The following is a 57,671-nucleotide window of genomic DNA, read 5'->3' on the forward strand; positions in this document are numbered from 1 at the left end:
CGCCATAGTTTAGTGTTGGGCGGATACGACTTAACGTTTCGCCCATTTTTGCTGGGGTCATTTTGCCGCGATCGACCATTTTGCCCAGTAATTTGCTGGCTTCACCCATACCAAGGTCTAATTGCTCAGACTTGATATCTTTCATAATGATTGGCAAGCCTTTGCTGGCTGCTTGATAAGCAATACCGCCGCCCATGATACCAGCGCCCAATACAGCGGCTTCATTGATTTCATGTGCTTTTTTGCTGTGCTGTTTGGCTAACTTTTTAACCAATTGATCGCTTAAGAACAAACCAACCAAGCTTTCTGCTTGTGGAGTTTTAGCCGCTTTTGCAAAACCTGCCGCTTCTACTTCAATCGCTTTATCACGTGGTAAGTTAACGTGTTTTTCGATAGCAGCGATAGCTAGTGCTGGCGCAGGATATTGCTTAGGATTGGCTTTGGCAAAGATCATACCTTTTGCACTATTGAACGCCATCGCTTGCTCAAGCTGATTTAATTTAACAGGAACGAGCTTTTCTTCTCGTTTCGCTTGCCAATCAAGCTCACCTGAGATACATTTTTTGACCAAATCAATGGCAGCATCTTGCAAGTCATCAGCAGCAACAGTCGCATCAACCAAGCCTAGTTTTAGTGCATCGAGTGCTTTCTTTGGTGTACCAGTTGCAATCAGCTCAAGCGCATTATCAATACCAATCACACGCGTACTACGAACCGTACCACCAAAGCCTGGGAAGATTCCCAATTGAGTTTCTGGTAAACCGATGATGGCTTTGTCGCTCATGACGCGGTATTCACAAACTAAGGTCATCTCACAACCACCGCCAAGCGCTGCGCCATTGATAGCAGCTACTTTCGGGAAAGGCAAATCTTCAAAGCGATTGAAGGCGTCATTGATATTAATAACCCAATCTTTGATTTCTTCTTCTGATTGCTTAAAAGAAGCCACAAACTCTGTGATGTCCGCCCCAGCAATAAAGACGCCTTTGCTTGACGTGACGATTAAGCCTTTAATGTCATCTGCTTTTTCTAACGCATTAACAACTTCAGCAAACTGCTTATTGGTCTCAGTGTCAAACTTGTTCACGCTCTCATTTTCGGCGTTGTATTGCATGTTGGCGATGCCATCCTCTAGCATTGTCACCGTAATGCGATTTCCTTGGTATACCATTTGGAACTCCTTGCTATATAACGAAAGCTACGTTTTAAAATTAAAATAAATAGCCAGTTATTGTTAGAAAAATGGGTAATAGCACCGCTAATCTGCCCTTTCATCCTAATCAACAATAATGACGTCATCGTGATAATGAGGATAAAAGTGAGCCAAATTAAACGGTGAAGATATCTTTATTATCTAGCGCTTATGCCTGTACCTTTATAGCTATGTACTGGTGTTCTATGTACTTATATTATATTACTACTATTGTAGCTATTGACTGAGATTTGGTTTTATAGTCATTTTTCGATTGATAAATGGTGTAAAACCTCAATTATCAATCGCTAGACCAATTTCACGCCAATTAGTGTAGGGGATTATGCCCCCGACTGTCACAAGCTAATACCATACTCGCAAGTCACTCTTAAATCCACAGCAGCCCTTTACCTGACTAGCAATCTGCCTTAAGTGATTGTTTGTATACTGGAATTAGACCGTGGTGATTAACCTTTAAATGCAGCCTCTTATCAAAACATATTTAACCACTAAGTTAAATCGCCAATGCGTAACGAGGGCTTATTGCATTATTTCATGCCGCTTTTCATATTAAGCTTTCTGTTTTTGATATCAAACCTTCTATTTTTAATATACAACTTTAAAAAATACATTAGGGATTATGCATGTGGCATAAGGAATATAATCTATCATGTTACACTAACGATATTTTTATTATTCACCTGATAGAAGGTTGGGTTATGTCTGTTTCTTCTACGTCGAGCGTTGCTCCTATTAGCTTTATCCCTTTTAATAGTACAGAGCAGTTTCACCATGAGGTGCGCGCGCAATTAGCCAAAGATATCGAAGTGTTGTTTGATTATGCTGAGCTGCCAAGCCCGCTGCTTGACGCTTGCCGCTACGTAATGACAGGTACAGGGAAATTGGTACGTCCACTACTGGTTGCCAGCGCTTTTTCCAGCACTTATAGCCATAATGACACAATCACCGATAAAGACAATGCCTTGGCATCTTTGTTAGAAAACGACTCAGATTATGATATGTGCCGCCGTGCAGCGTTGGCGGTGGAGCTGCTGCATACTTATTCGCTGGTGCATGATGACTTGCCATGTATGGACGATGACGAGCTGCGCCGTGGTCAGCCAACTGCTCATATCGTCTTTGAAGAATCGACCGCCCTGCTCGCTGGTGACGTACTACAGACGCTTGCTTTTGAAGTACTGACGGCTGAGCTGCCAACCTTTGCGCCTTTTGATTCCGCTATCGCAAGTCAGTTATTTGCTATCTTTGCCCCGCGTGCACGGCGCATGGTATCGGGTCAAATGCTTGATCTCAATGCTGAAGCCAGTAACGACATCTCACAAGATGATTTAGAAGCCATTCACCGTGATAAAACCGGCGCATTAATTGAAGCGGCGATGTTGATGGGCGGTATCTGTGCTGGCGCGACGGCTCCGCAGCGCATGGCTCTACAAGAGTGTGCACAGCATATCGGTCTCGCCTTTCAGGTTCAGGACGATATTCTAGACGTAACGACCTCTACTGATACGCTTGGTAAACCTGCCGGCAGTGATGAAAAGTTAGACAAATCTACTTATGTAAAGTTAATGGGTGTCAATAATGCGACCAGCTATGCGCAATCGCTATTTGATGACGGGCGTGCAGCCATTTCTCATGAGCTTGACGACAGCTCAGACACTGATGCGCTGATGGCACTTATCGAATGGCTTTGGGCACGTAAGAAATAGACAAATAAGAAATAAGCTTAGAAACAATACGCCCAATCTTTTAATCATTGAAAACAGCAAAGGGTGATCAACATGGATAGTGCCCCTACTCCGCGTATTTACCTCGGTACTGGCGGTTATAGCGATACCGATTTGCTCGGTACGCTGTATCCAACGGGTACCAAAAAAACGGACTTTTTACGTGAATACGCCAAACAATACGGCGCAGTTGAGATTAATAGTACTTTTTACGCACCCATTGGACAAAAAGCCTTTGCAGGTATGGTCGATAAAGCCTATGTGCAAGCAGACAGTGAGTTGAAGTTCGCGGTCAAGCTGCATCAAGACTTTACTCATGCGCGTAAGGGCACTAGCGATCACGCGCAAGCGTTTTTAAATGCCCTATCCCCGCTTATCGAAACCAATGCTCTAGCGCCATTATTATTACAATTCCCACATGGCTTTGATCGTACTCGTGAGCATCGTCTTTATTTAGCAAATCTGGTCAGTTGGTTTCAGGACTACCCACTCGCTGTTGAGTTTCGTCATAACGGCTGGCATAACCCGCAAGTGGTCGATAGTTTTGTCAAACAAGGGTTGATTTGGTGTAGCGTCGATTATCCCAAAGTCAGCGGTTTACCACCGTCACGGCTAATATTTACCGAGCGCACCGGCTATCTGCGGATGCATGGTAATAATCTAAACTGGTGGGATGCGATGAGTGCGGCTGACCGTCATGATTATCGTTATAGCGAGGCGGAGATGCAGGACTGGGCACAGGCGATTGCCAATCAGCGTCAGCATTTTGATACGCTGTATATCTTCTTTCAAAATACGGTCAATGCGCATGCTTATTATAATATTGCGATGTTGAGAGAAGCGTTGAGTAAGTTTGGGTTTGAGGTGCTGTAGAGTATAGTTTGCGAAGTGCAACTCACCATTCAACGGCTAATTAAAACCACACCCTACAATAGCTAACAAATTAGTAAGTATATTACGGAAATCTCATATTTTTTAGCGAGGAATCAAGCTTGAGTACGGAAAAAACATTAAAAAAAGAGGAAAGTTTTAATAATCTATATAAGAAAATAGATGCAACTTCAAAAACAAGATTCAATGCATCTGACCGTCTGAGACTTCATAGCAAATATTCAACTTATACAGTTGTAATAATTTCTTTAGGATTAATTCTTATATCATTGATGCAAGCTTATAGCCTTGGAAAAAATATAAACAATGACTTAGTAACATTGATTCAGATTTTTTCGACCATCGCAGTATTAGTTTACTCACTTTTAATTGATAAAAATGATTACTCAAATTTATCTGAAAAAATGTATTCATGCGCAACACAGCTTGGTGAACTTAAACAAAAGATACATCCATTTCTAAATCAACCATATAGTCAAATATCTTATGATGGTTTTAGAGATTCATACTACAACATATTAAAACTATTTGAGACTCATTCGAATAACTATTCTAGTAGTGACCACATTAGAGCACGGCTTGTAATGCCCGAAAACTACACTATTAAAGGTATGGAATGGTGGTACTCTAAACTTCATATATATTGGACTCTATTCTTAGATTTCTTCTCTTACATATTGGTTATAGGCACTTTAGCTGTAGTACTGTATTGGGTTTAATTTGACTGGGTTTGGTTTTGGAATTGACTAGACCAAAAAACGTTAAAACATTGACTACGTCTATACAGACTCTTAACTCTGAATAAACAGTTATATTTTTAGAAAATACAACAAAAAAGGACGCCTCTCAGCGTCCTTTTTTCAAATCAAATACTTCCTCGTTAAAGATTACTCTTCAACACCAGCGTCTTGACCTTTATATTTTGCGTTTGCGTAGTCCCAGTTCACTAGCTTGTCTAAGAACGTGTCAACATAGTCAGGACGACGGTTACGATAATCGATGTAGTAAGCATGTTCCCATACGTCGCAAGTCAATACCGCGATTTGGTCATGTGCAAGTGGCGTGTCAGCGTTAGCAGTTTTGGCGATAGACAATTTGCCACCGACTTTATCAGCGACTAGCCATGCCCAACCTGAACCAAACTGAGTCAATGCTGCGTTTTTGAACTCTTCACGGAACTTGTCATAGCTACCGAAGTCTTCTTCGATTTTCGCTTTCAAGTCACCAGTAGGTTCGCCACCGCCGTTAGTTGGCGTCATGCAATTCCAGTAGAACGTGTGGTTCCACACTTGGGCTGCTTGGTTAAACATACCTTGCTTGCTGTCATCTTTAGCCGTTGCTATGATGATTTCTGACAACGTTTTGTCTTCTAGACCAGAACCTGGTAGCAATTCATTAAGCTTAGTCACGTATGCATTGTGATGCTTATCATGATGGAACTCTAAAGTTTCAGCACTGATGTGCGGCTCTAAAGCATCTTTTGCATATGGTAGGTCTGGTAAAGTAATCTTTGACATAGTTATTTTATCCTTGCTGTTTTAGCTGTTATTTTATGGAAACTGAATTTTACGCTATTTTTAACACGCAAAAAACCCTATAAAATAGCTGGCTAAATTGGCTGAGTTTATTGTTTAAAATGAATTTTATCGATTAATACATTGTATTGCTGAACACAGTATCACGTATTATTATGAATCCAAAATTAACTATTATTCTTTTCTTGCTCTTGGCTCAAAAGCCAAACACTTGACTTTGTCAGCCTTTATTAACCAAATATTCACAAGCTATAAGATATAATTCACTGTAGCTTGGCAGCTATTATAGCAATAGTGGCGACAAATATCAGTTACCAAATGTTATGCAAATCGCAATCAGTATTGCTTGCGAACAGCAAACAAAAAAATTATAAAATAGTACCTTAATATGAATCACCCTCTTCTTTATTTAGACTTAATTACATGACGGAATATTAACTATGAGTGCTACCAGTACATCGCGACCCTTGACCCAATCTACATCTCACAAGCAATGGGTACTCGCCAGCAATAATAAAGGCAAGCTTGCTGAGTTCACAAGACTATTTGCGGAAGCAGATTTGGATGTGACGATTGTCCCTCAAGGTCAGCTCGATATCGACGATGCGATTGAAGATGGCTTGAGTTTCATCGAAAATGCCATTATAAAAGCCCGTCATGCTAGCCGTATTAGTGGATTGCCTGCGATTGCCGACGATTCTGGACTTTGTGTGCCAGTATTGGGTAATGCACCGGGTATTTATTCTGCGCGCTATGCCGGTGAGCATGGTAACGATAGTAAGAATAATGAAAAGCTTATCGCTGAATTGCAGCCTATCCGAGCTGAGCAAGCTAACGAGCCCATTAAAGCGTTATTTGTTTGCGTACTGGCAATGGTGCGTCATGCTGATGATCCGCTACCGATTATCGCGCAAGGTTTATGGCACGGTGAGATTTTAGAGTTGCCACATGGTGATGGTGGCTTTGGTTATGATCCACTGTTCTGGTTACCAGAGCTGCAGGCGACGGCGGCAAGCCTCAGTGCTGCGGATAAAAATAGCATCAGCCATCGCGGTCAGGCGATCAAGCAGTTATTGGCGCAATTGCCTTTATAAGACGCTTATCTCTTGTAGTTATCCAATTTGATGCCATTTAATCCTCACATCAGTAAATCAGGCGTAGACATACAAGACGTACTTTAAATGAGATGACTGATATAGTAAATTGATACCGCGTAAACGACAAAACAGATAATTTTTACTTTAATAAACAGATAGATTATACTGTTCTACTTTTAAAATTTTGTTGAAAGCCGTTAATTGTCTGTATTATTCGCCAAAAAGCGTTATTATGCGACCTATTGACGGTTTATTATTGATATTTGATAGTATCAACTAAGATTAAACATGTCGTTTTTCAGAGCCAGCAGCGATTGCTAAAGGCATTGATTTGAGAATGACTTGCTATCACTATCCCCTATTTATTCCAACGGCAACCAGTCATAAACGCCCGTATTTTGAGGCATGGTTGTCTATTATTCAATCCTAAAGGTGTAATGATCATGGCTACAGATTTACAAGTCACAACCAACAAGCTATCTAACAAAGAAACTCAGTTAACGGTTAAAGTACCCGTTGAAAAGATTCAAAACAAAGTTGAAGGCCGTATTCGCCAAGTAGCGAAAACTGCCAAGATTGACGGTTTCCGTAAAGGTAACGTGCCTATGTCACATATCCGTTCACAGTACGGTGCTGGCATTCAACAAGAAGTGATCAACGACGTCATCCGTGATACTGTATTTGAAGCGATCAAATCTGAAGACATCCGCGCCGTTGGCATGCCGAATATCGACGACGTAAAACTTGAAGATGATTTCTTGGTTTATCAAGCCACTGTTGAAATCTTCCCAGAAGTTGATGTACAAGGTATCAATGAGATCGAAGTTGAACGTCATACCGCCAAGGTTGATGAAGCTGATGTTGACACCATGATCGAAAACCTACAAAAACAACGTGAAGAATTCGTTGAGAAAAAAGGTAAAGCGGACAAAGGCAATCAAGTCACTTTTGACTTTGAAGGCTCTATCGATGGCGAAAAATTCGAAGGCGGTTCTGCTGAAGACTTCAAATTGGTTATCGGTAGCAATCAGATGATTCCTGGCTTTGAAGCAGGCATCAAAGGTATGAAAGCTGGCGAAGAAAAAACCATCGACGTGACTTTCCCAGAAGATTATCAAGCTGAAAACTTAGCGGGTAAAGAAGCTCAGTTCAAAATCAATGTAAAATTGGTTGAAAAATCTAAGCTACCAGAAATTGACGATGCATTCCTTGAGCTATTTGGTGTTAAAGAAGGCGGCGTTGAGAAGTTAAAAGATGACGTTCGCAAAAACATGGAACGCGAAATCAAAAATGCTGCTCGTAGCCAAGTAAAGCAAGCAACGTTTGATGCTTTGTTAGAAAAGAACGAGTTTGACGTACCTAATGCTATGCTAGAGCAAGAAATCGAGCGTCAACGCAACATGATGATGCAACGTTTTTCTCAGCAGTTCGGTGCGAATGCTGATAGCTTCGATAAAGACATGCTACCAAATGAGTTATTCGAAGAGCAAGCACTACGTGCGGCACGCCTTGGCATCATCGTTGCTCGCGTTATCGATACCAAAGGCTTAGAAGTTGACCAAGCTCGCGTTGAGACGTTCATCAAAGAAGCGGCTGAAAACTACGAAGATCCAAGTGAGGTAATCGAGTACTACACCACTGATAAGCAACAGCGCGCGAACATTGAGTCTGTTGTATTAGAAGACCAAGTGGTTGATTATCTAATCGAGCAAGGTAAAGTAACTGACAAAGAAGTTAGCTACCAAGACCTATTAGCTGCTCAGCAACAACAGCAGCAAGCAATGTAATCTAGCTAAATCTTTGCCATTAACTGGTACTGACTGCTAAGATTGCTCTAAAAATGCCCTAACAAATTTGTTAGGGCATTTTTATTGGTGGCTTATATGCTATCTTTATGGCTAGATTATAGACAGCACCCTTGATAAGTACGCACAAACGCCCTATTAATAGGAAGTCATTTATCATTTGTCACATTAAAAAGTTACTATTACTCTGATAAAAAAGTTACCATTAGCTCAATTATTTTAAGCTAATAGCCTTTATTACCGCTATTTATCAACTATTGATGCGATACCCGTCTCATTTAGCGTAATAGGTTTTATTATAAACCGACAATGTTTACAATGATAAACACCAATAAAAATTTAACGATTTTCTACTTTTTATCTTCTATCTTTATAAACAGGATATTTTTATGACAGATTATGATCGCATCACTGCCAACCCGCATTTTGATATGCTGATGAGCGCACACACTACTGCCCAGAGCGCACAGTATAATCAAAGCGCAACCCAAGCAGCATTAGTTCCTATGGTAGTTGAGCAATCAGCTCGCGGCGAACGCTCGTTTGATATTTTCTCGCGTCTACTACGTGAGCGCGTTATCTTTTTGACCGGTCAAGTTGAAGACCATATGGCCAATCTTATTGTGGCGCAGCTGCTATTTTTGGAAGCCGAAAACCCTGATAAAGACATTCATTTATATATCAACTCACCAGGCGGCTCGGTCAGTGCTGGTTTGGCCATTTTTGATACGATGAACTTTATCAAACCTGAAGTATCAACCATCTGTATGGGCGGTGCGTATAGCATGGGCTCATTCCTGCTGGCTGCTGGTGAAAAAGGCAAACGCTATGCCCTAGCCAATGCTCGCGTCATGATTCATCAACCTTCAGGCGGCGCGCAAGGTCAAGCAACAGATATCGAAATCAATGCACGTGAAATCCTAAAAACTCGTGCGCGCTTAAACGAGATTTTGGCTGAGCGTACGGGTCAGCCAGTAGACAAAATTGAAAAAGACGTCGAGCGTGATTATTGGTTAGATGCTAAAGAAGCCAAAGAATATGGTCTGATCGATGAAGTATTAGAGCGTCGCCCTGCTTCTTTATAATAGCCAGTCTATGAGCAGCTGTATCGATGTAGCGAGTAGCGCTGCTTATGCTTAAGTGCTCTATATTAGGCACTTAAGCGTTGATACACACATCAGAATATTTATAAGTATAAAATTTTAGGAGTGCCTGTATATGGCAGAAGATAATACCCCGCAGTGCTCGTTTTGCGGCAAAGAAAAAAGTGAAGTGAAGCAGCTGATTGCCGCTGACGATGCCAATATCTGTAATGAATGTATTGAGCTATGTACAGACCTTATCGCCGACAGTGACGAACATGGTGATGACGATAGCGATATTGATACCTCTTGGGTCAATAAAAAACTGCCAACACCAAAAGAATTGCGCGCCAAGCTTGATGAATACGTCATCGGTCAGGATGCTGCTAAGAAAGCTTTGGCTGTTGCCGTTTATAACCATTACAAACGCCTAAAGGTCAGCCAGACTTTAGCCAATGATAGCAAAAAAGCTAAAATTGGCGCTGATGATGCAATGGTAGAATTGGCAAAGAGTAATATTTTGCTGATTGGTCCAACAGGTTCTGGTAAGACTTTACTTGCGCAAACGCTAGCACGTCTACTTGATGTTCCTTTTGCGATGGCGGATGCCACGACTTTGACCGAAGCCGGTTATGTCGGTGAAGACGTTGAAAACATTGTACAAAAGCTATTACAAGCATCAGATTATGATGTTAGTAAAGCGGAGCAAGGCATCATCTATATTGATGAGATTGATAAAATCAGCAAAAAAGGTGATAACCCTTCTATCACGCGTGATGTGTCGGGTGAAGGCGTACAGCAAGCATTGCTAAAACTTATCGAAGGTACGGTCGCGGCTATTCCGCCACATGGTGGTCGTAAGCATCCGCAGCAAGAGTTGATCCAAGTCGATACCAGCAATATTTTGATTATCGTTGGCGGTGCGTTTGCCGGTCTTGATAAAGTCATTCAGCAGCGTACTGAAAAGACTGGCATTGGCTTCAATGCTGATGTCAGCTCAAAAGATGATAGTCGTCGTAGCTCAGAACTACTGCAACAAGTAGAGCCTGAAGATTTGATCAAGTTTGGACTTATTCCGGAGCTTATCGGTCGTCTTCCAGTCCTTGCTGCGCTTACAGAGCTAGACGAAGATGCATTGGTTCAGATTTTGACGGAACCTAAGAACGCCTTGGTTAAGCAGTATAAGTATCTGTTTGATATGGAAGGCGCTGACATTACGTTTACCAAAGAAGCACTTGATGCGATTGCTAAAAAAGCGATGGCACGCAAAACTGGTGCTCGTGGACTGCGCTCTATCGTTGAAAATGCTCTGTTAGAGACGATGTATGAGCTGCCTTCTATGAAGGATGCTAAGACCGTACTCGTTGATGAGCAAGTGATTAACGAAGGCAAGACGCCTGAAATTGCTTAACTGTTAACTTGCTACATCACTCGTTTGAATTAGCGAGCAGTTACGTTAAAATTTAAAAAAAGCGCTCAAACATGATCTATGTTTGAGCGCTTTTTTATGCTAAATACAAGGACTTCAGTTTGAAAGAAGCAACGAAACACTGATGTTATGGCTTCTGTTTTCAATTTTAAAACACTTTACGTATTTGTATTTGATACACTAATGTTACTAGCAACTTACCGCTTCATTCTTTGTTATATTTCAAGCGCTAGAGTTAAGCTGCTGAGCAACTAAGATTGCCGCAAAGACTCGATATTACGTGTTATTTTTTTACTGTTCTAAAGATTATCCTTATTTTTACTGCTCTTAGCCTTTTACTGACGCAAAATATCGAGTTGGTTTTACCATTATGGCACCTAAACTAGCATATAAATTTAAATTTCTATATTACTTTTTAAAATAAGGATATTCCTATGAAAACGCTCCCATATCCTAAGCGCTCCGTTTTGATAGCCACTGTGTTTGCCATTAGTGCTGTCGGTATTACTGGTTGTAGCGATCACACTGAAACCAAAGCCGTTGACCGTGTCGAAGAAGCGGCAGCATTGGCACGAGTAAAAGATCTCGAAGCACGCGCTGAAGCGATCAAAAGTAACATGCCAGCTGCCAATGACATAACTGCGACCGCAGGTGGCACTGATACGGCAAGTGGCAAGCCTACTATTAAGATGCCAGATGAATCTACGATTCCAGATGATGAGTTTGGTGCCGCTGTGCGTCGCGGCTTACAAATTGCCAATCACACTTATAAAGAGATGCCAAATAACGTTGGTAATCAGCTGAACTGTACCAGCTGTCACCTTGGCAATGGTTCAGAGGCTTATGCTGCGCCTTGGAACAATATGCCCAGTGTCTATCCTATCTATCGTACGCGCGCAGGTCGTGTCAATACGATACAAGAACGTATTAACGGCTGTTTTGAGCGTTCGATGAACGGTAAGGCACTTGATCTGGGTTCAGATGATATGAACGCGATGGTGGCTTACATGAGCTGGTTGTCACAAGACATGCCTTTTGGCGTATCGCCTGAAGGTCGCGGTTTTGTCAAAGTGGATAAAAACCTCGAGCCAAACACTGACAATGGCAAAAAGCTATTTGCAGAGAAGTGTAGCGTTTGTCATGGTGCAACTGGTGAAGGTCAGTATAACGACGATGGCACTTACGTTTACCCTGCTGTCGCTGGTGAAAAGTCCTTCAATGATGGTGCTGGTATGGCACGTACCTATACGGCTGCGGCATTTATCAAAGGCAAAATGCCCTTTGGTCAAGGCAATACGTTAACTGACCAAGAAGCCGTCGATATTGCTGCTTACTTTACTCACTTGCCACGTCCGGTAAAAGCCAATAAAGACAAAGATTGGCCAAAAGGCGACGCCCCTAAAGATGTACGTCGCTAATTTAAAAATGTTATAAATGCTAGAAGAACGAAAAGCCCAGTTATCTTAAATAACTGGGCTTTTTGATTTTCCTGAGTTCTTCCTTAAATCTTAGTTTTTAAGGAATGCTGCTTATTTTTCAATGGATACTAAGGCAGTTTCATATCGCCATCGACCAACCAACCAAATCGACGCATCATATAAGCCACAACGCCAGCAATCACAGCAGGCAATATAAACATCAATAAAATAATCGCCGTCCATAATTGACCCGTACTCATAATCTCTTTTGACGCTTCAATCACCCCAAATACGCCAACCAGTCCTGCGGTTCCCATACCTGCGCCTGTAGCCGTACATGCTAGCTCAAAGCCGACGGTCGCTATCGGACCAACGATAGCACTTGCTATAACAGCCGGTAATAAAATAATGGGTTTTCTGAGCACATTAGGGATTTGTAGCATACTAGTGCCCAAACCCTGAGACACCACCCCACTTATGCCGTTGTCCTTAAAGCTGGCGACGGCAAAGCCAATCATATGCGCGGCACATCCGACGACTGCCGCCCCACCTGCAACTCCACCAAGTCCAATAGCAATACAAATCGCCGCACTCGATGTCGGCATCGTTAGCAATATACCGACGACGACAGCGATTACGATTCCCATTAATAACGGTTGTAATGTGGTTGCCGCTTGAATCCCTTGACCAATGGCATTGACCGCAGCAACAACAGGAGGATTGAGCAGCGCACATACGGCTAATGCCACCGCGCAGACCAGTAAAGGTACCAGTAGAATATCAAGCTTGGTCTTGCCTGCAACCCATGTACCAGCGCGATAGGCAAAAACTGACGCCAAATATGCACCGATTGGATTACCCGGTAGCGCAGCAAAGGTGGCCGGACCTGCTTCTTGAGCGATAAACAAATTCGCTGCCATTAATGCTTCAGAGTGAGCGCCCAACATACCAGCGACCAAACAGCTAAGCATTACCAAGGTTGGCGCTTTTAGATAATAAGCAATGCCGACACCGATGCCCGCGCCCATTAACACAGATGCCAATTTTCCGACGGCAATCAGTGTTGGAAGATTTAGCCAGCCACCGATTTGCGAGATGATAAGACCCGCTATTAAGGTGACAAAAAGCCCCAAAGCCATACCAGTAAATGCATCAATAAAGTATTTTTGAAAAAATGCTTTAAAAGGACTGTGCGTGGTTACTGCTGAATTAGATACCGTCATAGCGATACTCTCGGTTAGTGTGGCAATAAAAAATTTCAATATAGTGGGTTAAGCTTAGAAAAAATACGCCGCTATTAGCAAAAAAAACGTAATAAAAAAGCGCCACTGTGACGCTTTTTTTATACAATCAAATCAATCTAAAACTACCGACGTTGTTCAACGATAATAGAATCAATCCCGTTATTTTGCAGACGCTGCTGAGCAGTAGCAACGGCTTGACGACTGTTCATCGGGCGTGAAATCACCTGATAGATAGGCAAGCCATTACCAGTCGTGTTTTTGACGACTTTTGCATCGACACCTGCCATCAGTACTTGCGCACGGCGACGGTCGGCTTCATCAGCATCACCAAAACTGTTAATTTGTAAGATATACGTAGCAGCAGGCTTAGCAGCTTGAATACTTGCATTGCCAGCATTGGGTTTGTTTGCATTAGTACCCGGATTGCTTGTCGCTGGCGTACCATCGTAGGTCGCATCTTCTTCAATAATAACGATATCATCATTACCAGTAGCTGCACCAGCATTTGGCGCACTGGTTGTACCTTCAGAAATACTACCCGTACCATCATTAGCACTAGGCACATTACTGTCAGTTTGATTGACTATCACATCCGGTTCAAAATCAATGATTTCACCCAGCTGGTCATTGTCGGTCTTGTCAAATTCTTCATCAGGGACGGTTGCCATTTCTTGATTGGGTAAAATATCATAGAATTCATAATCACCATTGTCGGCATCTGGATCCACTCGTTGCTGTATTTGCTTATTAGGATCTCCAGCCGTATCAGCGGGACTAAAATTAAACCATGGTGACAGATATAAGAATACCCCGATCATCAGTGTCAACACTGCGCCAACAAACATCCATAATAAGCCTGACGCACTACTTGTTTTGCGCTTTTCAGTGGCACCTCTTGGTTTTTTGGCTAACATGGATCGCATTCTCCCTACTGAATCTATCTGTCATTATTGAATTATTACTATCAGTTGCCAGCTTTATTACATGCTAGACGGTGCAGACAGCCCTAATAGACCAAGCCCGTTACTGATAACTTGGCGTACTGCTTTAGATAAACGTAAACGAGCTTGCATCATCGCCATCTCATCGGCGCTTGGTGTCTCACCTGAAGTCAGGCTCACAGGCAAAATACGATTGCTATCGTACCAACCATGGAATAACGCTGCCAACTCTTTAAGGTAATTAGTCAAGATGTGCGGCTCATAACCTGTCGCTGAGCGCATCAAGGTAGCAGGATAAGCGGCAAGCAGCTTAATCAACTCCTCTTCACTTGGTGCAACAAGTAATTCTTGCTGCGCCGCACCTATCGCATCATCCACACTTAAACCGCTGGCTTGTAGTTTTTCTAACACACGGCAAACGCGGGCATGTGCATATTGAATGTAATAAACCAAGTTGTCTTTACTTTGCGATTTGGCAAGCTCCAAGTCAAAATCAACATGTACTTCGGGCTTACGCGCCACGTAATAAAAACGCGCTGCATCGTTGCCAACTTCGTGACGTAGCTCACGTAAGGTCACGAATTTGCCAGAGCGTGATGACATTTGTACTTTTTCATTACCGCGCCATAATGCGACAAACTGTACCAACACCACATCTAAACGCTCGGCATCGATACCAAGCGCCAATAAAGCCGCTTTTACGCGAGGTACATAACCATGATGGTCGGCACCCCAAACATTCACTACTTTGTCAAAACCGCGATCGAATTTATTTTTATGATAGGCGATATCAGAGGCAAAGTAGGTGCTTTGCCCATTAGCGCGGCGTACGACACGGTCTTTTTCATCGCCAAAATCCGTCGACTTAAACCAGATATTGCCGTCTTTTTCGTAGAGATAGCCTTTGTCTTCTAAAATCTGTAAGACTGGCTCAATCTCACTATCAATCGATCTTTCGCTAAACCAGCATTCATAACTCACACCGAAGTCATTTAGATCGTCTTTGATATCAGCCAAAATACTGCTTAATGCTGCATTTAGAAACAGCTCATAACCATTACCAAGTAAAGCTTTACTATTGGTAATTAGACCATCGATATGGGCTTCTTTATCACCTGATAGCAGTACTTTTTCGCCATCGGCATTTATTTCGAACTGCGCATCTTCTGGCACGTTCTCAGCAATATCGGCGAAACGATGTACGTAGGTATCAGCGTGCTGCGTCTTTAATGTCTGAGCAATATCACTGACATAGTCGCCTTGATAGCCGTTGACGGGGAAGGTGACCGTCTCACCATTGGTTTCTAGATAGCGCAAATAAGTACTGGTCGCTAAGATATCCATCTGGCGACCGGCATCATTGACATAGTACTCGCGCGTGACATCATAGCCAATCGCCTCAAGCAAATTTGATACGCTCATACCAAATGCAGCGCCGCGACCGTGACCAACGTGTAAGCTAGAAGTTGGGTTAGCAGAGACAAATTCGACCTGTATTTTTTGTCCGTCAAACTGCTTGCTTAAGCCAAAGCCATCTTGCAAATTGAAGATATCATCTAACACGGCAAACTTGGCTTCAGTATTCAAAAACACATTAATAAACCCTGGACCCGCGATTTCTATTTGGCGGATATCTTGATTCTCAGGCAATGCATTGACGATTTTTTCAGCCACTTGGCGCGGATTGGCTTTGGCAGCTTTGGCAGCAGTCAGGGCAATATTGCTGGCAAAATCACCATGCCTGGTATCTTTAGTACGCGTAATTTGGCTATTATTTTGCCAATCAGCCGGTAATTCGCCGTCATTTTTTAGGACTGCAATCGCACTGTCAAACAGTGAGGTAAGCGTATCGATTTGGGCTTGTGACATAGGACTATAAACTCGGATAAATAAACAATAAAAGTGGTGGAATATAAAATACGATAAAAAGATAAGTAACCTGCAAATATAACAACCTTTACCTGCTATTGCACTATTTGGACCAAAAATAGCGATAAAATGCTATTTATAGCAAGGTGCTAGGGTTTATTTGACGTTTAAGGGTTATTATAATTGGCAGAGGGCTTATAGGTCAGAGTTATTGTAGCGTTCCTGTTTCCCAAGGTTGATGAAACATTCATACCTAGCCTATTCCACGTTATAATAACGCCATTTATTGGCTACTTTCTCTAGATATCGTGACGCTTAAATATTTATTCAACTATTTGTAAGTATTTCATTAAAAAGCAATAAAGTAACGAACAGAGAACGTAGTACTTTATGACTTTATATATAGGATAAAATTATGTTTGCCATTGCTGCCAGTACCGTTACCAGTTGGGGGCTTTACATCTTGTTGCCCATTTTTATTGCCTTTTTATTCTTTATCATTTGGGACTTATCAAAACAGTCTGGTGCTGGTCGTGCTGGTACATTTTGGATGTTTTTGGCACTTGGTGCTGGTTTTATCGGTTTTATCTTAAAAATATTGTTAGAAATGGCATTTACACGGTGGTTTATCTAAAAAGCATTGAAGATTTACTGCTTTGCCAATTATTTTTTGGCAATTAGAGTAGCACGCATCGGCGCAGGATAGCCTTCAAGAGTTTTGCTAGAATCATTAGGATCTAAAAAATCTGCTAACGAATGATAGGTCATCCATTCCGTTTTACGCTGTTCTTCCGTCGAGGTGACTGCCACATCGACGCAGCGCACCTCAGTAAAACCAGCTTTCTCTAACCAGCCTATTAATGCGGCAACCGAAGGTAAAAAGTACACATTATTCATTTGAGCATAGCGGTCATGCGGTACCAGTACCGTATTGGCATCGCCTTCTATTACCAAAGTTTCAAGTACCAGCTCACCGCCTTTGACCAACTGCCCTTTAAGCTGTTGCAAGTGCTCAAACGGCGATTGGCGATGATAGAGCACACCCATGCTAAACACGGTATCAAACAGCTGGCTATTATCCGGTAGTGCTTCAAGCGGCACTGGAATATAATGAGTTCGATAACGCTCTGTACCATGAGTATAAGTATGAGCATCGGCGCTACCTACAAAATGCCGAATCGCCATAAACTGATGGTAAAACAAGCACGACGGATCAATAATGATGACCGTATCGGCGCCTGCTCCTGCCATACGCCAACCATGATAACCAGAACCACCACCAACATCTAAGACGCGGCGACCTTTTAAAGGACTCAAATGCGGTGCGACTCGTTGCCATTTCCAATCACTGTGCCATTCGGTATCAATCAATATTGGCGCATTGGTATCGCTGTCATCTTGAGTATCAACAGTTTGACGACTACTGATCTGACCACCAATTTGAAAAGGCCCTTTGCGCCACGGCATCAGCTGCTTTAATAATGCCATTGTTTGTTTGCGCTGAGACTCACTAAGATTTGCTTCAATCGTCAGGACATCACTGTTCAGATCGACATTATTGACCGTCAAATTCGGTAAACGGGCAACCGATGCTTGATAGGCAGGCGCATGCGCGTAATTGGCTTTGTCCTTGATATCATTTAACCATGTTGGCAAGCGCGTAAGCCATTCATGAGCACTTGGCTGCTGTTGCGCTAGTTCTAGCAGGGTTAAATACAGTTCGCGTTCGGCGTGGGTAATAGTGTCGTTAAGCATAAAAGCAGGTTACCGTATTGATCAAAAAACAACTGTGTTAAAAATAAGAATTATTTAAATGCCACAATAGAGACAAAGTTTAAAAATTGAAACCATGTCAGATGACGCTGAAAACCTACTTGCGCCAATCGTGCATGATGCTCATCTAAAGTATCCGTAATAAGGACGTTTTCTAGTGCATTTCGTTTGCCGCTGATTTCCATTTCGGTATAGCCATTGGCGCGTTTGAAATCGTAATAACGCTCAACCAACCATGCATCATACTGCTCATCAAAAGCATGGGTTTTTTCGGTCAATACCAATATACCGCCTTCGCTGAGTGCCGCATAAATCTTTTCTAACACCGCCACTCTATCGGCAGCCGGTAAAAACTGTAAGGTTAAATTCAAAATCACCATATCACATGGCTCAAGCTCAATATCGCGAATATCCGCAGTGATGACCTCTATGTCATGCTCAGGATAATTATCATTCAGTAAAGTAGTCGCTTCAGTGGTCATCGCAGGTGAAATATCAATCGCTTTAATTTGCAAATCTTGCGGCTCAAACTCGCCAGCCAAGGTCATACTTGCAGCACCCAGTGAACAACCCAAATCATAAATACGGCTCACACGCTGCCCACTATCACTCTGTTGGCGATATTTACAATGACGACGAGCAAATATGGGTAACATCGCCAATACCTGACCATAACCGGGAACACTGCGACGAATCATATCCGGAAAACAAGCCACCACTTGCTCATCAAATGAAAAGCGAGCTGCTTTATCTAGTGGCGTGGTGAATAAGGTGTCATATTTAACAGTGGTAGGCTGAGATTGGCTCATAGTGTGACTCATTCTTTGGTAATTAAACTAAACTTTAACGTGTGTAATCATCTTGACTGACGCTATCAATAATAAGCAGCTGATAATAACGAGATTTTTAGCGTAGCAAAAGCCCATTATAACATTACTATTTGTTACTTATCGCAGGCAACTGCGCTGTTAAGCTAAATGTATATCGCCAAGCAAAATAGATTTGTAAGACATGCTTGGCTCATATTTTATAATGATAAGAATAGGAAAAATTATGCAAACCATTATATTAGGCGGTGGCTGTTTTTGGTGCACCGAATCAGTATTTTTATCTGTAAAAGGCGTACAGTCTGTAATATCAGGTTATATGGGCGGCGATGCGGTATCAGCCAATTATGAAGCAGTCTGCGGTGGGAATACTGGTCACGTTGAAGTGATTAAAGTCGAATTTGACGAATCGATTGTCCCATTAGAAGTGATACTTGATGTCTTCTTTGCCACTCATGATCCCACCACAATGGATCGTCAGGGTAATGATGTAGGTAGCCAATATCGTAGCGTCGTGTTCTACACTGATGAAACGCAAAAACCGACCATCGATCGTACCATTAACAAGCTGCGTGACATGGGTATAAATGTGGTGACCGAAGTACATCCTGCGGTTGAATTTTATCAAGCAGAAGAGACACATCAAGACTTTTTTAATCGCAACCCAGGACAGGCTTACTGTAACTTCGCCATACCACCAAAACTTGCCAAACTGCGTAAAGAATTCAGTCAATATATGGTGAGCTAAATATTATCTTCTGATTACAGAGTTTTTGAATTCAATGCCCAGCTTTTGATCTCGTAAAAGCCAAATACTTATAATATAAGTATTTGGCTTTTTTAATTTCTGATAATTTTATTGGAGTTAATGACTTTGACAATATTATGCGACAAGTTATGATAATGCATCGACTGTAAAAAATAACTGATAATAGAAATTCTTATAACTGAAGGCTAAAGCAATGAATCCAGAATTTTGGCAGGCTCGCTGGAAGGAAAAACGCATCGGCTTTAATCAGCCTAAAGTGAATCCTTTGTTGATTAAATACTTTTCAGATTTAAAAATGGCCACCGGAAGCCGTATATTCATCCCTTTATGCGGCAAATCTATTGATATGATTTGGCTAGCCAATCAAGGTTTTGATATGGTCGGCGTGGAATTGGTTGAGTCAGCGGTACAGGAATTTTTTACTGAAAATAATATCTCTTACACGATAAAAGCGCATGATAAAAATTCAAATATTAAATGCTATCAAGGGCAGTTATCAGGACAAATAATAGCGTTATGGGTTGCAGATATATTTATGCTAAGTACCAATGATGTTGGTCGCGTTGATGCGGTCTACGATCGAGCAGCATTAATTGCGATGCCAGCAGAGTTGCGCCCGCAATATAGCCAGCAAGTCATCGACCTCAGTCAAAACGCTCCTCAGTTATTACTGACACTCAATTACGACCAAAATGAGCGAGCAGGACCGCCCTTTTCAATCAGTCATGAGCAAATCCAGCAGTACTATAGCGCTCACTATCAAATTCAAGAGCTTGAGGGCAAACCATCGACTTTGAACGCTGCACCTGAGATGGCGGTGACAGAGCATGTTTGGTTATTAAATCAACCATAAGCGAGAAATCTAATGAAAATTTTAGTGAGTTTCGTAAGTCTCATTGCTTTCTTATTAGTCGTATTGACAGGCCCTCTTTATAAGTATGACATCATTGAATTAGGTACGGTGTTTACAGGATTTAAATATGGCATATTGACTGCTGTTGCAGCGCTTGTGTTGCTCGTATTACAAGTTATATTTAAGCGAAATACACTAACGCTTGCCAATGTGATAGTCACCATTGCGTTATCCGCCGTTGCTATCGGATTACCACTTAGTATGCTGAGTAAGAGCAAAAGTGTAGCGCCTATTCATGATATTTCAACTGACTTAGTCAACCCACCTGAGTTTGTCGCTATTGCTCCGCTACGGGCTGATGCACTCAATCCAGTCGCTTATGCTGGTGAAGCAACTGCCGAGCAACAACGTCAAGGCTATCCGGAACTAAAAACGCTAGTCTATTCACAATCAAAAGCTGAATTGGTGAACGCTACCGAACAAGTTGCTAAAAATTTAGGTTGGGAGCTTGTCAATATCGATGCTAATAAAGGTATTGTTGAAGCAACAGATACTACGGCGTGGTTTGGTTTTAAAGATGATGTCGTTGTACGTATCAACGATAATGGTAGCGAGCGTCTGGTTGATATCCGTAGTAAATCGCGGGTTGGCGGTAGCGATTTGGGCAAAAATGCAGGGCGTATTCATGATTTTATTGAGGATTTGGATATCATATTAGCGAAATAGCTTTGTAAAACACCTGTAAAATTAATCATCCACATTAAAACCAAAGACTTTCCTAAAATTATGTAATGCTATATTTCTCTAAAACCCTATCCTAACCTCACGCCAACGTCAGCTTATAGTAACCGAGTGCTACGATACCTTTTCTTTACTATTGAGATTGGTTACTCTAAGTAAAATCGACTTTTCATCGCTTTGTTTTACTTTCTAATAACTGTTTTTTTAACAGCTACTTTGACGCTTATAGGATATTTTTATGCGCTTGAATCACTTATCCACCTTATCTTTATTGACGGCAGCGATTGGCTTAAGTCTTGCCAGCACCGCTCAAGCTGCCAAGCCAGACGCACCAAATTTGTCTAATGCTCAGTTTCAGCAGTGTCTAGATGGTCTAAAAAACTCTAGCAAATTTCGTGATGTTGATAGCTATACCTTTAATAACTATCGTCCCGGTGAGCCTGACCCTAGTGTTATTCAATCGCTAAACTATCAACCTGAATTTCAAAAAGACGTTTGGGATTATTTGTCATCACTTGTTGATACCGAACGCGTAGAAGATGGTATTCGTGCCAAGCGTCAATGGGCGGATACGTTACGTAAAATTGAATCGCGCTATGGCGTTAAAGCCGAGCACGTATTAGGCGTTTGGGGCGTGGAGTCTAACTTTGGGCAGACATTGGGAAAAAAACCTTTGTTTGAATCTTTAGCGACCCTATCTTGCTTTGATCGCCGCCAAAGCTATTTTCAAGGCGAATATGCCAATGCACTAAAAATCGTACAAAACGGTGATATTGCGCCAAGCGATATGACAGGTTCATGGGCAGGCGCGTTTGGTCAGACGCAGTTTATGCCAAGTACATTTTTAGAGTTGGCAGTCGACTTCGATGGCGATGGTCGCCGCGACTTGGTCAATAGCGTCCCCGATGCCCTTGCCTCTACGGCAAACTTCTTAGATAAACGTGGCTACCGTTCAGGCGAAGCATGGGGTTATGAGGTAAAACTGCCAAGTGGATTTTGGGCAGCGTCCAACCGTAAAGATAAAAAATCGATGAGCCACTGGCGCAATCAAGGTTTAACCCTTGCTAATGGCAGCCCGCTTCCTTCTGACTTGAGTAGTGCTGGATTATTATTACCAGCCGGTCCTGACGGCCCTGCATTCTTAGTCGGTAAAAACTTTGATACGTTCTATTCTTATAACGCCTCAGAAAGCTATGCACTGGCGATTGCCCATTTATCAGATTTGATTACTCGCGAGAGTAGTAGTAAAACTGACTTTATCACGGCATGGCCAACTGACGATCCTGGTATAGGTCGCCAAGAATCCAGAGCGATTCAGCAAGCATTATTAAATGCAGGATATGATATCGGCGCCGTCGATGGCATTATCGGTGATAATACTCGTACTGCTATCCAGCAGTACCAGTCTAGTCGTGGCATTTTTCCAGCTGATGGACGTGCAGGGCAGAAATTCTATCGTGCCATCGTTGGTAATACGGCGCCTAATACTTCGCAATACGGCAATCAATATAACCAGCCAACAAACAGTCGTCTTTTAAACCCCGCATCTGCTGATCGTATGGGACAATTGATTCAACAGCAAAATACCGCACCTAATAGCTACTCGCAGCCTACAGCGATCAGTCCATCAAAATCAAGTACAACGCGATATCGCCGTGTAACGGGTGCTGATGGTACTATAAAACTGGTACGTATTGATGAAGGATCTTGATTAGGTAATGTCTTTTAAGTATTAATAAAAATAAAAAGCCACGCTAATTAGCGTGGCTTTTTGATCATGTCAGTTCTGACACTCTTTATGACTTGACACAGTTTATATGATATATCTAATTTTTAGACATTAAACGATAGGCGGTGGATTCGGTTTACCATTGTCACCATCCCAATTTTCACGAGCTTTATCATCTAAATCTGCTGGCGTCTTAGGCTCCCATTTGCCATTTTCTTTCCACGTGGCATCACCCCAATCTGCATCCTCTTCCTTTCTATCCAATTCCTTATAGACTTTGGTCGGATCGATACCGCGGCGCTTCATATCTGCTACTTGCTCTTCTAACGTATGAAACTGACTTGCCTCATGCATGGTTTGCTCTAAGCTATCCAACTCACTTTTTAACGCATCATTTTTAGCATTACTCATTATTTGCTCTCCTTAATCGCTCAGTATTATTATGTGTTCATCTTGATCATTATTACGAGTATCAAAGGGATTCACAACGAGTACCACGTATACTTTGTATTACAAAACGTAGCCATTAGCAAGAAACGTGTTAGTCAATCATGATTTGTATGAGGTTCTAAGATTGGTAGCAACGATAATGACTGATAATAGCGAAGGCGAAAATTTAGCTAGTGGCAGTTGATATAGCAGGATTTTCTATCGATGGCTTTTTTGCATCAAGTAAACTTTTTGCATAAAAAGTCAGCTTCCAAAGCTCCTGTGTGACCCGTGTTCCATAGGTAGTTAGCTGTATCCAATTAACAGCAACCAATTGCCGCTGTAGATGATTGAGATCGTCTTGAGAGATTTGACAACGTGCCACAGCATGGACATTTGGCATCTCGCGCTTGATATCGATCTCAGCTCGCGCAGCGATTAAGCGGTTGATACCACTTTGTAAACCATAGCTTGAAAAAGTAGCTGGCATTTTTATCAGAGTGATTAATACGTCTTGCCATGACAATACCATTGGTCTTGTCACATCGGTTAAATTACCACCCTCATAAGCTTGGGCTTTATAGTGAATCTCAAAGGTCTCTGTCAATACGATTGGCTTACTGACATTATCGTCCATACTCTGACTAGGGACGACAGTAGTCTCTTGCCCTGTCACTCTATTATTTGTCAAAGTAGCCGCTAGAGTCTCAGATGCTGAAGGTTTATTAGTCTTCATCGCCTCTTCATCAACCCTGATCCATCCCGCAGCTATATTATGGCTAGCAACCATTTTGTAATAGGCTTGGATAAGCAATTGCTCGATGTCGTTTTCTGTCTCGTAATAATAAATCTTATCCGTTTTTGACGTTACTGCATTGGTAAATTCTTGCAACTGTCTACTGATATTGGCGCCGTTATGATGTTTCTTTATTAGTATCAGTAAAGGTTTGAGCTTCGCTTTAGCATTGAGATAGCTCAAATGCATTTGACTAACACCATTATTTTGCGTCGTACCGTAGCTATCGCCAATGACCATCAAAGCATAATCACAAGCATCAATACACTGACGCCCATATAACGAAGCTTTGGGTAATTTACTGGAAGCATCATAGGTTAAAAAGGCACGGCCTTGAAAAAATATCGCAATACTATCCAATACCAATAACTGGTCGTTATCAGCGCATACAATATGAATATGGTAGCGACGGTTTGGCACGATCACCTCTAATCTCTATTAGCTGGTCGAAAAAGATACGTTCTCAGAGTTCTCAGAAAAATTATAATAATAAGCAATTAAAATATTCTGTTTGGTAAATACAAGCCTAGCATAATATTGCTAGAATGCGTTTACTTTATTTCCAATTCCATTAATATACTACGGGATTATAACAGCTGTATCGAGATTAATCCTAGGAGCCCCTAAGGCTAATACTCAAAATGAGTATGGTATTGTAAATGCGTTTGCTCGCCAAGTAAGCGTGATAGCAGCAAATCCATCTGCTTATCGTATTTGGTCGCATAAAATACCAACGGTGGCTTAATCTGATTGTCACTCAAACTGGCATCTAAAACACCATTTCTATCTAATCCATCTATAGGCAATGCTGACAAATTATTGGCGATCAACAATTGCTTAACGCGCTCCGCAATTGCTTGACCTGAATCAACCACTTGCATTGATAGTTTTTGCGCTTCAATTGCTTGCATCACAAAATCTTTAAAGAATGGATAATGTGTACAGCCTAATACCAGCTGGTCTACCCCATCCTTTGCAAACACTTGCAATTGCTGACGAAGATTTTGCGCCGTTTCACTGTTTTCCGACATACCTGATTCTACCCAAGGCACCAGTTGCGGGTCAAAATATTTGGTCACTCTGGTTGCACTTGGACTGGCTATCATAGCAATGACATCGTTCAGGAGTTTGCCGTTTAGAGTCGCTTTGGTTGCTAGTACCGCCACATGACCACTTTTACTGGCCAATACCGCAGGTTTCAATGCTGGTACCAAACCCACAATGGGTAGCTGCGGATAATGGCATCTTGCTGTCTGCAACGCATAGGCTGAAGCACTATTACACGCAATGACAATAAGCTTGCAGCCTTGCTGATATAGCCACTCTACTGCCGTCAATGTTAATGTTTTAATATCATCACTATCTCGATTGCCATAAGGCACATTCAGGGTATCAGCATAGTAAATATAGCGTTCATTGGGCAGTTGCTGGGCTAAATGTAGATAAACAGACAAGCCACCAATACCGGAATCAAATAAGCCAATGGGCGCGCTACGGTCTGGATCTGCCTTTATCCCTTTATTATGATTGTATATCACACTATCGACCATCGCTTCTTCAGCAGTGTTATTATCAGAAATTATTGAGTAAGTATTAACTGTGTTAGTAACAGCACTTGCGGCAACTTTCATATTATTTCACCGCCATTTTGATAAAAATACTGTCATACCGACCCTACTAGTAAATTTAACCAATATTACTTTCAATAATAGTCCCATAAATAAAAAGGGCTATAAGATAGATAACAAGATTTGCTCAAGATCAATAGCAATCACTGCCTAATTATAGCTCATTATTGACCGTTAAATAGATGTCATCGTCAATGTATAAGCATGACCACCACTTTGCAGGGTTAGCGTGGTTTTACCATCTTGCTCTGTCAATTCGCCAATCTCGATTAAATGATAAAATACATTGCGACCAATAAGTGCCGTCAATCCATTCCGAACCAGCATATAAGGACGCATTTGTACCTCAGATGTTAGTTGTTGGTTTTCCTCTCCGTGACTATTATGAACAGCATCCATATCATTAGAGTGATCATTTCTATTTTCATTACCCTCCACATTAACAGAGTCATAAGGACGTAAAAAAATAGGATGCTCATCATCTAAGCGTACGACATCACCCGTTGTCGTGGTAAATTCAAGCCAACTATTAGTTTCTTCGTTGACGATACCGACATCATTGATTAATAGTGGCGCATCTTCCACTTGGATACGCAATTTCTGTACGGGCGTCTTTAGGAAATACTCAGTCACCCTGTCTTTTTCTTCTTTCCATAAGATAGTGGCAAACAGACTGACTAATGACTCTCGGGTCATGTGTCCGCCTTCATGCCACCACTCGCCATTGGCTTTGATGACCAAATCCATATCATCAATTTGTTCAGGATGCCAATTTTCTAGTGGCGGTATGGCACGTCCTTCACGTGTCCCTGCCGCAGACTTTAAATATTGGCTCAAATTGTCTATAGTATTTAGCTCAGACAGCTTGTCATTAGAGGTTTCAGCATCTTTTACAGTCGTGGCATCGATATCTTTATTATTATCTGTCATCGTACAATCCTTCACGTAGTAATCAAAGTTTGGCAAATCTGTTATTACTATAAATTTTAGTTTCGGGTATGATAAGACAATATCGTCATTGTACCCCCACCGTCTTAATCTTACCTTAACACTGATGTTGTGAAATGCGTATCGTGTTTGTGGGACTTTTCTTTTATAATAAGTAACGATTTTTTATTTGAACTAGTCTGGTGGGCGTTGTACTAACGACACATTTTACGTTATGTTTTGAAGGTTTTTAAAAACACTTTCATCGTAACGTCGTCAACTGATACCGTAAAGACCCTTTTTATCGGGCAGCCATATGTCTGAGTAAAGTTAGCGCCACAAGCCTTATTATTCAATTGTTAAGCTAATGATGCCCTGAGATAAGCCACTACAAGTTTAGGAGTAGGTATGCAAGAGCAAGACAATCAATCGCCAGTTATTGATGGTGATACTGTAAATATCGACACGCCAATCGTGACAGACACAGCAAATTCAGAGCCAACAGTGGTGACACCAGAAGTGCTCGCTGAAGAAACGCCCGTTATTGTAGATACGCAAGCCGTTGAGCCAGTTGCTGAAACGGTCGTTGTCGACAAAGCGCCAGAACCTGTTGCAGCAGAGCCTGAAGTAGAACGTGAGTCAATGGAATTTGATGTCATTATCGTTGGTGGTGGACCTGCCGGACTTTCAGCTGCCATCCGTCTACGCCAGCTTGCCATCGCAGCAGGTAACGATGAGTTCATGGTTTGTGTGGTCGAAAAAGGCTCGGAATTTGGCGCTCATACTCTCTCTGGTGCGGTCATGGAAACACGCGCTTTGGATGAGTTGATTCCAGATTGGAAAGAAAAAGGCGCACCGCTAAACGTTCCTGCAATTGAAGATCGCGTCTATATGCTGGGTTCAGCGACCAAATCTATCAAATTAATGGATTCGGTCATTCCTGCCAGCATGCATAACCAAGGCAACTATATTGTCTCATTAGGCAACGTCGTTCGTTGGTTGGCTCAACAAGCTGAAGAGCTAGAAGTCATGATGTTCCCAGGCTTCCCCGCTGATGAAATCTTATATAATGATGATGGTTCAGTTAAAGGCGTATTGACAGGTGACATGGGTGTGGCTGCCAGTGGCGAAGCGAAACATAGCTTTGAGCCAGGTTATGAGCTGCTTGCTAAATATACTATATTTACCGAAGGTAGCCGTGGTCACTTAGGCAAGCGCTTGATCAGTCGTTTTAATCTTGATAAAGACTGTGACCCCCAACACTATGGTATTGGTCTAAAAGAGCTATGGGATATTGATCCTGCTAAGCATGAAGAAGGTGTGGTCATGCATGGTTCAGGTTGGCCTTTGACTGACACTGGCTCAACTGGAGGCTGGTGGTTGTATTTCGCTGAAAACAATCAAGTAAGCTTTGGTCTTGTTATTGATCTCTCCTATTCTAATCCATATATGTCGCCATTTGATGAGATGCAGCGTCTAAAACTACATCCGCTTATTCGTAATGTTTTAGAAGGTGGTAAACGTATATCTTACGGCGCACGCTCGTTAACTAAAGGCGGTTTAAACTCCTTGCCAAAATTCACCTTCCCAGGTGGTGTATTAGCTGGGGATGACGCAGGTTTCTTAAATCCTGCCAAAATCAAAGGTACCCATACTTCAATGAAGTCAGGGATGCTAGCGGCTGAGGCGATTTTCGAAGCCTTGCAAGAAGGTCGTCAACATGATGAAGTGCTGGCTTATACTACGATGTTTGAAGAGTCTTGGTTGTATAAAGACAACTATGAAGCACGTAACTTTGCTCCTGCTATGCACCGTATGGGTCAATGGATGGGCGGCGCGTTTACCTTTTTAGAGCAAAATCTGATGGGCGGCAAAATGCCTTTGACCATTCATGACAATAAAAAAGATTATGATCAGCTTGAGCGTGCGGCTCATGCCTATCAGCCAACCTATGCCAAACCGGACGGCAAATTGGTATTTGATAAATTATCGTCAGTATTTATCTCAAATACCAACCATACTGAAGATCAACCAGTACATTTAAAATTAACTGATCCAACAGTGCCTGTCACTATCAACTTACCACTTTATGCTGAGCCAGCGCGTTTATACTGCCCAGCTGGTGTTTATGAGATTGTAAAAGACGCAGAAGGTGCTAAATTTGTCATCAATGCGCAAAACTGTGTCCATTGCAAAACTTGTGATATTAAGGACCCTTCACAGAACATCACGTGGGTAACGCCAGAAGGCGGCGGCGGTCCTAACTACCCAAACATGTAAATTGTTATTTATATATTGTTTAGATGGTTATTATTTAAAATAAGCTGCAAAAAAATCGCCCTCAGAAGGGCGATTTTTTGTTATAAGTAGATTTAATCGCTTATATCTAGGATTTCAGCTTAATCTGTCCACGCATCACGATTGGCTTCATCTTTTAATTTCACAAAATCATCAGGATTAAACTTGATTTGATCAGCAGTTTTGCCCTCTTTAATCTGACGCTCATAGTCACGTAATATTCTAAGCGCTACTGGCGACAAGATGATAATAGCCACTAAGTTGACCAATGCCATTAGACCCATGGATAAATCGGCAAAGTTCCAAATAGCTGGTAGGCTGGCGACAGCACCGATAAATACCATGCCCAAGACCATAAAGCGGAATATCATAATCATCACTTTGGCATTTTTCTCGCCAGAGATAAATTCAAGATTCGATTCACCATAGCTATAGTTTGCAATGATAGAGGTGAATGAGAAAAAGAAGATGGCAATCGCGACGAAAATTACACCCATATCACCTACATATTGCGACAATGCTAGCTGTGTTAACTGAATACCTTCTTGCTCAACACTAGGATCAACCACGCCAGAGAGAATAATAATTGAAGCTGTCGCTGTACAGATAACTAATGTGTCCAAAAACACACCCAACATTTGCATAAAACCTTGCACTGCCGGATGATCAGGATGGCTTTTTGCAGTCGCTGCGGCATTAGGTGCTGAACCCATACCTGCTTCGTTCGAAAATAGACCACGCTTAATACCATTAATCATCGCTTGCGCAATACCATAACCAATCACACCACCTGCTGCTTGTTCAAAGCCAAATGCTGACTTTACAATCAAAGCAATCGCCGCTGGAAATTCGCTAAAATTGGTCAAGATGACATAGAGTGCCAAGAGAATATAAAGAATCGCCATCACTGGTACAACTTTGCCAGCAATACGCGCAACAGAGCGTAATCCACCAAATACTACTGGTGCGACTAGCACTACTAATATCAAGCCGGTCATCCAAGTTGGAATACCAAACGCCTCATTAGTCGCTTGTGCAATGGTATTGGATTGCACACCATTGAACGCCAAGCCAAAAGCGACCAGCAAACATAGCGAGAAAAATACGGCAAGCCAGCGTTTACCCAAACCCTTTTCGATATAGTAAGCCGGTCCACCGCGATAAACATTATCGTTATGCGGTACTTTGTATGCTTGCGCAAGGGTTGACTCGATAAAGCTGGTTGACATACCCACAATCGCTGTCATCCACATCCAAAATACAGCACCCGGTCCACCCAAATAGATGGCAATTGCCACCCCTGCTAGATTCCCCGTCCCTACTCGCGCAGCAAGTGATGTCATCAGTGCTTCAAATGAGCTGATACCACCATCTTTACGCCCTTGATTTGATACTCGTAATAACTGCCACATATGACCAAAATGACGAAACTGGATAAAGCGAGTCGCCACGGTAAAATATAGACCTGCACCAATTAAGACGAACATCAGCAGTCCATACCATGGATTGCTGGCAATCAACCAATCATTATTACCCCAAATGATACTCACACCATAGTTTACGATGCTATTAAACCAACCTGCTACGCCTTCGTTCATACTATATCCCCTTCACTAACATTCTATACTTTTAGCATATGTTATAAATTGATGTAACTAATGGCTTTTTATGATGTTTCGTTCTCTCTTTGCTTATTGATCATCATTACCTATTTGAGCAATAAAATGACAAGGAAATCACGTATATCATATGGCGGTATTTTAACTGACTATAGACAATTTAGCTGTTTTTATGCTTTTTTTTAATTATTGATTATTTATAAACTTTTGCTTAGTAATAAGCTAATAGGAATAAAATAATAATTATTATTTATAGTTTATGAAAAAATTTTATACCTAATCAATAGTTATGATATTGAAATTATATTGATGTCATGCTTATTCATAATAAAAATAGTTATTTATATAACCGTTATTTTTAAAATAAATGCCGTTTTTTGGTTTTATCAATTAATCTAACGAATATAACAAATCCTTAATATAACTAAGGTCTTAGTATACTATTGTCTCAGAGTTATGATATCTATTGGCTTCTACTAACATAAGTTAGTTATGGTTTCTACAAGACACATATTTAGTTACATAAAGTAAATAAAATTTATTTATTGTTAAATAAGTCAATATTGTATATATTCCTAATAAGTTTATAAAAGCTGCTTGCAATACTTATCGGCATGAATGTATTTCTAATTATTAAAATAATGTCATCGGGAAGATGATAATAATAAGACAGAGGATTGTCAGCGATTACCGACCCCTCCCTCTTTACACATCATTATTTCCATATAATAAATTTAATCGACAGTCTCAATATCTATTGTTAAATGATTAGATTTTAAGCGACTAACCTCGACTCTTATCCTTTAACTTTTATAACAGTCATATCGAGTAATTTATCCTCGATGTCTGTATCGTTTACACTGGAAAAGTTGGTTCATATTTTGATAATGTTGGGTTACTTATCTTGATTGATCGCTCTGCTTTAGTCTTTCATCTACCGTTTTTATGGTTGTAAGACACTGTTTTCACAATAAGATAAACACTAAAGCACAGGGACTTGTCAGACTCAGATCAGTGACCTTGTTTTTATGTTAGGCAAAAGGAGTTGTCCTATGGAGAACCACAACGATTCATCAGGTTATTGGCGCGCCAATCTCCGTCTCATTAAAGTCAGCCTCGTCATTTGGGCTTTAGTCTCTTATGGTTTTGGCATCTTGCTACGTCCATTATTGTCAGGTATTAGAATAGGTGGTACTGATATAAGCTTTTGGTTTGCACAACAAGGTGCTCTTATCGTATTTATCGCCCTCATCTTTTTCTATGCATGGCGCATGAATAAACTAGATAAACAATATGGTGTAGACGAGGAATAGCCCTATGAGTCAATTTACGATTAATATCATTTTTGTAGGTCTGTCCTTCGCTTTATACTTCGGTATCGCTTGGTGGGCACGTGCAGGTTCGACCAGTGAGTTCTATGTTGCTGGCGGCGGTGTACATCCTGTTGTTAACGGTATGGCAACTGCCGCTGACTGGATGAGTGCAGCGTCATTTATCTCGATGGCTGGTATTATCGCCACTGGTGGTTATGCTGCATCAACTTATTTAATGGGTTGGACGGGTGGTTATGTTCTACTCGCCATGCTCTTAGCACCTTACCTACGTAAATTCGGTAAATTCACAGTTCCTGATTTTATCGGTGACCGCTTTTACTCTAAAACCGCTGCTATGATCGCAGTCGTCTGTTTGATTATTGCATCAACCACTTATGTTATCGGTCAGATGACCGGTGCTGGTGTGGCATTCTCACGCTTCTTAGAAGTTGACAGTACCACTGGTCTGATTATTGCGGCTGTTGTTGTATTCTTCTACGCCGTACTTGGTGGTATGAAAGGGATTACCTACACGCAGGTTGCGCAGTATGTGGTTCTTATGATTGCCTATACGATTCCTGCCGTCTTTATCTCACTTGAGTTGACGGGTAACCCAATTCCAGGTCTTGGTTTGTTCTCAAACCATGTTGAATCAGGCATTCCTATCCTAACCAAGCTTGACCAAATCGTCGTCGACTTAGGCTTTACCGCTTATACCGCTGACGTACCGAACAAGCTGAATATGGTGCTATTTACTTTATCACTGATGATTGGTACCGCGGGTCTACCTCACGTTATTATTCGCTTTTTCACGGTTCCTAAAGTTGCAGATGCGCGTTGGACAGCTGGTTGGACGTTGGTATTTATCGCGCTCCTATACTTCACTGCCCCAGCAGTAGGTGCAATGGCGCGTCTAAATCTAATCAATACTGTTTATCCACAAGGTGTTGACGCTCCTGCTATCGAATATGATCAACGTCCAGATTGGATGAGAACATGGGAAGAAACTGGTCTTATTAAATATAACGATCTCAATAACGACGGTCGTATCCAGTTGTATAGTGATAGTGGACTTGGTGCAGCAGAGCTAGCATTGGCTGCCGCTACTACTGATGGCGGCGATGTTGCTGCTGCAACGACTACAGTTGAAAAAGCAAAAGCTGAACATGCTTTAGAGCGTGATGGTGTGTTTGTTGATAGAGGTTGGGCAGGTAATGAGCTTGATGTCAACGCTGATATCTTAGTATTGGCTAACCCAGAAATCGCACAGCTACCAGGTTGGGTTATTGGTCTTATCGCCGCAGGTGGTTTGGCAGCAGCGCTATCTACAGCAGCTGGTCTACTCCTCGCCATCTCATCAGCGATCAGTCATGATTTGATTAAACGTAACCTTAATCCAAATATCACTGATGCAGGCGAGCTAAAAGTCGCACGTATCACGATGGCTGTTGCGCTTGTGGTTGCTACCTACTTAGGTATTAATCCACCAGGATTTGCTGCACAGGTCGTTGCATTGGCCTTTGGTATTGCTGGTGCCTCACTGTTCCCTGCATTGATGATGGGTATTTTCTCTAAACGTATTAACAACCTTGGCGCCATCGCTGGTATGCTCACAGGTCTAATTAGTATCTTAGTTTATATCTTCATCTTTAAAGGCTGGTTCTTCGTTACAGGTACAGCAAACTTCCCTGATACTGAAGAGTACTGGTTGTTTGGTATCTCACCATTATCATTTGGTGTGATTGGTGCCTTGCTTAACTTTATCGTAGCATTCGCAGTGTCTTATGCGACTGCGCCACCACCAGCACACATTCAAGAATTGGTTGAAAGTGTACGTTCTCCACGTGGCGCTGGTGCTGCAGTAGATCACTAAGCTTCGATACAAGCTAGCAAATGAAGTGCAAATGACGTATGGTTTTTTACGATAATATATCACTCACAGGCAGCAGCTGCTCGTGAGTGATTTTTTTATCCCAATCTGATCATGGAATATTTTTTACATACTATTCGTCCAATCATGATAATTTTACTCACCCCTCTTAAAAGTAAAAATAATGAGAAAGTTAAGCATGAGTGCCATGATAAATGTGCTTAAAAAGGCTGTACACATGATTTTATTTTTAATAATTGATATGAAATGCGCTGATTGCGTTAAGGAAAAGTCTTATGCTTTTTGAGTTTATCGCAACCATAGCGGCTGGGTTTGGTCTAGCTGGGATAGCACTAGTTATCACTCACCTCAGCAAACTTGCAGGTAAGAAAGCGCCAAGATGGCTTATTCCATTATTTGGTGCGATAGGTATTTTTGGCTTCCAAATAAGTCAAGAATACAGCTGGTTTGGTCAACAGCTTGCACAGCTTCCTGAAGGCGTTCATGTCGTCAAAAAAGTTGAAGAAGGTACGTGGTTTCGTCCATGGTCGTACGTTAAACCACAGACGTTACGCTTTATAGCGGCTGATAGCGGACACGCTCGTGCTAACGCCGATAACCCAGAGGTTTACTTGGTCAATTTGTATTTGTTTGAGAGACGTAGAAGTGTACAGCAAGTACCGCAAGTGATCGACTGTGCCGCCCCTGCTCGTGCAGACTATGTACTACAAGAAAAAGACAGTAAGATGAGTATCGATGAGCATGTAAAACAAACGACTGCTTGGCGTCCATTAGAAAAAAATGATCCGCTATATATCAATGTTTGTATTAATAAAAAATAACTCATTCATTGAAGCCACTGTTAGCTGACTTATCTTTATGAATCATTGAACAGTCTGTCTAAATATATTTGCCGAAAAATAAGGCTAATAACGATTATTCACTTTCGTATAAGCATGTTTAGAATTGGCACCCAACAACAATCCGGCGCATAGACCACCAAAATGCGCCGCAAATGAGATACCTTGCTGCGGTATCAAACCTTGTTTGATAGTCAGCCAATAACCTGTACCCATCACAATACAAGCCAGTAAATAGCCCCAACGCCTGGCGAACACTGCCCCACCTATCATAAACCCAAGCATCGCAAAACACAGCCCTGAAGCGCCGATATGAATCGTCAGTGGCGAAGCTATTATCCAAGTCATTATACCTGAGGCGATGATAAGCTTAAGAATAGTACGATAAGCGTTATTTTCAAATAAACCAAATAAGAACAAAATCTGCATCAGTGTCAGCGAATTTCCCACTAAATGTGAGAAATTACCATGCATCGTCCATGAAGCAAATACCCCTATCATACTGCCAATATCCAATGTTCTTGGTACGATACCAAAAATATTCCATAGACCAAAAAATACAGTGTCATTAAGAAAAAACATCACCCACATTGGTATCAGTACAAAAGCATATAGACCAAATACTTGCTTAATGCGTACGATTACAAGCGTCGCCAATTGCTGCCACTTCATCTACTGTTTTATCCTTTTTATCTTGTTAAACGCATGTTAATGACTGGTAGATAAAATCGTCGTTTCTACGGGTTTAAAAGATAGCGATGACGCATCTTTATTGGCAGTTAATATACTACTGGCGTGTAATAGTGAGGTTGAATGATAAGGCACTAGCGCCGTTGGTACGAAGCTACGAGCCGCATCGATATGCTTAACTGAATCATCAAAGAAAATATGCGGCGCAAATGTTTTAAGTACCGAAGTCTTTTCAAGTCCCCCTAGAAAAAACGCCATATCAATATCTACGCCCCAATTACGCAATGTTTTTATCGCTCGTAAGTCAGCTGGGGCATTACGAGCCGTCACCAAGGCTATTTTCATCGGACAAGAATGCAGGCTTGCTGGCAGACGCTCTTGCATTTTGGATAGCTTAATTAATAACTCTGCATAAGGACCTTTTTCTATCGGTAAATCGCGCATTTTGGCTTCACGGTCATGAAACGCTTGCAACCCTTTTTGCTTATAAAGCAGCTCGCCTGAATCATCAAATAACACTGCATCACCATCGAAGGCAATACGCAACTGCTTGGTATCCAACTCATAAGTATTGACTGGCGTGGCATCTAATATCGCACAAGCACAGATATCAGCATCTGCAACCTGCTGCGCATCTTCAAGATTGGTCGTCAAAAACAAATCCACATTAAAATCTTTGATATAAGGTGCAATAGGGCTGCCAGATATAAATGCTGAGCGCGAAATGGTTAACCCATGTTCACGTATTGCATTTAGGACTTGAATACCTGTATCAGGGCTACTTTTTGAGACAATGACCACTTCTACCAAGGGTGCATTGACACCGTCATTCTTATTATCACAATCATGACAATAATGATTTAAATTCAATAGTGCTTTAATCAGCGGATAACCTGCGCCAATGGTCAACGGGTCATTTTCACGCTCAGTCATATAGTTGCGGAACTCTTTAACGGCATCGTGGGGACGCTGCTGTAAAAGCGATATGAGATGATTCTCAGACTCTGACAAATCAAATAAAGCGGTTGCAGAAATCGCGACTATGAGCGTGTTACTAAAATCGACAGCCATAAATGTTTACTTCTATTCTAAATATTCAAAATGGTAGCGTTTTATTTTACTACATATATAGGCAAGCCGTGTGGCTACTCCTGCTAATCACAACAATCCTCAATATATTTTTTTATGACAAAAAAAAGACTGCAATCGCAGTCTTTTTTAGGTTTTAATCAACACTTAGCTAATATCAGTACTATCATTAATAACAAAGCTTACAATCATAATGACATGATATTTACTGATTTTTCCATCAGTAACCCCTACTTTTTGCTCTTTTATCCAAGCGCCTTCAACATTGTTGACGGTCTTAGAAATCCGCTCAATACCTTGTTGAATAGCATCTTCAAAACTGCTTTCAGAGGTACTACTGATCTCGATATTCTTAGCAATAGTCATAGTATTTCTCGCATCCATGTGATTCTAAAATGAGTGTTTTAAGACAAGCTTATCGTAGAGATGCTACTTCAAAACGATGTCTCTCAATTATTCTAGCGTTATACATAGTACGCAACAATGCTCCAGTGTTATTTTATGTAGGAATTAACTTAGTAGCACTAAAGATATCGCTGGGAACGCGACCAAAATGACTAAGCGAATCAAGTCAGAGACAATAAAGGGCATCACCCCCTTGAACATATCGGACAGCTTAATATGTGGTGCCATTGCCTTAATCACAAAGATATTCATACCCATAGGCGGTGTAATGAGTCCGAGCTCTACGGTTAATACTGCAATAATACCAAACCAAACCGGATCATAACCTAACGCAACAATGATTGGGAACACTACCGGAATCGTAATCACCAGCATCGCTAGGGCATCCATGAACAAGCCTAACAGAAAGTACATAATCAAAATGCAGATCAATACTATCATTGGGCTAACTGCCAATGTACCAATCCACGTCGCCAAACTATAAGACAAGCGCGATACTGAGATAAAGTAGCCGAGTGCTTCAGCACCAAGTAACATAAAGAAGACCACCGCAGAGAGGGCAAGCGTCTCAATTAATGATTGCTTAAGCCCCATCATTCGCATGCCTTTGGCAAAAGCATAAGCCCAAGAGACAAACGCCCCAACTGCAGCGCCTTCTGTTGGGGTAAATAGCCCAAAGAAAATACCCGCGATAATCACGATGAAGATAAAGCTAAAGGGAATAAGACCTGTCAAAGAGATTAGCTTTTGTTTCCAAGAAGTAGGCTCCCCACGTTGTGCTAAATGTGGCTTCCAGCGTACCATGATCATAACAGTGATTGAGTACATCACCATGCCGAGCATACCCGGTAAGAAGCCAGCGATAAACATATCACCAACTGACTGCTGGGTTAGGATGGCATAAACCAGCAGTGCAATACTGGGCGGAATCATGATTCCCAAAGTACCACCAGCGGCTAAAATACCGCAGGCAAAGCCTGGCTGATAACCGTACTTCTCCATTTGTGGCAATGCTACTTTGGTCATGGTAGACGCTGTCGCCAATGATGACCCTGAAATGGATGCAAAGATACCGGATGAACCAATACCAGCAATACCTAGACTACCCCTAACGCCACCAAAGATAGTTCGAGTAGCATCAAATAACTTCCCCGCCATACCAGAATGAGAAGCAAAGACACCCATAAGTATGAACAATGGAATAGCACTAAAATCATATTTCGCTAAAACATCAACGGGTAAGTCTTTGAGCATCTGCACAGCACCAATCGGTGCTGTCACCGCACCAAAGCCAACCAAACCAACACCAAGCATCGCAAGTGCAACAGGAACACGCAGCATAACCATCGCAATCATACATAACAAACCAATGGCACCAATAATTTCTGGACTCATGCGCCTGTCTCCTCAGCGTCAAAGAACTCGCCTGTTTTAAAAATGTTGATGGATTCGATCAATGACCGAATGGCAAGTAAAACGCTTAAGAAGGCACTAATAGCGTAAATGGGCATCATAGATATTCGAAGATCTTGGGTGACTTTGCCGTACTCTATTGCATCAAAAGCGCTTTCATAGAGACCCCATGCGAATACAATACCAATGATAAAGAACCCCATCATAAAGGTGCCCATCATGTAACCTTTCAAGGCTTTTGACATTTTTTGAGTGAATACATCGACAATAATTTGTGAGCGTTCAACAAAAGCAGCAAAAGCACCAAGTAAAGCAAAGAGCATGAAGTAAGAGACAATCTCAACACTGCCTTTGACCGTAAATCCAAACTCACCACCGGTGAGCTTAAATACATAGCGGGCAATGACATCTAGCATGGTGGTCAGTACAATGATAATAAGGCTGATACCACCAATGAATTGACATAACCTTGAAATGAGGATGCTCAGTTTAACTAAAAATACCATGCGAAACTCCTTTAGGTTAGACCTTACAGGCTGCACTGGCGGCTTTTGCTTTAGCATAAACGCCATCTGCATCTAGACCTAGCGCTTTAACATCAGCAAGATATTTATTGGTGCCTTTCTCAAGCGGTCCTTTCCAGTTAGGATCATTTAATGGATCAGGGATTTCAACGATTTCATCACCTTTTTTCCTAGCTGCTTCTATTGCCATATCATCATGTTTATCAAATACTTCACCAACCTTATTGGCAAGCGCCATACCTGAATTTTTATCCAGTACCTTTTTCAAATCATCCGGTAAACTCTCATATTTATCTTTATTCATAGTCACCATAAGCGCTGAACTATAAAAAGGAATATTGGTATGGTATTTGGTAATTTCGTCAATTTTAAAGGCGGTAACAGCTTCCCATGGAAAACTTAAACCATCAACGACGCCGCGTTGTAAAGAAGTATACATATCATTAGCAGGTAAACCTACTGGTGAGGCACCCGCACTTTCAATAATGTCGCCAGCGACGGCAGAAGGACGGCGAATACGCATACCCTTCATATCTTCAGGTGTGCGAATTAATTTGTTCGTTGTATGCAACGCACCCGGTCCAGCACCATACATAAACAACATATGCGTATCTTCATATTCACCAGCTAAAGTACCATCTTCATATAGAGTTTGGAGCATACAACCCATCTGAGTCGCTGAGTTTGATAAACCAGGAAGCTCAGTAATCTGAGTTAAAGGAAAACGACCATTGGTATAGCCGTGTGCTTGTGAGCCAATATCTATTGTGCCTTTAGCAGCAGATTCATAAGTAACGTCTGCTTTAGCAAGACCTGCTGAAGGATATAACTCTACTTTTAAACGACCATTAGAATCTGCTTCTATTTGCTTAGCCCAAGGTTCAAAGACCTCCGTACTAATAGATGAGGTTGCTGGCCAAAAATGAGAAAAGCGCAATGTGGTTGTTTCTTGAGAAGTTGCTGCAGAAGCATCAGTACTATCAGAAGCTTGATTAGAACAACCTAGAAGGCTAATAGCTGCCAAGGCACCTATTGAAAAAAGAGGAGCTAACTTCATTATCAATTCCTTTTGATAACCATGGATAGGGTATAAGTCTTTACTAATAAGTTAATTATAAGGTCAATTTCCGTATAGACTCTATAAATGCTTTTAATTAACTAAAGTTGAAATACTCTTTAAAATTAGCAGCTATAACGATATAAGTCAAATCATTTTAAATGAATAACAAGTAATATATTGAATATAAGATATAGCGATTTTCATAACAGAAAAAGCTTATTTGAGCCTTTCACCAACACCACCCATCCAAACGTTACACGAAAGAAAACCCCCAACGAATTAACGTTGGGGGTTTATCTAGGAATAGAGAGCTGACGATGACCTACTCTCACATGGGCGAACCACACTACCATTGGCGCGACGATGTTTCACTTCTGAGTTCGGGAAGGGATCAGGTGGTTCCATCGTGCTATTGTCGTCAGCAAAGGGGGTTAGATATGAGTCTGTTATTATTGTTTTGACGTCAAGATATTATCTATTGGTCGACCAACTTGTAACCTAACTGAATCAAGGTTAAAGGTGATATCGAAATTATATATATTCTAAAGCTTTCGCTTTACAAGATAGATTAATTAGAGCTTTCATACAAACCACTTGGGTGTTGTATGGTCAAGCCAAACGAGCAATTAGTACAGGTTAGCTACATGCATCGCTGCACTTCCACACCCTGCCTATCAACGTCGTAGTCTTCAACGGCTCTTTAGGGAAATCTAATCTTGAGGTGGGCTTCTCGCTTAGATGCTTTCAGCGATTATCCCATCCGAACGTAGCTACCGGGCAATGCCACTGGCGTGACAACCCGAACACCAGAGGTTCGTCCACTCTGGTCCTCTCGTACTAGGAGCAGATCCTCTCAAATTTCCAACGCCCACGGTAGATAGGGACCGAACTGTCTCACGACGTTCTAAACCCAGCTCGCGTACCTCTTTAAATGGCGAACAGCCATACCCTTAGGACCTGCTTCAGCCCTAGGATGAGATGAGCCGACATCGAGGTGCCAAACACCGCCGTCGATATGAACTCTTGGGCGGTATCAGCCTGTTATCCCCAGAGTACCTTTTATCCGTTGAGCGATGGCCCTTCCATACAGAACCACCGGATCACTAAGACCTACTTTCGTACCTGCTCGACTTGTGGGTCTCGCAGTTAAGCGCGCTTTTGCCTTTATACTCTACGACCGATTTCCGACCGGTCTGAGCGCACCTTCGTACTCCTCCGTTACTCTTTAGGAGGAGACCGCCCCAGTCAAACTACCCACCATACATTGTCCTCGGTATTGTTATACCTGAGTTAGAACCCCAACATGACCAGGGTGGTATTTCAAGATTGGCTCCACAAACACTAGCGTGTCTGCTTCAAAGCCTCCCACCTATCCTGCACAAGTCAGGTCAAAGTTCAATGTAAAGCTGTAGTAAAGGTTCACGGGGTCTTTCCGTCTAGCCGCGGGTACACAGCATCTTCACTGCGATTTCGATTTCACTGAGTCTCTGCTGGAGACAGCGCTGCCATCATTATGTCATTCGTGCAGGTCGGAACTTACCCGACAAGGAATTTCGCTACCTTAGGACCGTTATAGTTACGGCCGCCGTTTACTGGGGCTTCGATCAAGAGCTTCGCTTACGCTAACCCCATCAATTAACCTTCCAGCACCGGGCAGACATCACACCCTATACGTCCACTTTCGTGTTTGCAGAGTGCTGTGTTTTTAATAAACAGTTGCAGCAGCCTGGTATCTGCGACTGCCAACAGCTCAAGGAGCAAGTCCTATCACCATCGGCAGCGTACCTTCTCCCGAAGTTACGGTACCATTTTGCCTAGTTCCTTCAGCAGAGTTCTCTCAAGCGCCTTGGTATTCTCTACCTGATCACCTGTGTCGGTTTAGGGTACGATTCGTTTATAACTATTGCTTAGAAGCTTTTCCTGGAAGCATGGTATTTGCCACTTCGCTGTACAAGTACAGCTTGCTATCAGATCTCAGCATAGTGACAGTCCGGATTTGCCTAAACTGTCTGCCTACATCCTTTCACCTGGACAACCAACGCCAGGCTGACATAACCTACTCCGTCCCTCCATCGCATTATAAACAAGTATCGGAATATTAACCGATTTCCCATCGACTACGCCTTTCGGCCTCGCCTTAGGGGTCGACTCACCCAGCCCCGATTAACGTTGGACTGGAACCCTTGATCTTCCGGCGTGCGAGCTTTTCACTCGCATTATCGTTACTCACGTCAGCATTCGCTCTTGTGATACCTCCAGCATGCCTTACGACACACCTTCACAGGCTTACACAACGCTCCCCTACCACTTGAAAACAAATTCAAATCCGCAGCTTCGGCTCCTAGTTTGAGCCCCGTTACATCTTCCGCGCGGGCCGACTCGACTAGTGAGCTATTACGCTTTCTTTAAAGGATGGCTGCTTCTAAGCCAACCTCCTAGCTGTCTATGCCTTCCCACCTCGTTTCCCACTTAACTAGGAATTTGGGGCCTTAGCTGGCGGTCTGGGTTGTTTCCCTCTCCACAATGGACGTTAGCACCCACTGTGTGTCTCCCGGATATCACTCATCGGTATTCGGAGTTTGCATCGGTTTGGTAAGTCGGTATGACCCCCTAGCCGAAACAGTGCTCTACCCCCAATGGTGTTCGTCCGAGGCGCTACCTAAATAGCTTTCGGGGAGAACCAGCTATCACCGAGTTTGATTAGCCTTTCACCCCTATCCACAAGTCATCCCCTAGCTTTTCAACGATAGTGGGTTCGGTCCTCCGGTGCCTGTTACGGCACTTTCAACCTGCTCATGGATAGATCACTCGGTTTCGGGTCTATGCCCTGCAACTAAACGCCCTATTAAGACTCGGTTTCCCTACGGCTCCCCTAAACGGTTAACCTTGCTACAGAACATAAGTCGCTGACCCATTATACAAAAGGTACGCGGTCACCCTAATAAATTAAGGCTCCCACTGCTTGTACGCACACGGTTTCAGGTTCTATTTCACTCCCCTCACAGGGGTTCTTTTCGCCTTTCCCTCACGGTACTGGTTCACTATCGGTCAGTCAGGAGTATTTAGCCTTGGAGGATGGTCCCCCCATCTTCAAACAGGATTTCTCGTGTCCCGCCCTACTTAATATGTTAACGCTAATGTTTCGAATACAGGACTATCACCTACTACGGTCAGCTTTCCCACGCTGTTCTTCTACATTAGCATTAATCGGCTTCTCCCCGTTCGCTCGCCGCTACTTGGGGAATCTCATTTGATGTCTTTTCCTAAGGGTACTGAGATGTTTCACTTCCCCTCGTTTGCCTCTTGTACAAGTACAAGATACCTACCTTATGGTAGGTGGGTTTCCCCATTCAGAAATCTCCGGATCACAGGATATTGCCGCCTCCCCGAAGCTTATCGCAGGCTGTCACGTCTTTCATCGCCTCTGACTGCCAAGGCATCCACCATGTGCGCTTCATTACTTGACCATACAACCCCAAGTAGTCTTTCTCTATAAATAGAGTTAGATTTCTAAGTGCTATATAAGTCTAATTATGATAACGATATCACCTAATTTTATACGCTTGATTCAGTTCTCTTTACTTTTTTAATAACCCACCACTGGGATAACAACTGATGTCGTTAAGTAGTGAGTTATTAAGGTTAGAAACAACGCGTGAACACGTGTTCCTAACCCAGACTCATATCTATGTTTTTAAATAGTCTCTGTGCTCTCGTCGAGTCACAGATTCTGTATAAAACAGAAAGAAGTAATCTTGCCTTTACTAAGGCGAATCACTTGTTTCTATTTGATACCTATTTATTTATTAGCATCTAAAGATTCGTTTATTATGTGGTGGAGCCAAACGGAGTCGAACCGTTGACCTCCTGCGTGCAAGGCAGGCGCTCTACCAACTGAGCTATGGCCCCTAATAATGGTAGGCCTGGGCAGACTTGAACTGCCGACCCCCGCGTTATCAACACGGTGCTCTAACCAGCTGAGCTACAGGCCTGTACGAGGCATATACCTCTAGCTAATAAACTAGCTTAAACTAAAGAACAACTTGTTGTGAATTCTTGCTGACCGAATGCCATCTATAAGGAGGTGATCCAGCCGCAGGTTCCCCTACGGCTACCTTGTTACGACTTCACCCCAGTCATCAACCACACCGTGGTGAACGCTCCCCCGAAGGTTAAGCTATCCACTTCTGGTGCAATCAACTCCCATGGTGTGACGGGCGGTGTGTACAAGGCCCGGGAACGTATTCACCGCGGCATTCTGATCCGCGATTACTAGCGATTCCTACTTCATGGAGTCGAGTTGCAGACTCCAATCTGGACTACGATAGGCTTTTTGAGATTCGCATCACATCGCTGTGTAGCTGCCCTCTGTACCTACCATTGTAGCACGTGTGTAGCCCTGGTCGTAAGGGCCATGATGACTTGACGTCGTCCCCGCCTTCCTCCAGTTTGTCACTGGCAGTATCCTTAGAGTTCCCGGCTTAACCCGCTGGTAACTAAGGACAAGGGTTGCGCTCGTTGCGGGACTTAACCCAACATCTCACGACACGAGCTGACGACAGCCATGCAGCACCTGTATTCTAATTCCCGAAGGCACTCCCGCATCTCTGCAGGATTCTAGATATGTCAAGACCAGGTAAGGTTCTTCGCGTTGCATCGAATTAAACCACATGCTCCACCGCTTGTGCGGGCCCCCGTCAATTCATTTGAGTTTTAACCTTGCGGCCGTACTCCCCAGGCGGTCTACTTATTGCGTTAGCTGCGTCACTAAGTCCTCAAGGGACCCAACGACTAGTAGACATCGTTTACGGCGTGGACTACCAGGGTATCTAATCCTGTTTGCTACCCACGCTTTCGAGCCTCAGTGTCAGTATTATGCCAGAAGGCTGCCTTCGCCATCGGTATTCCTCCAGATCTCTACGCATTTCACCGCTACACCTGGAATTCTACCTTCCTCTCACATACTCTAGCTCAACAGTATCAGATGCAGTTCCCAGGTTGAGCCCGGGGATTTCACATCTGACTTATCGAGCCACCTACGCTCCCTTTACGCCCAGTAATTCCGATTAACGCTTGCACCCTCTGTATTACCGCGGCTGCTGGCACAGAGTTAGCCGGTGCTTATTCTGCAGCTAATGTCATCGTCTCCGGGTATTAACCGAAGAGTCTTCTTCACTGCTTAAAGTGCTTTACAACCAAAAGGCCTTCTTCACACACGCGGCATGGCTGGATCAGGGTTTCCCCCATTGTCCAATATTCCCCACTGCTGCCTCCCGTAGGAGTCCGGGCCGTGTCTCAGTCCCGGTGTGGCTGATCATCCTCTCAGACCAGCTACAGATCGTCGCCATGGTAGGCCTTTACCCCACCATCTAGCTAATCCGACTTAGGCTCATCTAATAGCGAGAGCAGTAAACTGCCCCCTTTCTCCCGTAGGTCGTATGCGGTATTAATACGAGTTTCCCCGTGCTATCCCCCACTACTAGGTAGATTCCTAAGTATTACTCACCCGTCCGCCGCTCGACGCCTGATAGCAAGCTATCATCGTTTCCGCTCGACTTGCATGTGTTAAGCCTGCCGCCAGCGTTCAATCTGAGCCATGATCAAACTCTTCAGTTTAATCTTGCTATGTAACCCTTTAAAGAGGCTACTAAACTTGGCTCATCTAATCTGGCAAAATCGCTAAAAATTATGTTCGTAATGAATTAACTTTGAGTTTTTTTACTGTCTTAAATGATAATTTTTATAGTTAGAATCCTATCGAAAAGATAGTCAACCAACTTTATTTTTTAGCATTCTGAATCAGCAAAAATCCACACAAGTTGTTCTTTAGTTATGCTTTTAAATAATGTCTCTACTGTCGTCCAGTAAGAGTATTCTAACTAAATATGCTAAACCAATCTGGCTTATCCTATTTAGCGAGCTGACCATCATATCATGTTTTAATAGTCTGTCAACTTCTTTTCTTAATTTGTTTCTTTAAGTTAACTGGTTAGTTATTGTGTAATCACACAGTAGCTGCTTCCGGTTCGTCTTAATGAGGTGCGTATTATAGACGCTTTAATTAGTAAGTCAAGAAGTAAATTATTTTAATTTGAGTTAACTTAAAAGTAATTTTTTCGGTTGGCTAAACTCTCTAAGCGATAAACCACTCTCAATCCGCCTTCCTCTCCGACTGGGTGGCAGTATACTCGCTTTTTATAGAGGGTCAAGGGGCTTTGCCCGATATTTTGGCGATTATCTACCCTTATCATCAATACCATCTATTTATCAGTCAGTTAGGGTTGAAAGTACTTTTACTTTTACCAAAATCAATTCTTGTCCTTAGTTAGTGCTTATATATAGCCTCATAGCTTCTTCTATATATAACACTTTTATAGCTTACCTATCTTTTTGAAGAAGTCTTTATAAGCAGAGACTTTTTTATCTAATGCTAAAGGATAGGCGCGCGAGGTAGAAGGCAGTCTATATAAGGTTAAACTATTAACATCAGATTTTTTATTATCTTTATCCTGCCACTTATAAGGATAGCCCATACTTTGATTGGTCTTAGGATGCTTTGATTTGGCAGGTGGTTCAGCTAATAAGTTCAGTAAGACCTCTGTTGCCTTACCACCAGTCGTGAATAGCGCCTGTACTTTCGGTACTTGCGGCAAAATTGTGTCTAGATCGACAGTGGTCACGACCGTAAGGTCTTTATCAGACGCATTGCCAGTTTCGCGAATCGCTTGTACTACCGTGGGACAAGAGGCAATACCACGCTCAAACATAAAGGCTCGAATGCGCTCAGGATCAAAGCGTTTCTCCTCCCCTACTCTAAAATAATCCGCATCATCAAAAAATACGCATCCATAAATGCGCCACATGTCATTTTGAAAATTGGGATAATGGAACCTCATTGCCCATTTATCGGCAGTGGGCGGAAAACTGCCCATCATCATGACGGTGGCATCAGGTGGTAGGACAGGACCAAAAGGATGGGTTTCGATATTTGCGCTATCGGTCTTTAATTTCTGTGTCCACACAAAGTCGTTAGCAGCTTTTTGTGGATGGGTGAGATTATTCAGTGAGGTTTTGGTCATAAGATTCTTCATCAGAAAAGCGGTTTTTTTGCTATCATAGCAGGGTTAAACACTACTTCATTTGTTATAGCGCTATATAGTCAAACATAGTCGGCTTAAACAAAACCGAGCTCGTTATAATTGCCTTTGGCTTACTTTTTGTTAAAGTATTAAGCTTACTATTGATGGGCTAAATATAGGGTTGAAGTGCAGTAAGTGTTTGTATCTTTTATACTAATCAAGCATCAGACCAAAAAACCAAGAGAATACTTATGAGCGACTTAAAAATCACTGTTATCGATCACCCGTTAGTCCGTCATAAACTCAGCCTTATGCGCGAAAAAGACTGTAGTACTTATAAGTTTCGTACATTAACCAAAGAGCTTGCGCGCTTGATGGCATATGAAGCAAGCCGCGATTTTGAAATTGAAACCTTTCCGATGGAAGGCTGGTGTGGTGAAATCGTTGGTGAGCAAATCATCGGTAAGACGGCAACTATCGTACCGATTTTACGTGCAGGTATTGGCATGCTTGATGGGGTACTCGATTTGATTCCTACGGCAAAAATCTCTGTCGTTGGTTTGCAACGTGATGAAGAAACCTTACAACCGGTGCCGTTCTTTGAAAAGTTTGTCAGCCATATGGACAAACGCCCAGCCCTTATCATTGACCCAATGTTAGCCACTGGCGGCTCGATGGTTGCAACTATCGAAATGCTTAAGAAAAACGGCTGTACCAATATCAAAGCCTTGGTATTAGTTGCGGCACCTGAAGGGGTCCGTGTAGTCAATGAAGCACATCCTGACGTGACTATTTATACTGCTGCATTAGATAGTCATTTGGATGAGCACGGTTATATTATTCCAGGTCTGGGCGATGCGGGCGATAAAATCTTTGGTAAGCAATTATTTAATAAGTAAGCCAAAGCAGATAAACTAAGACAAGCTGTCGTCTCAAACAACATGACATATGTACAAAACATCAATGATAAGGATATAAGATGAACGTATTGATTACAGGGGCAAGCGCGGGTTTCGGTAAAGCGCTGGCTGAGCGTTTGATTGCCAAAGGTCATCGTGTGATTGGCTGTGCCAGACGCTTAGACAAACTCAATGCTTTGGCAGAAACTTTGGGCGAGGCGTTTTTACCTGTGGTTATGGATGTGAGTGATACAGCGTCTATCCCGCAAATCATTGCAGATTTGCCTGCTGATTTTAAACAAATCGATGTCTTGGTAAATAACGCTGGACTGGCGCTTGGTACAGAGCCTGCGCACAAGGCTAGTCTTGATGATTGGATGCGTATGACCGATACCAATATTAAAGGTTTAATGGCGCTGACTCACGCGGTCTTGCCAGCTATGGTCGCATGCGATAGCGGTTATATCATTAATGTCGGCTCAATTGCCGGAAGTTGGCCTTATTTTGGTGGTAACGTCTATGGCGCGACCAAAGCCTTTGTCAAACAGTTTAGCTTAAATTTGCGTGCGGATCTCATCGGTACGCAAGTGCGCGTGACCAACCTTGAGCCCGGTAATGTTGCGGGTACTGAGTTTTCAAACGTGCGTTACCACGGCGATGACGATAAAGCCGCTCAGGTTTACGACGGCTTTAAAACCATGACCGGCGATGATATCGGCGATATTTTATTATGGTTGATTGAATCGCCTGCCCATATTAATGTCAATCGCTTGGAAGTCATGCCTGTCGCGCAAACTTATAACGGACTAACGATTGCTAAGCAAGACTCTTAAAATTTTAGCTGACTGTTTGGCCTATTAACGTAATTCATAAGACCGAAGCAATATAGTCGCATCTATGTTGCTTCTTTTTTTGCTACTGACATTCTCTTCATTGACCAAGCGCAACTCTTGAAAATCTAAAATCAGTACTTCATTACGCAAGCGCTCGCTAGTGCGTTTATTGTGTCGTATCGGAAATCCTAAGACTTGTTTACCTTTAATCACTATCTGATTGATAATCGTGATCGAATTATTGATGGTAGCTTTTTCACTTAGCTGCTGAGCATTAATGATGGCGGTAACAGGATTAATAGTTGTAATTAACACCTTTGTCTGACGTACACTTTTTGGTAAATCCCCTGCAAAAAACAATACCTGCTCTAATGGTAAATACTGCGCGTGACGCATCAATTCCTGACGAAACAGCGAAGGCATATCAATATTAAAACTGTCTTCTGTTTGCTGAGAGAACGCCGTAAAATTACGATGTAAATAACGTCCAAACACGCTGCTATTAATCCAGTCTTGATAAATATCATTGGCTAGTAATTGCTTGGTGAAAGCATCGGCGTCTAGTGTGGTATCTGCTGTTAACATCTCCATCAATAATGTCTGTGGACTAGCAAAGTTCTGCTGCTGCCAGATTTGTGGATATAGGCTGCTATCAAGCAATGGCAAATTTGACTTGTTCATACCTTAATATCCTTATATTTTACTTGCTGACGTTTGATTCGATTGATCACAGTCTATGACAAGTCGCTACTTTTACCGCTTAACTGCTTTTAACCCTAAACAGCTTTTATGTTATGGTCAGTTACCTATTTTAATATAGCAGTCTTTTAGAAATGAGATAAAGACTTTTGCTACGATACATTTCGGCTAAATCGACTTGGTAAAACCGCTTAATGAAAACAAGGTGCATTGCCTTATGAAGAGAAACTTAATCAAACTGCCTGCTAACTATCAGTTGAAAACAATTGATATTGCTTTGACTGACGGTACGTTGCTACCAGTGTCAGTGATAGGAAATGGTAAACCCATGCTGCTCTTGCATGCCTATGGTATGGATGCGCGTGAGTTTTTGCCGTTTATTTTACCCTTAGTTGGCAACTACGCATTTTATCTACCGCATTTGCGAGGGTTTGGGGCGGCAAAAGATATCAAGCTGAACCAGTTTGATTTTGTGCGCCAGTATGCCGATGATATCAGTGTCGTCATCGAGCAAATTTGCTTAGCACGCAATATAGAATCCTTGCCAGTTGCCGCTATTTCGATGGGCGCGCAAGTGATGTGGGCATACTTTGAACGTTATGGTGGCGAAAGAGTCAGCCGCTATTTGAATATTGACCAAAGTCCTGCTAGCCATAATCAACCTGATTGGCAAGGTGGCTTGTTTGGCACGCGCCAGCAAGAAGTATTCGATATCTTTCATGAGGTGATTGATAAGACTTTGCCTTATGCTAACATCAAAAGCTTTACCCATCTGCCTTTTGCCCTGAAACGCCGTGCAACGGATGTCGAACGGCTATTTTCTCTGTTATCCGTCAATCGCACGCGCTCAAAAGCTTTTATACAGGTGATGACCTATAAAAATGACCCTAAACTTGCGCTTTATGACCACAGTATTTGGCATCATAAAATGCGCTGCTTACAAGCCTATTTGACCTTACCCTATGACTTTCGCGGCGCGATAGAAAAGGTAACTATTCCAGTGGTTAACCTCATCGGTGGTCGCTCCAAACTCTACGATGCTAAGTGGCAGCAAAAAGTCACCCAGATGCTACCCAATGCAACTGAGGTCGTATTGCCGCGCTCAGGTCATGCAGTACCGATGGATGAACCTGTTGGGTTTTATAAAGTGTTAAAGAGTTTTTTGGAAACTTAAGCATAACATTACGATGTCACTTAAAAACTCTATAATTGACACTATAACTTTACAACACGTCATAGTAATTGCTCAAACCTACTTTTATACTAAAAAGCTGACGTTCGCCTTCATTAACCAAAAACCAAATCAAAAAAGTGCGTCATTATAAAAACTTTATAATAATATAAAAAGGATCTGAACATGCCATATGTAAAAGTTGCAACACAAAACGAGCAACCTGTCGAACTGTATTACGAAATCCAAGGTACCGGCAAACCTGTCGTGTTAATTCATGGTTGGCCATTAAGCGGACGGGCATGGGAGTCACAACTTCCTGCGCTGGTTGAGGCTGGTTATCAAGTGATTACGTATGATAGACGTGGTTTTGGGAAATCCTCCCAGCCATGGAATGGTTATGATTACGATACTTTGGCACAAGATTTAAAAGCCTTGATGGATGAGCTAGATTTAACAAATGCTACTATCGTCGGCTTCTCTATGGGCGGCGGCGAAGTGGCACGTTATCTTGGGGAATATGGTTCTGAGCGTGTCAGTAAAGCAGTATTAGCCTCTGCTGTGCCGCCTTATTTATATAAAACAGATGACAATCCTGAAGGTGGTCTAGAAAAGCAAGATATTAAGGAATTCTTAGATGGTGTCAGCGGTGACCGTATTGCCTTCCTAAATGATTTTACTAAGAAGTTCTTTACCCCAAAAGACGGCACGTTATTAGTTAGTAAACCATTACGCTTATATAACCGTGATATTGCTGCATTTGCCTCCGCCAAAGCTAGCTACGATTGTGTCAAAGCTTTTAGCTATACCGATTTCCGTGATGACTTAAAAGCATTTGATGTACCAACTTTGGTCATTCATGGCGATGCAGATCAAATCGTACCGTTAGAGGTCAGTGGTCAGCGTTCGCACGAAATGATTGCAGATAGTCAACTTCATATCGTTGAAGGCGGCCCGCACGGTATCAATGTGACGCATGCTAAAGAGTTTAATGAAGCTTTAATTGCTTTTTTAGACAGCTAATGAATTTTGTATATAAACAAGAAAGCGACCTTGAATGGTCGCTTTTTTTGATTATAAGTTATCAGAAAATTTTTAGGTTTAATCAGCCAAGGCTTTAATCAACTCAAATCGAGGTAACTGCTTACCATCTACCGTGACAGTTTCAGAAAACATCATTAACGGTCTTACCCAAACGCCATACTCACCGTAGAGACAGCGATAAACGACTAACGCTTCTTCCGTTTCGGAGTGCTGCGCGGTATGCAATACTTGGTAAAGGCTGCCTTTGTAATGGCGGTAGATACCTTGGGGAATGGCTTGATTCATAAATATAGTATTCCTAGAGAAATTTATTCATATCAACGTTGTAACCGGAAGCCATCATTTCTTTAACGAGACTTACCTTCCAACCATCTGACTCATCTAAAGAAATATAAACTACACCTGATATATCATTTGGTTTTTCAACATTGCCTTTGACAAGTGCAACAACATTGTCTCTGCCAATTTTACCTATCAAAAATCCATGTTCAAAAACAACGTTCTGTCTAGCTCTTGGATTAAGAGTTTGTGGATCAGCTTTGACACCACCAATGTCGCATTCGGTATAAAGAACTATTCCAAAACCAACATCTGAATATCTTATAATTTTCTCTATGATTGTATCTCCAGAACTGCTCTGCTCCTGAAGAATAATAGCTTCAAAACCTAGTTTCCCTACAAACCTTGCTACTTTATCTATAGCGCCATCATCGTGTCCATGAACGATAAAGACTTTTGAATAATCTAAATTTTTACTTCCTTGTAAGTTAGAACTTCCACTATTAGAAAATAATGAGAGCTCTTCGATCATGGTGTCTATTAAGTTAATAGCACTCCTTCTCCCTGATTTCCAACAAGCGATATCTTCATCTCTGTTGGCATAAAGCGAAATTGACAAATAATTGATACGCATCAACTCTTCTAAATAGTTAGAATTACTGCCATGAATATTTTTGATAAGCATATTTAATTGTCGAGTTAACCTATCTAGTTTATCCTCATCATCATATGTTAACTCTTCAAAACCAATTTTTACTTTCTTGAATAATTCAATATTATCCATCTACTCACTCACCGTCACTTTCGCGTAAGCCTTTTTGCCTGCTTGGATAACGACTGTCTGACCAGACGTTAAGCTAAAGCCCGCATCGACGACTTCGCCATCTACTTTTACCGCGCCGCGTTTAATCATATCTTTAGCAGATGAGCTGTTTTTGGCAAGCTCTGCTTGGTTTAATATCTGCGTGATAAATAATGCGTCCTGCCCTTCTAACTCTAACGTCACTTCTGGTAAATCGACTGGCAATTCGCCATCAGCTAAGACATTGCCCGCTGATTTATGCGCATTGGCAGCGGCATCAGCATCGTGGAAGCGCTCGATTAATTCTTCAGCAAGGATACGTTTGATTTCTTGTGGATTGCGACCGTTTTCCATCTCTGCCATCAACACTTCGACTTCTTCCATCGGCTTAAAGCTTAAAAACTCAAAGTAGCGACGGATTAAGGTATCTGGCATCGACAGCAGTTTTTGATACATGGTACCCGGAGCATCATAAATGCCGACATAGTTACCAAGTGACTTCGACATTTTATTAACGCCGTCTAGCCCTTCTAAGATTGGCACCGTGATACAAACTTGTGGCTCTTGTCCGTAACGACCTTGCAAGGTGCGTCCCATTAGGATGTTAAAGGTTTGGTCAGTACCGCCAAGCTCGACATCGGCTTTTAGTGCGATAGAATCATAACCTTGCACCAATGGGTATAAAAACTCATGGATGGCAATTGGCGTTTGCGCCGCGTAGCGTTTAGAGAAATCATCGCGCTCAAGCATACGTGAGACAGTCAACTGGCTAGAAAGCTGAATCATATCGCCTGCTGACATATCCTTGAACCATTCAGAGTTAAAGACAATGCGGGTTTTTTCTTTATCTAGAATTTTAAATACTTGCTCAGCATAAGTCTGCGCGTTGACTTTGATTTGCTCATCGGTCAATGGCGGACGCGTGCTATTTTTGCCAGAAGGATCACCTATCTTGGCGGTATAATCACCGATTAAAAAGTAAATCTCATGACCCAAATCTTGAAAATGCTTCAGCTTATTAATCAATACGGTATGACCCAAATGTAGGTCAGGCGCGGTGGGATCAAAGCCTGCTTTGATACGTAGCGGGCGATTCAGTTTCAACTTCTTAACCAAATCCTCTTCAGATAGGATTTCCTGTGTACCGCGTTGGATTATTGCTAGTTGTTCTTCTAGGGTATAAGTTTGGGTGGTCATGATGCTCTCTTTATTGTCTTTATTTAAAGGGTAAAGCGTTTGGGCTATTTAGAATCTCGTAGCCATCAAAAAATGTTAGAATTTGACAGATATACTAGCGTTTTTTAAGGTAAATTGCCATGACCAACCCTGCATCGATTGCTGATAGTCAGCATAATAATTTTTCAGATCTGAGTTTAGATAATGATTTTGATAGCCGCCTAGATAGTATGGACGATTTAAACTATGCCACCTTGACCGATGCGCTCGAACAAACGGTGTTTGAAAACTTCGATGATGGCTTATATATAGGTATGATGTCGGGCACTAGCTTAGATGGTATGGACGCGGTTCTTTGTCAATTCAGTGAGAAAGATAATACCCAACAACCGATGCACGTGTTAGCGACTCATAGCCAAGATTTCCCACCGCGTCTGCGTGAAGTGCTACTAGCATTGTGTCAGCCTAATGGGATTCAAGCATTAACGCCATCCGATGATGAACCAAATAGCGAACTAGACTGGTTTGGCTGGGCAAGTAAAGAATATGCAGAATTTTCAAGCGACGTGGTTAATACATTATTGCAGCAATCAAATACTGATAGTGAATCTGTACTAGCGATTGGCTGTCATGGTCAAACGGTACGCCATCGTCCGCAACTGGGCTTTAGCTTGCAATTGGTCGATGCCAATATCATTGCTGAACGTACGGGCATTAGCGTCGTCAGTGATTTCCGTCGCCGTGATATGGCAGTTGGTGGTCAAGGTGCGCCTTTGGTTCCAGCTTTTCATCAAGCATTGTTTGCGGTGCCTGATAGCACGCGTGTGTTATTAAACTTGGGCGGTATCGCTAATATCGCTGTCTTGCCAGCGATTTCTAATGACCTTGTAGATTCTAATGAACACTCAGAAAATCAGCCATCTGATAGCGTGGTTGGTTATGATACCGGTCCTGCCAATCTATTATTGGATGCGTGGACAACATTGCACACGGACAAGGATTATGATGCGGGCGGTACATGGGCACAGTCAGGTCAAGTCGTTGAGCCTTTACTGAATCAGCTATTAGAGCATCCATTTTTTAAGAAAAACTACCCAAAAAGTACGGGGCGTGAAGATTTTAACTTAGCATGGCTTCAAGATGAGTTACAAAAATTCGACCAGGCTTCTGCTGATGTTCGCTACTCATCTGCCGATGTACAAGCAACGCTTACTGAGCTGACCGCCATCAGTGCCAGTGCGCAAATCAATTTATTTATCAATGCTAGTAGCAATAATGCTGTTTATGTCTGCGGCGGCGGGGCGTTAAATAATTACTTAATGACTCGCTTACAAGTACATCTGCCACGATGCAAAGTAGAAACGACAGCCAGCTTAGGACTTGAGCCAACTTGGGTAGAAGCCGTTGCCTTTGCTTGGTTAGCAAGACAAACACTTATGGGTGAAACCGGTAACTTGCCTGCCGTGACAGGCGCAAGTAAAGGCGTGGTATTGGGACAAGTATGTTTTGCCTGAGCGGTCAAATTTTAGTTTACATGCGTACACCTATGTGTTTTATAATGGCTTTAGAAATACACTCCTTTTAGGATCTGTCAGTATAGGATATAGCGAATGAGCCAGCACAGCAGTTTACCGAACGACTCACTTATCGACCAAGCTACGAATAGTACTGTTAATAACCCTATTGCCACCGCTCAGACAAAACAACGTCATAAGCCGCCACATTTTGAACGTACTGATGCGATGCGCGTTGTCGTGACAGGTATGGGCGCGGTCACGCCATTGGGATTAGATGTCGAAAGCTCATGGGCGAAACTACTCAAAGGTGAAAGCGGCATCACCGCTATTAGTCATTTTGATGCATCGGGTTATCGTGCGCAAATCGCAGGCGTGGTCAAAGACTTCGATCCAAAGCAATATATGAATGCTAAAGACGCACGCCGTTATGATGATTTTATGCATTATGCGGTTGCTGCTTCCTCGATGGCGCTACAGCAAGCAGGTTTTATCAATGAAGTAAGCGCTGCTGACGCTCCGGTACAAGGTGTTGATCAAGAGCGCTTTGGTGTCATTATAGGCTCAGGTATCGGCGGTATTCAAAACATCGAAAATAGCCGTGATACTTTACGTGAAAAAGGTGCCAGTAAAGTCTCTCCCTTTATCATTCCAGGCTCTATCGTCAATATGGCCGCAGGGCTGGTAGCGATCAAACATACTTTAAAAGGTCCAAACCTTGCAACGTCCACTGCTTGCACTACAGCAACTCATGCAATTGGTCTGGCAGCACGCTTGATTGCTTATGGCGACGCCGATGTGATACTAGCAGGCGGTAGTGAAAAAGGCTCAAGCCCACTTGGTATCTCAGGTTTTGGTGCCATGCACGCCCTTTCAACTCGCAATGACGAGCCAACTCGCGCTTCACGCCCATTTGATAAAGACCGCGATGGTTTTGTACTTGGTGATGGCGCTGGTGTCATGGTACTAGAAAGTCTTGCTCACGCAAAAGCGCGCGGTGCGACGATACTGGCTGAATTGGTTGGTTTTGGTATGAGTGATGATGCCAGTCATATTACTGCGCCGCCAGAAGACGGTAGTGGCGCAGCACGTGCTATGCGTAATGCTTTAAACGATGCCGGTATTGAGCCGTCAGTCGTAGGCTATGTCAACGCTCATGGCACTAGCACGCCTGCTGGTGATGTCGCCGAATCTATCGCCATTGAAACGGTATTTGCCCCTGTAAAAGATAGCATCTTGGTCAGTTCCACCAAATCAATGACCGGTCATCTACTTGGCGCTGCGGGCGGCGTTGAAGCCATCTTTACTGTTCTTGCTCTACAACATCAGCAAGTACCGCCAACGATTAATTTGGACAATGTTGAGGATAACTGCAATCTGGATTATGTCGCCAATCAATCACGCCAAGTTGAGAACTTGCAGTATGCCGTATCCAATAGTTTCGGTTTTGGCGGCACCAATGGTTCACTGATATTTGCTCGCTGGCCACTCAATGATTAAAGCATTAAGCTTATGAGTGAGGCCTTGTAACCTTGGTGGCAGATTTACTACGATTGTCTACTTGCAGCCCCTTATCATCCTTGCGTATGATAAGGGGTAATTTTTGCAACATTTATGGACGATACCATGTCAAGCTATTCATTTTCTCATCAGTTTTATCAGCGCTGGACGTGTGCACCAGAGCCTATCCGTGCCTCAATCATCCAAGAACTCACCGATATCACAACTTTATTGAAAGCTGAAACGCCATTTGAAACTTTTGTTTTTAGCACCCATGACCTAGATGCACACCTTGATGATCTCTATGAGAATCACGAAGCTGAGCAAGCTATCGCCAAGGCAATCGCTGATAAACAAGCGGCAGAACAGGCAAGTGCTGAACAACAGCGTTTAGAAGAAGAACAAAAAATCAAAGCAGCAGAAGAGACCAAACGTCAAGAAGAAGCTCACTTAACAAAGGAAAGTAGGTTAAAAGAACAAGCTTTAGAAGAAAAAAATAAGCCTAAAGAAGCTGAAAATACTCAAAAAGAAGCAGAAAAAGAGACACTGTTTGCTGATGATAAAAATCGTTTAGAAACAGCTATAAAACTAGAGACAGCTGATGCAGATGAAACAGAAATCGACGATAAAGTTGATACTATCATCAATGATGAGTCTGATAATGAGGAACATATTGCTAATAGTAAAACGATTAGCGAACATACTAACGCCATTGATGATGACAGCATCAAAAATGACAGCACTATTAAAAATGATAGCAGTATTAACGCCATCAACAATAAAGCCAGTTTAGCGATCAGCTTAGCTGTTAAAG

47 protein-coding genes, 2 tRNA genes and 3 rRNA genes (2 of these 52 running past the window's edge) are annotated in these 57,671 nt (G+C 42.3%); 24 read left to right on the forward strand and 28 right to left on the reverse strand.

The window, feature by feature from the left end; all coding sequences use genetic code 11:
* A protein-coding gene (fadB, locus tag PSYCG_RS11575; protein ID WP_020444349.1) for a fatty acid oxidation complex subunit alpha FadB crosses the window boundary here: on the reverse strand, positions 1 to 1,171 show its 5' portion. Its footprint begins 989 nt before the window's first position; 1,171 of the gene's 2,160 nt are visible here — the first part of the coding sequence; its start codon is at positions 1,169 to 1,171; its stop codon lies beyond the left edge, outside the window.
* A 740-nt stretch (positions 1,172 to 1,911) separates the two neighbouring features.
* On the opposite strand from fadB, the gene PSYCG_RS11580 reads away from it, so the two are divergent.
* From PSYCG_RS11580 to PSYCG_RS11590, 3 genes are all read left to right on the forward strand, one after another.
* A complete protein-coding gene (locus PSYCG_RS11580) occupies positions 1,912 to 2,919 on the forward strand; it encodes a polyprenyl synthetase family protein (protein WP_020444350.1) in 1,008 nt (335 codons plus the stop codon).
* 72 nt (positions 2,920 to 2,991) lie between these two features.
* Positions 2,992 to 3,810, forward strand: a complete 819-nt coding sequence (locus PSYCG_RS11585) for a DUF72 domain-containing protein (protein WP_020444351.1) — start codon at positions 2,992 to 2,994, stop codon at positions 3,808 to 3,810.
* A 119-nt stretch (positions 3,811 to 3,929) separates the two neighbouring features.
* Positions 3,930 to 4,547 carry an SLATT domain-containing protein gene (locus tag PSYCG_RS11590; RefSeq protein ID WP_020444352.1) on the forward strand — a complete coding sequence of 206 codons (618 nt, stop codon included), beginning with the start codon at positions 3,930 to 3,932 and terminating at the stop codon, positions 4,545 to 4,547.
* 168 nt (positions 4,548 to 4,715) lie between these two features.
* On the opposite strand, the gene PSYCG_RS11595 is transcribed toward PSYCG_RS11590, so the two are convergent.
* Entirely contained in the window at positions 4,716 to 5,345 is a 630-nt protein-coding gene (locus tag PSYCG_RS11595; RefSeq protein ID WP_011514541.1) for a superoxide dismutase, read from the reverse strand.
* Between the two features lie 458 nt (positions 5,346 to 5,803).
* Here PSYCG_RS11595 and rdgB point away from each other — a divergent pair, with 458 nt between their 5' ends.
* The 5 genes from rdgB to PSYCG_RS11620 all read left to right on the forward strand — a co-directional run bounded on the left by rdgB (position 5,804) and on the right by PSYCG_RS11620 (position 12,194).
* A complete protein-coding gene (gene rdgB / locus PSYCG_RS11600; RefSeq protein ID WP_020444353.1) occupies positions 5,804 to 6,457 on the forward strand; it encodes an RdgB/HAM1 family non-canonical purine NTP pyrophosphatase in 654 nt (217 codons plus the stop codon).
* Between the two features lie 446 nt (positions 6,458 to 6,903).
* Entirely contained in the window at positions 6,904 to 8,247 is a 1,344-nt protein-coding gene (gene tig, locus PSYCG_RS11605; RefSeq protein ID WP_011514543.1) for a trigger factor, read from the forward strand.
* A gap of 407 nt (positions 8,248 to 8,654) precedes the next feature.
* Positions 8,655 to 9,350 (forward strand): ATP-dependent Clp endopeptidase proteolytic subunit ClpP, encoded by a 696-nt coding sequence (clpP, locus tag PSYCG_RS11610; protein WP_011514544.1) that lies wholly within the window; start codon positions 8,655 to 8,657, stop codon positions 9,348 to 9,350.
* A 133-nt stretch (positions 9,351 to 9,483) separates the two neighbouring features.
* Positions 9,484 to 10,758 (forward strand): ATP-dependent protease ATP-binding subunit ClpX, encoded by a 1,275-nt coding sequence (gene clpX, locus PSYCG_RS11615; protein ID WP_020444354.1) that lies wholly within the window; start codon positions 9,484 to 9,486, stop codon positions 10,756 to 10,758.
* A 452-nt stretch (positions 10,759 to 11,210) separates the two neighbouring features.
* A complete protein-coding gene (locus PSYCG_RS11620) occupies positions 11,211 to 12,194 on the forward strand; it encodes a c-type cytochrome (RefSeq protein WP_020444355.1) in 984 nt (327 codons plus the stop codon).
* Between the two features lie 128 nt (positions 12,195 to 12,322).
* Here the strand turns inward: PSYCG_RS11620 and PSYCG_RS11625 are convergent, their stop codons facing one another.
* The 3 genes from PSYCG_RS11625 to argS all read right to left on the reverse strand — a co-directional run bounded on the left by PSYCG_RS11625 (position 12,323) and on the right by argS (position 16,248).
* Complete coding sequence (locus PSYCG_RS11625; RefSeq protein WP_020444356.1) at positions 12,323 to 13,417, reverse strand: PTS transporter subunit IIC; 1,095 nt, start codon at positions 13,415 to 13,417, stop codon at positions 12,323 to 12,325.
* 143 nt (positions 13,418 to 13,560) lie between these two features.
* Entirely contained in the window at positions 13,561 to 14,352 is a 792-nt protein-coding gene (locus tag PSYCG_RS11630; protein ID WP_020444357.1) for an SPOR domain-containing protein, read from the reverse strand.
* 66 nt (positions 14,353 to 14,418) lie between these two features.
* On the reverse strand, positions 14,419 to 16,248 hold the full coding sequence (argS, locus tag PSYCG_RS11635) for an arginine--tRNA ligase (RefSeq protein WP_020444358.1): 1,830 nt from the start codon (positions 16,246 to 16,248) through the stop codon (positions 14,419 to 14,421).
* Positions 16,249 to 16,663: 415 nt separating this feature from the next.
* Here argS and PSYCG_RS11640 point away from each other — a divergent pair, with 415 nt between their 5' ends.
* Positions 16,664 to 16,882 (forward strand): DUF2788 domain-containing protein, encoded by a 219-nt coding sequence (locus PSYCG_RS11640; RefSeq protein ID WP_020444359.1) that lies wholly within the window; start codon positions 16,664 to 16,666, stop codon positions 16,880 to 16,882.
* A gap of 29 nt (positions 16,883 to 16,911) precedes the next feature.
* Here the strand turns inward: PSYCG_RS11640 and cmoB are convergent, their stop codons facing one another.
* Positions 16,912 to 18,003 carry a tRNA 5-methoxyuridine(34)/uridine 5-oxyacetic acid(34) synthase CmoB gene (cmoB, locus tag PSYCG_RS11645; protein ID WP_020444360.1) on the reverse strand — a complete coding sequence of 364 codons (1,092 nt, stop codon included), beginning with the start codon at positions 18,001 to 18,003 and terminating at the stop codon, positions 16,912 to 16,914.
* A gap of 50 nt (positions 18,004 to 18,053) precedes the next feature.
* Positions 18,054 to 18,842, reverse strand: coding sequence for a carboxy-S-adenosyl-L-methionine synthase CmoA (gene cmoA, locus PSYCG_RS11650; RefSeq protein WP_041772325.1), 789 nt, complete (start codon positions 18,840 to 18,842; stop codon positions 18,054 to 18,056).
* A 232-nt stretch (positions 18,843 to 19,074) separates the two neighbouring features.
* Here cmoA and msrA point away from each other — a divergent pair, with 232 nt between their 5' ends.
* From msrA to PSYCG_RS11670, 4 genes are all read left to right on the forward strand, one after another.
* Entirely contained in the window at positions 19,075 to 19,596 is a 522-nt protein-coding gene (gene msrA, locus PSYCG_RS11655; protein WP_020444362.1) for a peptide-methionine (S)-S-oxide reductase MsrA, read from the forward strand.
* Positions 19,597 to 19,810: 214 nt separating this feature from the next.
* Positions 19,811 to 20,470, forward strand: a complete 660-nt coding sequence (gene tmpT, locus PSYCG_RS11660; RefSeq protein WP_020444363.1) for a thiopurine S-methyltransferase — start codon at positions 19,811 to 19,813, stop codon at positions 20,468 to 20,470.
* Between the two features lie 12 nt (positions 20,471 to 20,482).
* Entirely contained in the window at positions 20,483 to 21,196 is a 714-nt protein-coding gene (locus PSYCG_RS11665) for a DUF1499 domain-containing protein (protein ID WP_020444364.1), read from the forward strand.
* Between the two features lie 253 nt (positions 21,197 to 21,449).
* A complete protein-coding gene (locus PSYCG_RS11670; protein ID WP_020444365.1) occupies positions 21,450 to 22,922 on the forward strand; it encodes a lytic murein transglycosylase in 1,473 nt (490 codons plus the stop codon).
* Positions 22,923 to 23,051: 129 nt separating this feature from the next.
* Here the strand turns inward: PSYCG_RS11670 and PSYCG_RS11675 are convergent, their stop codons facing one another.
* The 4 genes from PSYCG_RS11675 to PSYCG_RS11690 all read right to left on the reverse strand — a co-directional run bounded on the left by PSYCG_RS11675 (position 23,052) and on the right by PSYCG_RS11690 (position 26,723).
* The gene (locus PSYCG_RS11675; protein WP_011514557.1) at positions 23,052 to 23,351 is read right to left on the reverse strand and encodes a hypothetical protein; all 300 of its coding nucleotides are present in this window, start codon (positions 23,349 to 23,351) and stop codon (positions 23,052 to 23,054) included.
* A 205-nt stretch (positions 23,352 to 23,556) separates the two neighbouring features.
* The gene (locus tag PSYCG_RS11680) at positions 23,557 to 24,585 is read right to left on the reverse strand and encodes a DUF4062 domain-containing protein (protein WP_133104865.1); all 1,029 of its coding nucleotides are present in this window, start codon (positions 24,583 to 24,585) and stop codon (positions 23,557 to 23,559) included.
* A gap of 209 nt (positions 24,586 to 24,794) precedes the next feature.
* Positions 24,795 to 25,796: a glutamate racemase gene (gene murI / locus PSYCG_RS11685; RefSeq protein WP_020444367.1), complete on the reverse strand. Its 1,002-nt coding sequence runs from the start codon at positions 25,794 to 25,796 to the stop codon at positions 24,795 to 24,797.
* Positions 25,797 to 25,967: 171 nt separating this feature from the next.
* On the reverse strand, positions 25,968 to 26,723 hold the full coding sequence (locus PSYCG_RS11690) for a DUF1285 domain-containing protein (RefSeq protein ID WP_020444368.1): 756 nt from the start codon (positions 26,721 to 26,723) through the stop codon (positions 25,968 to 25,970).
* Between the two features lie 639 nt (positions 26,724 to 27,362).
* On the opposite strand from PSYCG_RS11690, the gene PSYCG_RS11695 reads away from it, so the two are divergent.
* Positions 27,363 to 29,000: an electron transfer flavoprotein-ubiquinone oxidoreductase gene (locus PSYCG_RS11695; protein ID WP_041772654.1), complete on the forward strand. Its 1,638-nt coding sequence runs from the start codon at positions 27,363 to 27,365 to the stop codon at positions 28,998 to 29,000.
* Between the two features lie 119 nt (positions 29,001 to 29,119).
* On the opposite strand, the gene PSYCG_RS11700 is transcribed toward PSYCG_RS11695, so the two are convergent.
* Positions 29,120 to 30,616: an alanine/glycine:cation symporter family protein gene (locus tag PSYCG_RS11700; RefSeq protein ID WP_011514562.1), complete on the reverse strand. Its 1,497-nt coding sequence runs from the start codon at positions 30,614 to 30,616 to the stop codon at positions 29,120 to 29,122.
* 1,073 nt (positions 30,617 to 31,689) lie between these two features.
* Between PSYCG_RS11700 and PSYCG_RS11705 the strand changes: the two genes are divergently transcribed.
* The 3 genes from PSYCG_RS11705 to PSYCG_RS11715 all read left to right on the forward strand — a co-directional run bounded on the left by PSYCG_RS11705 (position 31,690) and on the right by PSYCG_RS11715 (position 34,662).
* Positions 31,690 to 31,950: a DUF4212 domain-containing protein gene (locus tag PSYCG_RS11705; protein ID WP_011514563.1), complete on the forward strand. Its 261-nt coding sequence runs from the start codon at positions 31,690 to 31,692 to the stop codon at positions 31,948 to 31,950.
* Between the two features lie 4 nt (positions 31,951 to 31,954).
* The gene (locus PSYCG_RS11710) at positions 31,955 to 33,823 is read left to right on the forward strand and encodes a sodium:solute symporter family protein (RefSeq protein WP_011514564.1); all 1,869 of its coding nucleotides are present in this window, start codon (positions 31,955 to 31,957) and stop codon (positions 33,821 to 33,823) included.
* 293 nt (positions 33,824 to 34,116) lie between these two features.
* Positions 34,117 to 34,662, forward strand: a complete 546-nt coding sequence (locus PSYCG_RS11715) for a hypothetical protein (protein ID WP_011514565.1) — start codon at positions 34,117 to 34,119, stop codon at positions 34,660 to 34,662.
* An 84-nt stretch (positions 34,663 to 34,746) separates the two neighbouring features.
* On the opposite strand, the gene PSYCG_RS11720 is transcribed toward PSYCG_RS11715, so the two are convergent.
* The 12 genes from PSYCG_RS11720 to PSYCG_RS11775 form a co-directional block, all read right to left on the reverse strand.
* Positions 34,747 to 35,352: a rhomboid family intramembrane serine protease gene (locus PSYCG_RS11720; protein ID WP_020444371.1), complete on the reverse strand. Its 606-nt coding sequence runs from the start codon at positions 35,350 to 35,352 to the stop codon at positions 34,747 to 34,749.
* Positions 35,353 to 35,388: 36 nt separating this feature from the next.
* Positions 35,389 to 36,441, reverse strand: coding sequence for a 5'-nucleotidase (locus tag PSYCG_RS11725; protein WP_020444372.1), 1,053 nt, complete (start codon positions 36,439 to 36,441; stop codon positions 35,389 to 35,391).
* A gap of 165 nt (positions 36,442 to 36,606) precedes the next feature.
* Complete coding sequence (locus tag PSYCG_RS11730; RefSeq protein ID WP_020444373.1) at positions 36,607 to 36,825, reverse strand: dodecin family protein; 219 nt, start codon at positions 36,823 to 36,825, stop codon at positions 36,607 to 36,609.
* 144 nt (positions 36,826 to 36,969) lie between these two features.
* A complete protein-coding gene (locus tag PSYCG_RS11735) occupies positions 36,970 to 38,259 on the reverse strand; it encodes a TRAP transporter large permease (RefSeq protein WP_011514569.1) in 1,290 nt (429 codons plus the stop codon).
* On the reverse strand, positions 38,256 to 38,783 hold the full coding sequence (locus tag PSYCG_RS11740) for a TRAP transporter small permease (RefSeq protein WP_020444374.1): 528 nt from the start codon (positions 38,781 to 38,783) through the stop codon (positions 38,256 to 38,258). Before PSYCG_RS11740 ends, PSYCG_RS11735 begins: the two co-directional genes overlap by 4 nt.
* Before the next feature lie 16 nt (positions 38,784 to 38,799).
* Positions 38,800 to 39,858 carry a TRAP transporter substrate-binding protein gene (locus PSYCG_RS11745; RefSeq protein WP_020444375.1) on the reverse strand — a complete coding sequence of 353 codons (1,059 nt, stop codon included), beginning with the start codon at positions 39,856 to 39,858 and terminating at the stop codon, positions 38,800 to 38,802.
* 312 nt (positions 39,859 to 40,170) lie between these two features.
* A 5S ribosomal RNA gene (rrf, locus tag PSYCG_RS11750) occupies positions 40,171 to 40,284 on the reverse strand.
* 182 nt (positions 40,285 to 40,466) lie between these two features.
* Positions 40,467 to 43,328 (reverse strand): 23S ribosomal RNA (locus tag PSYCG_RS11755).
* A gap of 366 nt (positions 43,329 to 43,694) precedes the next feature.
* Positions 43,695 to 43,770, reverse strand: a tRNA-Ala gene (locus tag PSYCG_RS11760).
* A gap of 6 nt (positions 43,771 to 43,776) precedes the next feature.
* A tRNA-Ile gene (locus PSYCG_RS11765) sits at positions 43,777 to 43,853 on the reverse strand.
* A gap of 85 nt (positions 43,854 to 43,938) precedes the next feature.
* Positions 43,939 to 45,477, reverse strand: a 16S ribosomal RNA gene (locus PSYCG_RS11770).
* The 16S, 23S and 5S rRNA genes sit together here with 2 tRNA genes alongside, the layout of an rRNA operon.
* A gap of 755 nt (positions 45,478 to 46,232) precedes the next feature.
* The gene (locus tag PSYCG_RS11775; RefSeq protein ID WP_020444376.1) at positions 46,233 to 46,940 is read right to left on the reverse strand and encodes a DNA glycosylase; all 708 of its coding nucleotides are present in this window, start codon (positions 46,938 to 46,940) and stop codon (positions 46,233 to 46,235) included.
* A gap of 251 nt (positions 46,941 to 47,191) precedes the next feature.
* Here PSYCG_RS11775 and upp point away from each other — a divergent pair, with 251 nt between their 5' ends.
* The gene (gene upp, locus PSYCG_RS11780; RefSeq protein ID WP_020444377.1) at positions 47,192 to 47,839 is read left to right on the forward strand and encodes a uracil phosphoribosyltransferase; all 648 of its coding nucleotides are present in this window, start codon (positions 47,192 to 47,194) and stop codon (positions 47,837 to 47,839) included.
* 80 nt (positions 47,840 to 47,919) lie between these two features.
* Positions 47,920 to 48,672 (forward strand): SDR family NAD(P)-dependent oxidoreductase, encoded by a 753-nt coding sequence (locus tag PSYCG_RS11785; RefSeq protein WP_020444378.1) that lies wholly within the window; start codon positions 47,920 to 47,922, stop codon positions 48,670 to 48,672.
* 24 nt (positions 48,673 to 48,696) lie between these two features.
* Here the strand turns inward: PSYCG_RS11785 and PSYCG_RS11790 are convergent, their stop codons facing one another.
* Positions 48,697 to 49,353 (reverse strand): hypothetical protein, encoded by a 657-nt coding sequence (locus PSYCG_RS11790; protein WP_020444379.1) that lies wholly within the window; start codon positions 49,351 to 49,353, stop codon positions 48,697 to 48,699.
* 235 nt (positions 49,354 to 49,588) lie between these two features.
* Between PSYCG_RS11790 and PSYCG_RS11795 the strand changes: the two genes are divergently transcribed.
* Both PSYCG_RS11795 and PSYCG_RS11800 read left to right on the forward strand, forming a co-directional pair.
* Positions 49,589 to 50,545: an alpha/beta fold hydrolase gene (locus tag PSYCG_RS11795; protein ID WP_020444380.1), complete on the forward strand. Its 957-nt coding sequence runs from the start codon at positions 49,589 to 49,591 to the stop codon at positions 50,543 to 50,545.
* 183 nt (positions 50,546 to 50,728) lie between these two features.
* Positions 50,729 to 51,565 carry an alpha/beta fold hydrolase gene (locus PSYCG_RS11800; RefSeq protein ID WP_020444381.1) on the forward strand — a complete coding sequence of 279 codons (837 nt, stop codon included), beginning with the start codon at positions 50,729 to 50,731 and terminating at the stop codon, positions 51,563 to 51,565.
* Between the two features lie 78 nt (positions 51,566 to 51,643).
* On the opposite strand, the gene PSYCG_RS11805 is transcribed toward PSYCG_RS11800, so the two are convergent.
* The 3 genes from PSYCG_RS11805 to tyrS are packed head-to-tail and all read right to left on the reverse strand — an operon-like array spanning position 51,644 to position 53,864.
* Complete coding sequence (locus PSYCG_RS11805; RefSeq protein ID WP_020444382.1) at positions 51,644 to 51,871, reverse strand: DUF1653 domain-containing protein; 228 nt, start codon at positions 51,869 to 51,871, stop codon at positions 51,644 to 51,646.
* A 13-nt stretch (positions 51,872 to 51,884) separates the two neighbouring features.
* Positions 51,885 to 52,649: a TIR domain-containing protein gene (locus PSYCG_RS13270; RefSeq protein WP_020444383.1), complete on the reverse strand. Its 765-nt coding sequence runs from the start codon at positions 52,647 to 52,649 to the stop codon at positions 51,885 to 51,887.
* Positions 52,650 to 53,864: a tyrosine--tRNA ligase gene (gene tyrS, locus PSYCG_RS11815; RefSeq protein ID WP_020444384.1), complete on the reverse strand. Its 1,215-nt coding sequence runs from the start codon at positions 53,862 to 53,864 to the stop codon at positions 52,650 to 52,652. It lies immediately after the preceding gene.
* Between the two features lie 119 nt (positions 53,865 to 53,983).
* Here tyrS and PSYCG_RS11820 point away from each other — a divergent pair, with 119 nt between their 5' ends.
* The 3 genes from PSYCG_RS11820 to PSYCG_RS11830 form a co-directional block, all read left to right on the forward strand.
* Positions 53,984 to 55,357: an anhydro-N-acetylmuramic acid kinase gene (locus tag PSYCG_RS11820; RefSeq protein ID WP_020444385.1), complete on the forward strand. Its 1,374-nt coding sequence runs from the start codon at positions 53,984 to 53,986 to the stop codon at positions 55,355 to 55,357.
* Between the two features lie 228 nt (positions 55,358 to 55,585).
* Positions 55,586 to 56,857 (forward strand): beta-ketoacyl-ACP synthase II, encoded by a 1,272-nt coding sequence (fabF, locus tag PSYCG_RS11825; protein WP_051130977.1) that lies wholly within the window; start codon positions 55,586 to 55,588, stop codon positions 56,855 to 56,857.
* Positions 56,858 to 56,983: 126 nt separating this feature from the next.
* Positions 56,984 to 57,671, forward strand: partial view of a hypothetical protein gene (locus tag PSYCG_RS11830; RefSeq protein ID WP_020444387.1) — the 5' portion only. The gene runs 185 nt beyond the window's last position; the window shows 688 of its 873 coding nt (coding positions 1-688); its start codon is at positions 56,984 to 56,986; its stop codon lies beyond the right edge, outside the window.

Source organism: Psychrobacter sp. G, assembly GCF_000418305.1.
Lineage (GTDB): Bacteria > Pseudomonadota > Gammaproteobacteria > Pseudomonadales > Moraxellaceae > Psychrobacter > Psychrobacter cryohalolentis.

What these genes read in the sequence shown, in the direction of transcription:
- PSYCG_RS11580 (WP_020444350.1), top strand. Translation starts at nt 1,912, where the DNA reads ATGTCTGTTTCTTCTACGTCGAGCGTTGCTCCTATTAGCTTTATCCCT.
- PSYCG_RS11585 (WP_020444351.1), top strand. Translation starts at nt 2,992, where the DNA reads ATGGATAGTGCCCCTACTCCGCGTATTTACCTCGGTACTGGCGGTTAT.
- PSYCG_RS11595 (WP_011514541.1), bottom strand. Translation starts at nt 5,345, where the DNA reads ATGTCAAAGATTACTTTACCAGACCTACCATATGCAAAAGATGCTTTA.
- rdgB (WP_020444353.1), top strand. Translation starts at nt 5,804, where the DNA reads ATGAGTGCTACCAGTACATCGCGACCCTTGACCCAATCTACATCTCAC.
- tig (WP_011514543.1), top strand. Translation starts at nt 6,904, where the DNA reads ATGGCTACAGATTTACAAGTCACAACCAACAAGCTATCTAACAAAGAA.
- clpP (WP_011514544.1), top strand. Translation starts at nt 8,655, where the DNA reads ATGACAGATTATGATCGCATCACTGCCAACCCGCATTTTGATATGCTG.
- clpX (WP_020444354.1), top strand. Translation starts at nt 9,484, where the DNA reads ATGGCAGAAGATAATACCCCGCAGTGCTCGTTTTGCGGCAAAGAAAAA.
- PSYCG_RS11620 (WP_020444355.1), top strand. Translation starts at nt 11,211, where the DNA reads ATGAAAACGCTCCCATATCCTAAGCGCTCCGTTTTGATAGCCACTGTG.
- PSYCG_RS11625 (WP_020444356.1), bottom strand. Translation starts at nt 13,417, where the DNA reads ATGACGGTATCTAATTCAGCAGTAACCACGCACAGTCCTTTTAAAGCA.
- PSYCG_RS11630 (WP_020444357.1), bottom strand. Translation starts at nt 14,352, where the DNA reads ATGTTAGCCAAAAAACCAAGAGGTGCCACTGAAAAGCGCAAAACAAGT.
- argS (WP_020444358.1), bottom strand. Translation starts at nt 16,248, where the DNA reads ATGTCACAAGCCCAAATCGATACGCTTACCTCACTGTTTGACAGTGCG.
- PSYCG_RS11640 (WP_020444359.1), top strand. Translation starts at nt 16,664, where the DNA reads ATGTTTGCCATTGCTGCCAGTACCGTTACCAGTTGGGGGCTTTACATC.
- cmoB (WP_020444360.1), bottom strand. Translation starts at nt 18,003, where the DNA reads ATGCTTAACGACACTATTACCCACGCCGAACGCGAACTGTATTTAACC.
- cmoA (WP_041772325.1), bottom strand. Translation starts at nt 18,842, where the DNA reads ATGAGTCACACTATGAGCCAATCTCAGCCTACCACTGTTAAATATGAC.
- msrA (WP_020444362.1), top strand. Translation starts at nt 19,075, where the DNA reads ATGCAAACCATTATATTAGGCGGTGGCTGTTTTTGGTGCACCGAATCA.
- tmpT (WP_020444363.1), top strand. Translation starts at nt 19,811, where the DNA reads ATGAATCCAGAATTTTGGCAGGCTCGCTGGAAGGAAAAACGCATCGGC.
- PSYCG_RS11665 (WP_020444364.1), top strand. Translation starts at nt 20,483, where the DNA reads ATGAAAATTTTAGTGAGTTTCGTAAGTCTCATTGCTTTCTTATTAGTC.
- PSYCG_RS11670 (WP_020444365.1), top strand. Translation starts at nt 21,450, where the DNA reads ATGCGCTTGAATCACTTATCCACCTTATCTTTATTGACGGCAGCGATT.
- PSYCG_RS11675 (WP_011514557.1), bottom strand. Translation starts at nt 23,351, where the DNA reads ATGAGTAATGCTAAAAATGATGCGTTAAAAAGTGAGTTGGATAGCTTA.
- murI (WP_020444367.1), bottom strand. Translation starts at nt 25,796, where the DNA reads ATGAAAGTTGCCGCAAGTGCTGTTACTAACACAGTTAATACTTACTCA.
- PSYCG_RS11690 (WP_020444368.1), bottom strand. Translation starts at nt 26,723, where the DNA reads ATGACAGATAATAATAAAGATATCGATGCCACGACTGTAAAAGATGCT.
- PSYCG_RS11695 (WP_041772654.1), top strand. Translation starts at nt 27,363, where the DNA reads ATGGAATTTGATGTCATTATCGTTGGTGGTGGACCTGCCGGACTTTCA.
- PSYCG_RS11700 (WP_011514562.1), bottom strand. Translation starts at nt 30,616, where the DNA reads ATGAACGAAGGCGTAGCAGGTTGGTTTAATAGCATCGTAAACTATGGT.
- PSYCG_RS11705 (WP_011514563.1), top strand. Translation starts at nt 31,690, where the DNA reads ATGGAGAACCACAACGATTCATCAGGTTATTGGCGCGCCAATCTCCGT.
- PSYCG_RS11710 (WP_011514564.1), top strand. Translation starts at nt 31,955, where the DNA reads ATGAGTCAATTTACGATTAATATCATTTTTGTAGGTCTGTCCTTCGCT.
- PSYCG_RS11715 (WP_011514565.1), top strand. Translation starts at nt 34,117, where the DNA reads ATGCTTTTTGAGTTTATCGCAACCATAGCGGCTGGGTTTGGTCTAGCT.
- PSYCG_RS11720 (WP_020444371.1), bottom strand. Translation starts at nt 35,352, where the DNA reads ATGAAGTGGCAGCAATTGGCGACGCTTGTAATCGTACGCATTAAGCAA.
- PSYCG_RS11725 (WP_020444372.1), bottom strand. Translation starts at nt 36,441, where the DNA reads ATGGCTGTCGATTTTAGTAACACGCTCATAGTCGCGATTTCTGCAACC.
- PSYCG_RS11730 (WP_020444373.1), bottom strand. Translation starts at nt 36,825, where the DNA reads ATGACTATTGCTAAGAATATCGAGATCAGTAGTACCTCTGAAAGCAGT.
- PSYCG_RS11735 (WP_011514569.1), bottom strand. Translation starts at nt 38,259, where the DNA reads ATGAGTCCAGAAATTATTGGTGCCATTGGTTTGTTATGTATGATTGCG.
- PSYCG_RS11740 (WP_020444374.1), bottom strand. Translation starts at nt 38,783, where the DNA reads ATGGTATTTTTAGTTAAACTGAGCATCCTCATTTCAAGGTTATGTCAA.
- PSYCG_RS11745 (WP_020444375.1), bottom strand. Translation starts at nt 39,858, where the DNA reads ATGAAGTTAGCTCCTCTTTTTTCAATAGGTGCCTTGGCAGCTATTAGC.
- PSYCG_RS11775 (WP_020444376.1), bottom strand. Translation starts at nt 46,940, where the DNA reads ATGACCAAAACCTCACTGAATAATCTCACCCATCCACAAAAAGCTGCT.
- upp (WP_020444377.1), top strand. Translation starts at nt 47,192, where the DNA reads ATGAGCGACTTAAAAATCACTGTTATCGATCACCCGTTAGTCCGTCAT.
- PSYCG_RS11785 (WP_020444378.1), top strand. Translation starts at nt 47,920, where the DNA reads ATGAACGTATTGATTACAGGGGCAAGCGCGGGTTTCGGTAAAGCGCTG.
- PSYCG_RS11790 (WP_020444379.1), bottom strand. Translation starts at nt 49,353, where the DNA reads ATGAACAAGTCAAATTTGCCATTGCTTGATAGCAGCCTATATCCACAA.
- PSYCG_RS11795 (WP_020444380.1), top strand. Translation starts at nt 49,589, where the DNA reads ATGAAGAGAAACTTAATCAAACTGCCTGCTAACTATCAGTTGAAAACA.
- PSYCG_RS11800 (WP_020444381.1), top strand. Translation starts at nt 50,729, where the DNA reads ATGCCATATGTAAAAGTTGCAACACAAAACGAGCAACCTGTCGAACTG.
- PSYCG_RS11805 (WP_020444382.1), bottom strand. Translation starts at nt 51,871, where the DNA reads ATGAATCAAGCCATTCCCCAAGGTATCTACCGCCATTACAAAGGCAGC.
- PSYCG_RS13270 (WP_020444383.1), bottom strand. Translation starts at nt 52,649, where the DNA reads ATGGATAATATTGAATTATTCAAGAAAGTAAAAATTGGTTTTGAAGAG.
- tyrS (WP_020444384.1), bottom strand. Translation starts at nt 53,864, where the DNA reads ATGACCACCCAAACTTATACCCTAGAAGAACAACTAGCAATAATCCAA.
- PSYCG_RS11820 (WP_020444385.1), top strand. Translation starts at nt 53,984, where the DNA reads ATGACCAACCCTGCATCGATTGCTGATAGTCAGCATAATAATTTTTCA.
- fabF (WP_051130977.1), top strand. Translation starts at nt 55,586, where the DNA reads ATGCGCGTTGTCGTGACAGGTATGGGCGCGGTCACGCCATTGGGATTA.